Source organism: Cellulophaga sp., assembly GCF_039943695.1.
Lineage (GTDB): Bacteria > Bacteroidota > Bacteroidia > Flavobacteriales > Flavobacteriaceae > Cellulophaga.
In genome coordinates this window covers 1-45,721 of the sequence record NZ_JBDVAA010000193.1, presented here as the reverse complement: position 1 = coordinate 45,721, position 45,721 = coordinate 1, and the positions used below count along the sequence as shown (strand labels likewise).

The 45,721-nt window shown below is 32.6% G+C and carries 42 protein-coding genes, 1 tRNA gene and 2 pseudogenes; 23 read left to right on the top strand and 22 right to left on the bottom strand.

Annotation, left to right across the window (positions count from 1 at the left end):
• Together ABJD66_RS14160 and ABJD66_RS14155 are read right to left on the bottom strand one after the other, a co-directional pair.
• Positions 1 to 321: pseudogene (locus ABJD66_RS14160) on the bottom strand (energy transducer TonB); the annotation flags it as partial.
• Positions 322 to 326: 5 nt separating this feature from the next.
• Positions 327 to 692 carry a BlaI/MecI/CopY family transcriptional regulator gene (locus ABJD66_RS14155; RefSeq protein ID WP_100894852.1) on the bottom strand — a complete coding sequence of 122 codons (366 nt, stop codon included), beginning with the start codon at positions 690 to 692 and terminating at the stop codon, positions 327 to 329.
• 165 nt (positions 693 to 857) lie between these two features.
• On the opposite strand from ABJD66_RS14155, the gene ABJD66_RS14150 reads away from it, so the two are divergent.
• Entirely contained in the window at positions 858 to 1,376 is a 519-nt protein-coding gene (locus ABJD66_RS14150) for a DUF456 domain-containing protein (RefSeq protein WP_348132793.1), read from the top strand.
• A 10-nt stretch (positions 1,377 to 1,386) separates the two neighbouring features.
• Complete coding sequence (locus ABJD66_RS14145) at positions 1,387 to 2,322, top strand: M28 family peptidase (protein WP_348132790.1); 936 nt, start codon at positions 1,387 to 1,389, stop codon at positions 2,320 to 2,322.
• Between the two features lie 3 nt (positions 2,323 to 2,325).
• On the opposite strand, the gene ABJD66_RS14140 is transcribed toward ABJD66_RS14145, so the two are convergent.
• Genes ABJD66_RS14140 through ABJD66_RS14130 form a run of 3 tightly spaced genes read right to left on the bottom strand, consistent with a single transcriptional unit; the run spans position 2,326 to position 4,320 of the window.
• Positions 2,326 to 2,877 (bottom strand): nitroreductase, encoded by a 552-nt coding sequence (locus tag ABJD66_RS14140; protein WP_348132787.1) that lies wholly within the window; start codon positions 2,875 to 2,877, stop codon positions 2,326 to 2,328.
• Between the two features lie 36 nt (positions 2,878 to 2,913).
• Complete coding sequence (locus tag ABJD66_RS14135) at positions 2,914 to 3,390, bottom strand: hypothetical protein (RefSeq protein ID WP_348132784.1); 477 nt, start codon at positions 3,388 to 3,390, stop codon at positions 2,914 to 2,916.
• Between the two features lie 36 nt (positions 3,391 to 3,426).
• Complete coding sequence (locus ABJD66_RS14130; protein WP_077399165.1) at positions 3,427 to 4,320, bottom strand: LysR family transcriptional regulator; 894 nt, start codon at positions 4,318 to 4,320, stop codon at positions 3,427 to 3,429.
• 78 nt (positions 4,321 to 4,398) lie between these two features.
• Here ABJD66_RS14130 and hutH point away from each other — a divergent pair, with 78 nt between their 5' ends.
• The 9 genes from hutH (at position 4,399) to ABJD66_RS14085 (ending at position 16,093) form a co-directional block, all read left to right on the top strand.
• On the top strand, positions 4,399 to 5,979 hold the full coding sequence (gene hutH, locus ABJD66_RS14125; RefSeq protein WP_348132780.1) for a histidine ammonia-lyase: 1,581 nt from the start codon (positions 4,399 to 4,401) through the stop codon (positions 5,977 to 5,979).
• A gap of 1 nt (position 5,980) precedes the next feature.
• The gene (hutI, locus tag ABJD66_RS14120) at positions 5,981 to 7,222 is read left to right on the top strand and encodes an imidazolonepropionase (protein WP_348132777.1); all 1,242 of its coding nucleotides are present in this window, start codon (positions 5,981 to 5,983) and stop codon (positions 7,220 to 7,222) included.
• 46 nt (positions 7,223 to 7,268) lie between these two features.
• Positions 7,269 to 9,272, top strand: a complete 2,004-nt coding sequence (locus ABJD66_RS14115; RefSeq protein WP_348132774.1) for a urocanate hydratase — start codon at positions 7,269 to 7,271, stop codon at positions 9,270 to 9,272.
• Between the two features lie 160 nt (positions 9,273 to 9,432).
• Positions 9,433 to 9,750: a thioredoxin gene (gene trxA / locus ABJD66_RS14110; protein WP_100894844.1), complete on the top strand. Its 318-nt coding sequence runs from the start codon at positions 9,433 to 9,435 to the stop codon at positions 9,748 to 9,750.
• Between the two features lie 78 nt (positions 9,751 to 9,828).
• Complete coding sequence (locus tag ABJD66_RS14105; RefSeq protein WP_348132771.1) at positions 9,829 to 12,393, top strand: M1 family aminopeptidase; 2,565 nt, start codon at positions 9,829 to 9,831, stop codon at positions 12,391 to 12,393.
• Positions 12,394 to 12,397: 4 nt separating this feature from the next.
• A complete protein-coding gene (locus ABJD66_RS14100) occupies positions 12,398 to 13,321 on the top strand; it encodes a DUF58 domain-containing protein (protein WP_100894842.1) in 924 nt (307 codons plus the stop codon).
• 76 nt (positions 13,322 to 13,397) lie between these two features.
• Positions 13,398 to 13,471: transfer RNA gene (locus tag ABJD66_RS14095), tRNA-Asp, on the top strand.
• A gap of 187 nt (positions 13,472 to 13,658) precedes the next feature.
• A complete protein-coding gene (locus ABJD66_RS14090) occupies positions 13,659 to 15,089 on the top strand; it encodes a hypothetical protein (RefSeq protein WP_348132767.1) in 1,431 nt (476 codons plus the stop codon).
• 116 nt (positions 15,090 to 15,205) lie between these two features.
• Positions 15,206 to 16,093: a DUF808 domain-containing protein gene (locus tag ABJD66_RS14085; protein WP_348132764.1), complete on the top strand. Its 888-nt coding sequence runs from the start codon at positions 15,206 to 15,208 to the stop codon at positions 16,091 to 16,093.
• A 78-nt stretch (positions 16,094 to 16,171) separates the two neighbouring features.
• Here ABJD66_RS14085 and ABJD66_RS14080 read toward each other — a convergent pair whose 3' ends face one another.
• From ABJD66_RS14080 to modA, 4 genes are all read right to left on the bottom strand, one after another.
• Positions 16,172 to 16,729: a helix-turn-helix domain-containing protein gene (locus ABJD66_RS14080; RefSeq protein ID WP_100894840.1), complete on the bottom strand. Its 558-nt coding sequence runs from the start codon at positions 16,727 to 16,729 to the stop codon at positions 16,172 to 16,174.
• A gap of 118 nt (positions 16,730 to 16,847) precedes the next feature.
• Positions 16,848 to 17,492, bottom strand: coding sequence for an ATP-binding cassette domain-containing protein (locus tag ABJD66_RS14075; RefSeq protein ID WP_348132761.1), 645 nt, complete (start codon positions 17,490 to 17,492; stop codon positions 16,848 to 16,850).
• 3 nt (positions 17,493 to 17,495) lie between these two features.
• The gene (locus ABJD66_RS14070; RefSeq protein ID WP_348132758.1) at positions 17,496 to 18,251 is read right to left on the bottom strand and encodes an ABC transporter permease; all 756 of its coding nucleotides are present in this window, start codon (positions 18,249 to 18,251) and stop codon (positions 17,496 to 17,498) included.
• Positions 18,252 to 18,325: 74 nt separating this feature from the next.
• Positions 18,326 to 18,997 carry a molybdate ABC transporter substrate-binding protein gene (gene modA / locus ABJD66_RS14065; RefSeq protein ID WP_348132754.1) on the bottom strand — a complete coding sequence of 224 codons (672 nt, stop codon included), beginning with the start codon at positions 18,995 to 18,997 and terminating at the stop codon, positions 18,326 to 18,328.
• 229 nt (positions 18,998 to 19,226) lie between these two features.
• Between modA and hutG the strand changes: the two genes are divergently transcribed.
• A complete protein-coding gene (gene hutG / locus ABJD66_RS14060; protein ID WP_348132751.1) occupies positions 19,227 to 20,174 on the top strand; it encodes a formimidoylglutamase in 948 nt (315 codons plus the stop codon).
• Positions 20,175 to 20,222: 48 nt separating this feature from the next.
• Here the strand turns inward: hutG and ABJD66_RS14055 are convergent, their stop codons facing one another.
• Positions 20,223 to 21,380 carry a homogentisate 1,2-dioxygenase gene (locus ABJD66_RS14055; protein ID WP_348132748.1) on the bottom strand — a complete coding sequence of 386 codons (1,158 nt, stop codon included), beginning with the start codon at positions 21,378 to 21,380 and terminating at the stop codon, positions 20,223 to 20,225.
• Positions 21,381 to 21,761: 381 nt separating this feature from the next.
• Here ABJD66_RS14055 and ABJD66_RS14050 point away from each other — a divergent pair, with 381 nt between their 5' ends.
• The 7 genes from ABJD66_RS14050 to ABJD66_RS14020 all read left to right on the top strand — a co-directional run bounded on the left by ABJD66_RS14050 (position 21,762) and on the right by ABJD66_RS14020 (position 27,300).
• The gene (locus ABJD66_RS14050; protein ID WP_348132745.1) at positions 21,762 to 22,649 is read left to right on the top strand and encodes a sugar phosphate nucleotidyltransferase; all 888 of its coding nucleotides are present in this window, start codon (positions 21,762 to 21,764) and stop codon (positions 22,647 to 22,649) included.
• A gap of 5 nt (positions 22,650 to 22,654) precedes the next feature.
• Positions 22,655 to 23,701, top strand: a complete 1,047-nt coding sequence (locus ABJD66_RS14045; RefSeq protein ID WP_348132742.1) for an aminoglycoside phosphotransferase family protein — start codon at positions 22,655 to 22,657, stop codon at positions 23,699 to 23,701.
• Between the two features lie 65 nt (positions 23,702 to 23,766).
• A complete protein-coding gene (locus ABJD66_RS14040; protein WP_100894832.1) occupies positions 23,767 to 24,222 on the top strand; it encodes a tRNA (cytidine(34)-2'-O)-methyltransferase in 456 nt (151 codons plus the stop codon).
• A gap of 109 nt (positions 24,223 to 24,331) precedes the next feature.
• Complete coding sequence (lpxD, locus tag ABJD66_RS14035) at positions 24,332 to 25,324, top strand: UDP-3-O-(3-hydroxymyristoyl)glucosamine N-acyltransferase (RefSeq protein WP_348132739.1); 993 nt, start codon at positions 24,332 to 24,334, stop codon at positions 25,322 to 25,324.
• A gap of 5 nt (positions 25,325 to 25,329) precedes the next feature.
• Positions 25,330 to 25,668: a n-acetylglutamate synthase gene (locus tag ABJD66_RS14030; protein WP_348132736.1), complete on the top strand. Its 339-nt coding sequence runs from the start codon at positions 25,330 to 25,332 to the stop codon at positions 25,666 to 25,668.
• Positions 25,669 to 25,738: 70 nt separating this feature from the next.
• Positions 25,739 to 26,524: a DUF3050 domain-containing protein gene (locus tag ABJD66_RS14025; RefSeq protein ID WP_348132733.1), complete on the top strand. Its 786-nt coding sequence runs from the start codon at positions 25,739 to 25,741 to the stop codon at positions 26,522 to 26,524.
• A gap of 197 nt (positions 26,525 to 26,721) precedes the next feature.
• Positions 26,722 to 27,300 carry a hypothetical protein gene (locus tag ABJD66_RS14020; RefSeq protein ID WP_303542950.1) on the top strand — a complete coding sequence of 193 codons (579 nt, stop codon included), beginning with the start codon at positions 26,722 to 26,724 and terminating at the stop codon, positions 27,298 to 27,300.
• A gap of 1 nt (position 27,301) precedes the next feature.
• On the opposite strand, the gene ABJD66_RS14015 is transcribed toward ABJD66_RS14020, so the two are convergent.
• The 3 genes from ABJD66_RS14015 to ABJD66_RS14005 all read right to left on the bottom strand — a co-directional run bounded on the left by ABJD66_RS14015 (position 27,302) and on the right by ABJD66_RS14005 (position 32,373).
• Complete coding sequence (locus ABJD66_RS14015; RefSeq protein ID WP_348132730.1) at positions 27,302 to 28,987, bottom strand: helix-turn-helix domain-containing protein; 1,686 nt, start codon at positions 28,985 to 28,987, stop codon at positions 27,302 to 27,304.
• A gap of 116 nt (positions 28,988 to 29,103) precedes the next feature.
• Positions 29,104 to 30,183 (bottom strand): TPM domain-containing protein, encoded by a 1,080-nt coding sequence (locus tag ABJD66_RS14010; RefSeq protein ID WP_348132727.1) that lies wholly within the window; start codon positions 30,181 to 30,183, stop codon positions 29,104 to 29,106.
• 6 nt (positions 30,184 to 30,189) lie between these two features.
• A complete protein-coding gene (locus ABJD66_RS14005; protein ID WP_348132725.1) occupies positions 30,190 to 32,373 on the bottom strand; it encodes an acylase in 2,184 nt (727 codons plus the stop codon).
• 159 nt (positions 32,374 to 32,532) lie between these two features.
• Between ABJD66_RS14005 and ABJD66_RS14000 the strand changes: the two genes are divergently transcribed.
• Positions 32,533 to 34,272 (top strand): ABC transporter ATP-binding protein, encoded by a 1,740-nt coding sequence (locus tag ABJD66_RS14000; protein WP_348132722.1) that lies wholly within the window; start codon positions 32,533 to 32,535, stop codon positions 34,270 to 34,272.
• 81 nt (positions 34,273 to 34,353) lie between these two features.
• Here ABJD66_RS14000 and ABJD66_RS13995 read toward each other — a convergent pair whose 3' ends face one another.
• The 7 genes from ABJD66_RS13995 to trmB all read right to left on the bottom strand — a co-directional run bounded on the left by ABJD66_RS13995 (position 34,354) and on the right by trmB (position 39,021).
• Positions 34,354 to 34,683: a 2Fe-2S iron-sulfur cluster-binding protein gene (locus ABJD66_RS13995; protein ID WP_303542940.1), complete on the bottom strand. Its 330-nt coding sequence runs from the start codon at positions 34,681 to 34,683 to the stop codon at positions 34,354 to 34,356.
• 1 nt (position 34,684) lies between these two features.
• Entirely contained in the window at positions 34,685 to 35,743 is a 1,059-nt protein-coding gene (locus ABJD66_RS13990) for an NAD(P)/FAD-dependent oxidoreductase (protein WP_303542938.1), read from the bottom strand.
• Between the two features lie 75 nt (positions 35,744 to 35,818).
• A complete protein-coding gene (locus ABJD66_RS13985; RefSeq protein ID WP_013620460.1) occupies positions 35,819 to 36,058 on the bottom strand; it encodes a NifU family protein in 240 nt (79 codons plus the stop codon).
• A 3-nt stretch (positions 36,059 to 36,061) separates the two neighbouring features.
• Positions 36,062 to 37,204 carry an Mrp/NBP35 family ATP-binding protein gene (locus tag ABJD66_RS13980; RefSeq protein WP_100894821.1) on the bottom strand — a complete coding sequence of 381 codons (1,143 nt, stop codon included), beginning with the start codon at positions 37,202 to 37,204 and terminating at the stop codon, positions 36,062 to 36,064.
• Positions 37,205 to 37,375: 171 nt separating this feature from the next.
• Positions 37,376 to 37,711 carry an MGMT family protein gene (locus ABJD66_RS13975; protein ID WP_303542936.1) on the bottom strand — a complete coding sequence of 112 codons (336 nt, stop codon included), beginning with the start codon at positions 37,709 to 37,711 and terminating at the stop codon, positions 37,376 to 37,378.
• A 2-nt stretch (positions 37,712 to 37,713) separates the two neighbouring features.
• Complete coding sequence (locus tag ABJD66_RS13970) at positions 37,714 to 38,346, bottom strand: LysE family transporter (RefSeq protein ID WP_100894819.1); 633 nt, start codon at positions 38,344 to 38,346, stop codon at positions 37,714 to 37,716.
• Between the two features lie 3 nt (positions 38,347 to 38,349).
• Entirely contained in the window at positions 38,350 to 39,021 is a 672-nt protein-coding gene (gene trmB / locus ABJD66_RS13965) for a tRNA (guanosine(46)-N7)-methyltransferase TrmB (protein WP_100894818.1), read from the bottom strand.
• Between the two features lie 70 nt (positions 39,022 to 39,091).
• On the opposite strand from trmB, the gene ABJD66_RS13960 reads away from it, so the two are divergent.
• On the top strand, positions 39,092 to 40,195 hold the full coding sequence (locus tag ABJD66_RS13960; protein ID WP_100894817.1) for a glycosyltransferase: 1,104 nt from the start codon (positions 39,092 to 39,094) through the stop codon (positions 40,193 to 40,195).
• On the opposite strand, the gene ABJD66_RS13955 is transcribed toward ABJD66_RS13960, so the two are convergent.
• Both ABJD66_RS13955 and ABJD66_RS13950 read right to left on the bottom strand, forming a co-directional pair.
• Complete coding sequence (locus ABJD66_RS13955) at positions 40,120 to 41,175, bottom strand: ATP-binding protein (protein ID WP_100894816.1); 1,056 nt, start codon at positions 41,173 to 41,175, stop codon at positions 40,120 to 40,122. The two genes, ABJD66_RS13960 and ABJD66_RS13955, sit on opposite strands and share 76 nt — an antisense overlap.
• Positions 41,175 to 41,864, bottom strand: a complete 690-nt coding sequence (locus ABJD66_RS13950) for a response regulator transcription factor (RefSeq protein WP_100894815.1) — start codon at positions 41,862 to 41,864, stop codon at positions 41,175 to 41,177. Before ABJD66_RS13950 ends, ABJD66_RS13955 begins: the two co-directional genes overlap by 1 nt.
• Before the next feature lie 179 nt (positions 41,865 to 42,043).
• Here ABJD66_RS13950 and ABJD66_RS13945 point away from each other — a divergent pair, with 179 nt between their 5' ends.
• Positions 42,044 to 44,851, top strand: coding sequence for a TonB-dependent receptor (locus ABJD66_RS13945; RefSeq protein WP_100894814.1), 2,808 nt, complete (start codon positions 42,044 to 42,046; stop codon positions 44,849 to 44,851).
• Positions 44,852 to 44,944: 93 nt separating this feature from the next.
• Positions 44,945 to 45,721, top strand: a pseudogene (locus tag ABJD66_RS13940) (hypothetical protein); the annotation flags it as partial.

Here is a 45,721-nt window from a genome sequence, read left to right as displayed (position 1 = left end):
AGTTTTATAAACAAACAAAGCAAATGATATTACTGCTCCAATTACAAATAACACTTTAAGCCAAGGAAAACTGCTCTCTTCTGTAGCCTGAGATGAATTTGCTGTTAATACAATTTCATCTAAAACAATGGCTGCATATTGTTGTGATACTACAGTTTTAAACACAGGCAATTTTACAAAGGGTAAAAATAAAGACACTAAAAACGTAGCTATTAAATACACTCGGTTGCTCTGGAAAAAAGTCTCTTTCTTTAAAAACAAATCATAAATTGCTAAAAACAACAACTGAAATGTAATTACTAAAACTATATACTGTATCATAAATATTATTTTTTATCGTCTTCTTTAATATCTTTTAAAATAGATTCTAATTCCGTTAAACTCATATCATTTTTCTTCATAAAAAACGATACCATACTTTTAAATGAACCTTGAAAATAACCCTCCATTAATTTGTTAATAGACTGGTTGCTATAATCTGCCTTTTTTATCAACGGAAAATACAAATAACCTCTTCCCAACTTTTCGTGACCTACAAACCCCTTATTTTCTAAAATGCGTACAATAGTAGATACTGTATTGTATGCTGGCTTTGGTGTTGGCAACTTCTCTATTACATCTGCTACGCTCGTTTTCTCTAACTCCCATAACACCTGCATAATCTCTTCTTCCGCCTTAGTTAACTGCTTCATTCTCTTTTATTTTATGTATATTCTAGAATATTGTGAATATAAATTTAGTACTATTTATCTTATATTCTCATGCTAATATAACTAATATTTTAGTTTAAACTAATATTTTAGGTGAAAAATTTGTAACAAATTGTTGTTATCTTCGTCAAACAAGTAAAATAAAGAATGGATATAGCGCTTTTGGTAATTGGTTTTATTCTAATGTTAACAGGTATAATTGGTAGTTTTTTACCTGTTTTACCAGGTCCTCCAATTAGTTGGTTGGGCTTGCTTGTTCTTTATTTAACCAAAGCCATACCAAACGACTGGCTTTTTCTTGGCATAACCTTAGCTGTAGCGCTAATAGTTTTTGCCTTAGATTATATTATCCCTGCAATAGGAACTAAAAAATTTGGGGGTACAAAAGCAGGTATGATAGGTACAACTGTTGGTTTACTAGTTTCTATATTTTTCCCTGTACTTGGTATATTTGGTATTATAGTTTGGCCTTTTGTAGGTGCTTTGGTTGGCGAGTTATTAAACAAAGCAGACCAAAAAACAGCATTTAAAGCTGCTTTTGGTTCTTTTATTGGCTTTTTAACTGGTACTTTTTTAAAATTTATGGTTGCTATAGTATATATAGGACTGTTTATTTCTAAAGTATGGGAATACAGTGAAGAGTTGTTTCCGTTTTTTTATAGTTAAAATTATACGTATGAAAAAAATACTATCAACACTTATACTACTTACCTCTTTAATTTCTTGCGCACAAACAAGGAACGGCACCCAAACTACATCTAATATAGATACAGTACGTATTAAGAAAGACTTGCTAAGAATTACAAAAACACAAAATAGCAGGAATTATAAAAACATAAAAACTCTTAACTCAATTGCTAGCTACATTAAAGTTGAACTTGCTAAGGTGTGCGACACTACCGCTTACCAAGAATATAAAGCTAAGAATGAAACTTATAAAAATGTTCTTGCCTCTATTGGTACTGAACATAAAGAACGGTTAATTATTGGTGCCCATTACGATGTTTATGGCAATCAAGAAGGTGCTGATGATAACGCAAGTGGTGTTGCTGGGTTATTAGAATTAGCACGTTTGTTATCCAAAGAGAAACTTGATTATAGAATAGATTTTGTTGCCTATACTTTAGAAGAACCTCCTTTTTTTAGAACTGAAAAAATGGGAAGTTATGTGCATGCAAATTACTTAAAGAAAAACAACATAACCGTAAAAGGTATGATTTGCTTAGAAATGATTGGTTATTACAAGGACGAACCCAACACACAAACCTACCCAATTAAAGAGATGAGCACCATTTATGGCAATCGTGCTAATTTTATAACTGTCGTTCAAAATGAAAAAAGCGGCAATTTTGGTGCTAAAATTGAAAATTTAATGAAAAAACAGAAACTGATACCTACCGTATCTTTTAAAGGCTCTTCTCTTGTTACTGGCGTAGATTTTTCGGATCATTTAAACTACTGGAATTTAAATTACCCAGCAGTTATGATCACCAATACCTCTTTTTACCGCAACAAGAATTATCACACAAATAAGGATTCTCTTGAAACATTAAACATAAATAAAATGAGTGCGGTTATTCAGCAACTCTACATTACTATTAAGGAACTCTAATAGTTACAGCCAAGTTGTTTTATCTTTAACTGCTCCTCTTTCTCCATCTTGTAATTCATCATCTGTGTAACCCATATAAAAGAAACCTAAACAAGCTTCCCCTTCCTCCATTGCAAAAAATTCTCCCATATGTTTTATTAAACCAGGAGAACTCCAATAACTACCTATCCCTAAATCTGTACAGGTAAGCCACATATTTTGTACAGCCATTGCTGTTGCCGCAACTTCTTCCCATTCTGGTAAAGACTCATTAGGGTCTCTCTGCATACAAATAGCTATTATTGCTCCTGCCTTTTGCGGATTGTTTATTAGTTTTTCAACCTTAAACTGCTTAGGCTTAGGATCATTTTCCATATATTTTAAGGACAAAAACATTCCTAGTTTTGCTCTAGTTTCTCCTTGTATTACTTTAAAACGCCAAGGTTCTGTTTTTTTGTGAGATGGTGCCCAATTACCAGCCTCCAAAACCTTTTCAATTAATTCTTTAGCTATTGGCTTATCATTATACTGTGCAGGAAATACAGATCTCCTCTTCTTTATTATATCAAAAATCATAAATTATAATTTAATCGAAGTTTACATAAAACTTAACTACCCTCTAGTTTTACCTATTCTGTAGGCGGAATAAGATAGCACAAGTAAAAATAAAACTTTAATTGCAAAGAGTACATTAGTAAAGACTGATAATATTTTAGCTACTGGAGAAATTTCTTTATCATCTTCATTTCCTAAAAAGCCTATGGGCGATTGTAATAAAGAATCAACAACATAAATAATTTTACTTAACAGCAATATTAAACCCAAACAAAATAACAGAACTAAAATGCCTACAAATACATTTTTGAATTTCCCCCTTATCATTCTAAAAAAATAAATAACAAAGAAAATAAGAGCTCCTAAAAACCAAAAGAAAGGAGTATTTGAAAAAACAAAATAAGTATCGTGAATATTTATATCTATTGTTTCATCAGCTTTAAATCCATCAATTCCAAATATCAATACTAAGGTTAAAAATGATGTTAATACAGTACCTAAAAACCATAAAAATTCTTTTTTTGAAAAAGTCATAAAATATTTGTGAGTTATTACTTACTTCAAATATATCTATTTTTTATCACCCAACAACAACTGCATACAATGCTTTAAAACCGGATTCCTATTGTCTTCTTTCCAAATAACAGACAATACCGCTCGTTGTGGTATTTTTTTAAGTTCTATAAATTTTACATTCATATTAAAACCTTGTTGCAAAGAAGTAGGTACAATAGCAACTCCTAAATTGTTTTCTACCAATGTAAAAATAGTTTGCGCATGCACAGACTTGTGAGACACCTTTGGCGTAAACCCAGCATCTTCACAAATACTCATTACTGTATCATAATACAACGGACTGTAATCTTGAGAAAACAGAATAAAGTTTTCTCCTTCAAACTGTTTCATTCCTTTAAAATTAGCTGCTGTAATATTATGGTTTGCTGGGACAACCACAGAAAATGTATCATTAAATACTGGTTTAATACACAAACCTTTTGGCACCCTAACCATACGTACAAAACCAATATCTAAACCATCTTTTAAAACTGCATTTAACTGTGCGTTATTAGAGAGCTCTTCTAAACTTGTATTAATTTCTGGGAAAGCATCTTTTAGCTTCAATAACAAATCAGGAATTACAGTTTGCATAGCAGAGCCTAAAAAACCAATATTAAGCTCTCCAAACTTACCCTGACTTACCAATTTTATATGCCGTTTTGTTAACTCTAAATGATTTAAAATAAATTCTATTTCATCTTTTAAGTAAACTCCGGCAGCTGTTAACGTTACCTTTTTTTTATTCCTGATAAAAAGTTGTGTTTCCAGAATTTCTTCCATTTGTTTTATTTGCCTACTTAATCCGGGTTGTGATATAAATAAACGTTCTGCTGCTTTTCTAAAGTGCAATTCTTCTGCAACAGCTAAAAAATAATGAAAATGGCGCAACTCTATTTGATAACTCATAGTTATTAATTATTGATAAATATGATATTGGTAATCATCAAACATAATCAATAATTTTATGGTATTAAAATATATGCTATGCGTAACGCACCTAAGACTTTTAATTTTGGAGAAGATCATTTAACGGCTGGTATTGCTCTTTCAATTGCAAGAGGGACTACCAAAGGGTTAATTTCAGATTTTTCTCGTATTAAAATAAGAAACAGCAGTAAAACTGTTGCTAACATTGTAGAAAAAGGAGATCCAGTTTATGGTATTAACACAGGATTTGGCCCTTTATGTACTACTAAAATATCTAAAGAAGAAACAAAAATATTACAAACTAATATTTTAAAAAGTCATAGTGTTGGTGTAGGAGAACCAATAGATAAAGAGATTGCTAAACTTATGCTTATCTTAAAAATGAATAGTCTTGCACAAGGGTATTCTGGTATAGCAGAAGCAACTTTAGACCGTATTTTATGGCATATAAATACTGATGCTATTCCTGTTGTGCCTGCTCAAGGTTCTGTTGGTGCTTCTGGTGATTTGGCTCCACTTTCTCATTTATTTTTACCATTAATTGGCTTGGGTAAGGTTGATTATAAAGGTGAAGTTATAGAGGCCTCTTCTTTGTTTGAAAAAACAGAAATGCAAAGCCTAGACTTAGGTCCTAAAGAAGGTTTAGCACTAATTAATGGCACACAGTTTATTGCTGCACATGCAGTAAAAGTGGTAGACAAATTACAAAGTTGCCTTGCCCAAGCAGATATTATTGGTGCAATGATGATTGAAGGTTTGCAAGGCTCAATTAAACCATTTTATAATGAGCTGCACGCATTACGACCTTTTAAGGGTAATTTGTATGTTGCTAAAAAAGTAAAACGTTTGCTTAAGGGGTCTGAGATAATGGAGGATCATGCCAATTGCAATCGTGTACAAGACCCTTACTCTTTACGCTGTATTCCGCAAGTGCATGGAGCATCTAGAAATGCGTGGTTGCATTTAAAAGAATTGTTAGAGATTGAATTAAATTCGGTTACAGACAACCCTATTATTATAGATGAAGAACTAACAATTAGTGGCGGTAGTTTTCACGGCCAGCCTTTAGCTATGGCACTAGATTATGCTTGTTTAGCAGCATCTGAAGTTGGTAACATATCTGACCGAAGAATATACTTAGCTTTAGAAGGTAATAGCCCTGGAGTGCCTAAATTACTGATGAATGAAACCGGAATTAACTCTGGTTATATGATATTGCAATACACTACCGCTGCCTTGGCTAGTGAAAATAAAGGTCTTTGTTTTCCGTCTAGCGCAGATAGTATACCAACATCTTTAGGACAAGAAGATCACGTAAGTATGGGTTCTATTGGCGGACGAAAAGCTTTGCAAGTAATTGGCAATGTTGAAAAAATATTAGCCATAGAAATGCTAACTGCTGCACAGGCATTTGAATTTAGAAAGCCATTAAAATCGGGCTTATTTTTAGAAGAAGTACATAAAAAAATTAGAGAAAAAGTTGCCTTTGCTGATAAAGACCGTGTCTTTGCAACAGACATTGAAGCAGGAATAAAAATGATACAAAACCAAACCATTTTAAAAGCTATTGAAGAGGTAAAAGAACGAGAAAATTTAGAAATGGAGATTCCGTTTGCTAACGAATTTGAAAACTACTAATATGAAACAAAAACTTATTGGTCCTTTTACACAACTATTACCAATGACAGGCATTGCCGTTAAAGGAGCTGTTACAGATGAAGAATTGGTAGTCATAAAAAATGGTGGTATTATAGTTAAAAACAATACTATAGTTGCTGTTGGTCCGTACAAAGACTTATTAAAACAAATAGACATTAAAAATACTTTACTAGAAGAAGTTAAAGGCGATAGCGTTTGTTTGCCTGGTTTTATAGATTCACATACACATATTTGTTTTGGTGGCACCAGAGCTAATGATTATGCTATGCGTAATGCAGGCAAAACCTATTTAGAAATTTCTAAAGCTGGTGGTGGCATTTGGGATACCGTTACACAAACCAGAAAAGCTAGTATTTTAGAATTAGAAGAAGGTATTACCAAAAGAGCAAATAAACATTTAAAAAATGGTGTAACAACTATAGAAGTAAAAAGTGGCTACGGTTTGTCTGTTTACGAAGAACTTAAAATGTTGCGTGCTATTAAAAATGTAGACAATAAAATTAAAGCCGATTTAATTTCTACTTGCTTGGCTGCACATATGCACCCTAAAGATTATAATGGTACCGCAAGTGAGTACTTAAAAGAAATAAGCATCTCCCTTTTCCCCCTTTTAAAAGAAGAACGTTTAACAACCAGAATTGATGCTTTTATTGAAGAAGGTGCATTTACAGCAGAAGTAATTGCACCTTACTTTAAAAAGGCAAAGGAAATGGGCTTTACAATTACAGTACATGCAGATCAGTTTTCTACTGGCGGAAGTAAAGTTGCTGTAGATTATGATGCTGTAAGTGCAGACCATTTAGAGGCTAGTACAGATGAAGAAATAAAAATTTTAGCAAAAAGCGATGTTATTTCTACTGCTTTACCAGGAGCAAGTATAGGCCTTGGCTGTGCTTTTACACCTGCACGTAAACTATTAGATGCTGGAGGTGCTGTTGCAATTGCAAGTGACCACAATCCTGGTTCTGCACCAATGGGAGATTTACTTACACAAGCTTCTATATTAGGAACTTTTCAAAAACTGAGTAATGCCGAGGTTTTATCTGGTATTACTTTTAGAGCCGCTGCTGCTTTAAGTCTTAAAGACAGAGGTGCATTAAATAATGGGTTTATGGCAGATTTTATTGCTTTTCCAACATCAAACTATAAAGAAATTTTATACCTACAAGGACAACTAAAACCAAGTTACGTTTGGAAAAAAGGAACCAAAATAGATTTTTAATCTAAAAGGATAGTTCCAAACTATTTCAATATAAAAATAAATCAAAATGGATTTTAAATCTCAAATTCTTCAAGGTATACCTAGTACATTACCTGCAAAAAGAGCATATGCAGAAGATGTTAATCACGCTCCTAAAAGAAAAGACATTCTTTCTTTAGAAGAGAAAAAGTTAGCTTTAAAAAATGCATTACGTTATTTTCCGGTTGCTTGGCACACAGAATTATCAAAAGAATTTGCAAACGAACTACAAAATTATGGTCGTATTTATATGTTTAGGTTTAAACCTGAATATGATATTTACGCCAGACCAATATCAGAATACCCAGCAAAAACACCACAAGCTGCTGCATTACAGTTAATGATTATGAATAACTTAGATCCTGCGGTTGCGCAACATCCAGAGGAGCTTATTACCTATGGTGGCAATGGTGCTGTTTTTCAAAATTGGGCTCAATACGTACTAACCATGCAGTATTTAGCAACAATGACAGAGGAGCAAACATTGCACATTTATTCTGGTCATCCTATGGGACTTTTTCCGTCTACAAAAGAAGCCCCAAGAGTTGTTGTTACTAATGGTATGATGATTCCCAACTATTCCAAACCAGACGATTGGGAAAAATACAATGCACTTGGCGTAACGCAATACGGACAAATGACTGCTGGTTCTTATATGTACATTGGACCACAAGGTATTGTACATGGCACTACAATTACGGTAATGAATGCTTTTAGAAAAGTATTAAAACCTAATGAAACCTCAGCAGGCAAAATATTTTTAACTGCTGGTTTAGGTGGTATGAGTGGTGCACAACCAAAAGCTGGTAATATTGCTGGTTGTATTACAATTTGCGCAGAAGTTAATGCAGCTGCTGCAACTAAAAGACACTCGCAAGGCTGGGTAGATGTTTTAATAGATTCTATAGATGAACTTGTTGTAAGAACAAAAAAAGCACAAGAGAGTAAAGAGGTTGTTTCTATTGCTTACATTGGTAATATTGTAGAAGTTTGGGAACGTTTTTATGATGAAAACATTTTTATTCATCTAGGGTCAGACCAAACATCTTTACACAACCCGTGGGCTGGCGGTTATTACCCTGTGGGTATTTCTTTTGAAGAATCTAATGAGTTAATGAGCACCAATCCTAATGCCTTTAAACAAAAAGTACAAGAGTCTCTAAAAAGACAAGTAGCTGCAATTAATAAACATACTGCAAATGGCACTTACTTTTTTGATTATGGTAATGCCTTTTTACTTGAAGCATCACGTGCAGGCGGCGATGTTATGGCAGAAAACAATATAGATTTTAAGTACCCCTCTTACGTGCAAGATATATTAGGACCTATGTGTTTTGATTATGGCTTTGGACCTTTTCGTTGGGTGTGTTCTTCTGGTAAACCTGAAGATTTACAAAAAACAGATGCTATTGCTTTAAAAGTAATGGAAGAAATTAAAATAACAGCTCCACAAGAAATTCAGCAACAAATGCAAGATAATATTACTTGGATTAGAGAAGCTGAACAAAACAAACTGGTTGTAGGCTCACAAGCACGTATTTTATATGCAGACGCAGAGGGTAGAGCAAAAATTGCAGAAGCCTTTAACCAAGCCATAAAAACAGGAGAACTTTCTGCTCCTGTTGTACTTGGTAGAGACCACCATGATGTTAGTGGCACAGACTCTCCTTTTAGAGAAACAAGTAACATCTATGACGGTAGTAAGTTTACCGCAGATATGGCTATACACAATGTAATTGGTGATAGTTTTAGAGGCGCAACTTGGGTATCTATACACAATGGCGGTGGCGTTGGTTGGGGAGAAGTTACAAATGGTGGCTTTGGTATGGTGTTGGATGGTTCTGTAGAAGCATCAAAAAAATTAAAAAATATGCTTTTTTACGATGTAAATAACGGTATATCTAGACGTAGTTGGGCTCGTAACAAAGAAGCTATTTTTGCCATAGAGCGTGAAATGAAAAGAACGCCAGAACTTAAGGTTACTATTCCTAATTTGGTTAAAGATCATTTATTAGACAATTTATTTGCTTAGGCGTAGAATTACAATTAATTTTAAAACATTAAAAAATAACAATACCCCTTACGTTCTGTTATAAAAATAATTAATAGAACAATAGATAATAGGTATAGTTCGTTGTTAAGGAAATAGGAATTTATTTGACTAACTTTGTATAATATTAAAAAATAAAATTATGGCATTAGAAATAACAGACGCAACTTTTGACGAAGTTGTTTTAAAAAGTGACAAACCAGTTGTTGTAGATTTTTGGGCAGCTTGGTGTGGTCCTTGTAGAATGGTTGGTCCTATTATTGACGAAGTTAGTTCTGAGTACGAAGGAAAAGCTGTTGTTGGTAAAGTAGACGTAGATGCAAACCAAGAATTTGCAGCAAAATACGGTGTACGTAACATACCTACAGTATTAGTATTTAAAAATGGTGAAATGGTTAGCAGACAAGTTGGTGTTTCTCCAAAACAAGTTTACACAGACGCAATAGACGCTTTATTGTAGTCTAAAGCATACAATTATAAAAAAGGGTTTGGCGTTTGTCAAACCCTTTTTTATTTTTACTACTTACCTCTATTTTTTATGAAAAAATTTACGCTCCTTACTATACTAGCCTTAACCTTAGTTGGTTGTCCTCAAAACAAAGAAATACCTAAAACCTTAGCTATAGAAAAAGGCATTTCTTTTGATCTTGCTAACTACAGAAAAAAACAAATTAAGGATTTGCACTATGATTTAAATTTTTCAATTCCTAAAAATATAGAGGATCCAATACCAACCACTTTAACAATTACTGCAAACATTACCAATTTACAATACGATCTTATTTTAGATTTCAATGAAAATAAAGACCATTTAAAAACACTTAGTGTTAACGGCAAAAACACACCTATTAACCACACCAAAGAGCATTTAATTATAGATAAAAACGCATTAATTATAGGAGAAAATAAAATTGATATTTCTTTTAATGCTGGCGAGTTATCACTTAACAGAAACAAAGAGTTTTTATACACCTTATTGGTACCAGACAGAGCTAGCACCTTATTTCCTTGCTTAGACCAACCTAACTTAAAAGCTAATTACAACTTAACTATTACGGCTCCTAAAGATTGGAAAGTTTTATGTGGCGGTACTGAAAAAGAAAAAATAGAAAAAGAAGAGTATACCACTCATATTTTTAACACTACAGATAAAATGAGCTCTTACTTGTTTTCTTTTGTTGCTGGTAAATTTACAGAGGAAATAAAAAATCCAGGGGCTTTTGATATGCGCTTTTTATACAGAGAAAATAATAAAGAAAAAATTGCTGAGAGTACTAATGAGGTGTTTAACATTCACCAACAGTCTTTAGACTTTTTAATTAATTATACAGCGTATAATTTTCCCTTTCAGAAAATGGATTTTGCCAGTATTCCGCCTTTTCAATATGGCGGTATGGAACACGTAGGCGCAATACAATACAGAGAATCATATTTATTTTTAGACAAAAATGCTACTCAAAATCAGAAATTATCTCGTGCTAAATTAATAGCTCATGAAACATCTCATATGTGGTTTGGAGATTTGGTTACTATGCAATGGTTTGATGATGTTTGGCTTAAAGAAGTGTTTGCTAATTTTATGGCAGATAAAATTATGAATCCGCTTTTTCCTGATATAGATCATCAATTAAAATTTATGATGACACACTACCCTAGTGCTTACTCAGAAGATCGCACAAAAGGCACCAATCCTATTAAACAACATTTAGGCAATTTAAAAAATGCAGGCTCTTTATACGGTAGAATTATTTATAACAAAGCACCTATAATGATGCAGCAACTAGAAACTGTTTTAGGCAAAGATGCTTTTAAAGAAGGTATGCAAGAGTATATAAAAACCTATGCCAATGGTAATGCAGATTGGAACGATTTGGTTTCTATTTTAGATAAAAAATCTGATGTAGACATAAAACAATGGTCTAACGTATGGGTAAACAAATCTGGCAGACCAGTTTTTACAGATAGTATTACCTATAAGGATAACAAAATAACCAATTTTACAATTACGCAAAAGGCAGAGGATGGCACAGATAAAGTATGGCCACAATCTTTTGCTATACAACTTGTATATAAGGACAGTGTAAAAACTATAAATACATCAATAAATGGTAAAAATCTTCAGCTAAATGAAACTATAGGACTTGCAAAACCACTGCAAATTATTTACAACGCTAACGGTTTTGGATATGGAGTTTTTCCGGTTGATGTGGCTAAGATTTCAAAAATAAAAGACATAAAAGATGCTACTGCTCGTGGTTACAGCTATATAAACTTATACGAAGTGTTTTTAAATAACAAAGTACCTGCTTTAGATGCTTTTAATGTGTTTTTAGACGGAGTAGCATCAGAAAAAAATGAACTTATTCTTAATTATATTACCGGAAGAACTAGAGATTTGTATTGGAGCTTTTTATCAGAAAAAAACAAAGAAAAAATACAAATTAGTACTGAAGATACTTTACTTAATCTTGTAAAAAGTGATAAACCAAAAACGTTTAAAAAAACTATTTTTAACCTTTATACATCAATTGCAACATCAAACAAAGCAATAGATAAATTATATGCTTTTTGGAAAAAAGAAATAAGCATACCATCATTGTTTTTAAACGAAGACGATTATACCAGTCTTGCTGGCGAATTAGTTATAAAAAATCACCCAAAGGCTACAGAAATTTTAAAAGAGCAAGAAAAGCGTATTAGCAACCCAGATAAACTTGCTAGGTTTGTGTGGTTACAACCATCTTTAAGTAACAATATTAAAGAAAGAGATGCCTTTATGGTGTCTTTATTTGATGCCAAAAACAGAGAAAAAGAATCTTGGGTACAAAGTGCTTTAGCAAACATACACCACCCGTTAAGACAAGAAGAAAGTAAAAAACATTTAAAAGAATGTTTAAATAAGTTAGAAGAAGTACAATTAACAGGAGATATTTTTTTTCCTAAAGGTTGGCTTGCAAGTTCTATTGGTAAGTACACATCTAAAGATGCATACCAAATATTACAAGATTTTTTAAGTAAAAACCCTAACTTTAATCCTATTCTGTTAAAAAAACTTTTACAAACTACAGATGACTTAAAAAGAGCGCAAACTATAAAAAAGTAGGTTTATGAACATTAAGGATAATTTAAATGCGCAACCGTTATTAAACTTAGAGCTTTTAGCCAAGCAGGTAGTAGAAGGTTTTATTAGCGGAATACATAAGAGTCCGTTTCACGGGTTTTCTGCAGAATTTGCAGAGCACAAAATTTACAATAAAGGAGAAAGCACAAAACATATAGACTGGAAACTTTTTGCAAAAACAGATAAGTTATACACTAAAAGATATGAGGAAGAAACCAATTTAAGGTGTCATATGATTTTAGACAGTTCTGCATCTATGTATTATCCTGAAGTAAAAAAACTAAGTGTAACCAACCTTAATAAAATAGGATTTGGTGTTTTGGCTATTGCAGGCTTAATGAATATTTTAAAAAAACAGAGAGACGCAGTTGGTTTAAGTATTTATTCTGATGCTTATAATTTTTATTCCTCTGAAAAAAGTAGTGAACGTCACCACCAAATGCTTTTAGCAAAGTTGAGTGAAGTAGTAACTGATAAAAATCCGGCTCAGAAAACAAAAACATATACCTATTTACACCAAATAGCAGAAAAAATGCACAAACGTAGTCTGGTGTTTCTTTTTACAGATATGTTTCAGACCGAAGAAGAGGACGAAAAATTGTTTGATGCACTACAACATTTAAAATATAATAAACATGAAGTTGTACTTTTTCATCTGCTAGATAAAGAAAAAGAACTTTTTTTTAATTTTGATGATGCACCTAAGCGTTTTGTAGATGTAGAGACCAACCAGCACATAGATTTGTATGCAGAAAATGTAAAAGAAGCATACCAAAAAGAGCTAACTTCTTATCTGTCAGACATCAAATTAAAGTGCGCTCAATACAAGATAAAATATGTGGCTGTTGATATTGCAGAAAATTTTGCTTCAGTTTTTAACACGTATATGGTAGAGCGACAAAAATTTTAAAAAAAATTTAAAAATTCTTTCAAAAAGTTTTGTGGAACCAAATAACCTCTGTATATTTGCAACCGCTAAACGCCACGGTCTGGTAGTTCAGTTGGTTAGAATACCTGCCTGTCACGCAGGGGGTCGCGGGTTCGAGTCCCGTCCAGACCGCAAAAACCTTCAACATTTGTTGAAGGTTTTTTTGGTTTTATACCTTTTGTAATCTTCTTTTAACTATTCGACTTTATACAAAAACATACCATTCATTCAGCTAAGTCAACCATCCATACAAATCATTAATTTTTATAATCTTTGTTAAAAACAATTTATTAGCTTTATATATTAAATATTCGGCGCTTTGAATTTAGAAGATTTTTTTCCAGAACATAAAACACAAGAAATTTATACTGAACTAAAAAAAATATACAGTTCAAAAGATAAAGAATACATCAAGTTTATTTACCTTAATAATTTCAAATTAAAACTCAAGTACTATATTGAGTTTGAAAAAAATATTAGCGAATTAGAACTAAATCTATCTACTGACTCTGCAGGTCATAATTTAAGATTACTTGAATTAAAGCTCAACAAGGAATTTATTGATCGTTTAATTCCTAAAGAACATAATATTAATAAAATTAGTCTAACCCTATATGAATTAGGGCAAAAAGATGCAATTAATGAACTTGTTATAAAATCTCATATTAACAATGGATCAATAAATTTAGATTGTAATCTTAATAAGATAAAAACCTCAAAAATAATCTTGAATGGAAAATATGAAAATATTTTAATTGATGAAGGCGCAATAGACAATTTAAATATTGACTGCGATGCAGATGAAATAACACTTAAAAATATAAAACCAAACTCTACAATTGCAAGGACTGAATTCATAAGTATAATAGACTCAAAATCCAAAAAACTAACTATTTCAGACATCAAAGACCTCAATGAAATTAAAATATTACAATCTAAAATTGAAAATATCTTAATTTCAACTTCTACAATAAACAAACTTAATATATTAGATTTGTCTTGTAATAAAATTACAATTGACAATAATAATTTAAAAGTATTAGAAATTTTAAAGGTTTGTCAAACAATAGAAGGATTTTTTAAGATAAGTAACAATACTATTACCTCCTATTTTAAACTAAAAGGAATAAAATTTATTCATCATAATAAAATCATAGCTTGGCTAAGAAAAAGCCAACAACAAAAAACTAGCTCAATTCTTTATACTAAAAATGAAATAGAGAAAATTCAATTAGAAAATATTGAATGGTCATATGACAACATCATTGAAGACATAGATAATCTAGAAGAAAAAAGAAACTTCATTATAAAAGTCAAATCATTTTACAGTAACAACCAAGACATTGTAAATGAAAAATTATTCAAATCATTCGAGAAAATATGGTATTATAAAAATAGAAAAGCATCTTTCCCACTTTCTTTATCTTACAACTCCAATAAATTTGGCTTATCAATATCAAGACCATTTATACTAATAATAGCCTGCATATTAACACAATTTACTCTCATATTTTATTTCGCTAATTCTGAATGTCAAAATATCTTATGGAATAAGTTTAGTATCTTCATTCACGTTTTAAACCCTACACATAAAACTAGTGTTTTCACTAATGTTATTTCTGAATGCAATAGCAGTGACTCTTTCTACAACTTTGTTACAATTATAGACAATATTTTCAGGTTAATAATTACATATTTTATTTTTCAATTTATCAGCGCTTATAGATATACTTATAATTTGGGGAGATAAAACCTCTACAAGAAACACATTTACAAACTTCACTTTATTTTAATGATTTATATTTGTGACTTCATCAGTTTAAAGAAAAAGTATACTTTTAAACTTTTAAAAAAAGATAGACACATATGGCATCAGGTTTTTTTGCATTATTAGATGATATAGCAGCGCTTATGGACGACGTAGCTGTAATGAGCAAAGTTGCAGCTAAAAAGACAGCAGGTATCCTTGGAGATGATTTAGCTGTAAATGCAGAAAAGGCATCTGGTTTTATATCTGACAGAGAATTACCTGTACTTTGGGCAATTACTAAAGGCTCTTTTTTAAATAAACTTATAATACTTCCCTTTGCTTTTTTATTAAGTGCTTTTATACCCGTTGCAGTAACTGTTATTCTTGTGCTAGGCGGATTGTATTTAGCCTATGAAGGTGCAGAAAAAATATATGAATTTTTAGCTGGCCACAAACACGATACCAATGAACTCTTAGATGAAGACATTACTATTGAAGAATTACAAAAACTAGAAAAAGGGAGAATTAAATCTGCTATTTTCACAGACTTTATACTTTCTGTAGAAATTGTAATTATTGCACTAGGCACAGTTACAGACCAACCTATATCTACACAAATAATGGTGGTTACTGTAATTGCAATTATTGCTACTGTTGGTGTTTATGGTATTGTTGCATTAATTGTTAGAATGGATGAATTTGGTTTAAAACTAATAAACCTAAACGAACAAGATGATAGCTTCTCTGACAAGCTTGGTAAACTTCTTGTAAACGCTTTACCGTGGGTTATAAAGTTTTTAGCTGTTGTTGGTACACTTGCTCTACTTTCTGTTGCTGGCGGTGTATTTGCACACAATATAGAATTTTTACACCACCTAATAGAGGATATCCCATTACCAGCTATGCTGAAAGAATTTTTACTAGGACTAGTAATTGGACTTTTAACTTTACCTATTATTGGTTTGTTTAAAAAGCTTTTTGGTAAAAAGAAAAAAGAGCACTAGAAAACAGTACTCTTTGAAACATAAAAAAACCTTCAGCTATTAACTGAAGGTTTTTTTACTTTTATACAATTACATTAATTAATGTAATAAATAAATTTTTAGCAATAATGCAGCTTCATTAAACCTATTAGATATACCGTGCGCTACGGTACCATCAAAAAACAACAAATCTCCCCTATCTAGCGTAATATCATTGCCTTTTAACGTATAAGTTGGCGCACCACTTAAAACGTAAACAAGTTCATTAGCATTTGTAGAAATTGGTTTTCTAATTGCATGCGGTTGTACGGTAATTAAATACACACGAATACTTTCTCCTTTAGAAGAGTTTGATAATAAATGTGTATACTCTAATTGTTCTGAATCTTCACGATCCTCTTTAACGCCTGTTCCGTTTTTAATAAGAATGTAATCCCCATCAATACTAGAAGAAAGTTCTAACTCAGAAAGTTCTATCTGTAATGTTTGCATTATTTTTAGCAAAACAGGTAAAGACGGAGTTGTCCTAAGGTTCTCAATCTTTGAAATTAACCCTGCACTTACGCCCGTTCTCTTGGCAACTTGCTGCAAGGTCAAGTTTCTTTTTTGGCGAGCCAGCTTTAGCTGTCTGCCAATGTTAATCAAAATGTCATCCATAAATATTTGGTTAGTGTAATAGTATGACTATCTACAGTTTATGTGCTTCAAAAATAAGAATTATTTATTTATGCCATAAGCATTACAGCTAGGGTTTTAAATAAGAAAATAAAACAGTCTATAAACTAACCTTTTGCAAGCCACCGTCTCCTAAACTTAAAATACTAGTTGCTAGTTTTTTAGCCTCACTTTCTGAGTGCGATATATGGATAATTACAAGTTGTAACTTTTGTGCTAAATTTTGAAGTAAAAGTATAATTTCTGCCTTTGTTTCTTGGTCCAATGCACTTAAAGGCTCATCTAAACATAAAACTTGAGGACCAAAACTTAACGCCCTACCTAAAGCAACACGTTGTTTTTCTCCTCCGCTTAGGTTGTTAACGGTTCTGTTTAATAAATTTTCTATACCTAACAAAGCCGTTAATTCTTGTACTTTTTCTTTAATTTTTAATTTAGACCACTTTCTTATTTTTAAGGCAAAACCAATATTCTCTGCCACAGTCATAGTAACAAATAATGCTCCGTCTTGTGGCACATACCCTATCTCTCTTTGCCCTGGAACTTCATTAGTAATGTCTATTGTATTTAGTAATATTTGCCCACTTTTAAGTTTACGTAAGCCACAAATAGTTTCAATAAGCGTTGTTTTTCCACTACCCGTTTTCCCCATTAAAACTAGGTAATCGCCTTTGTCTACCTTAAAATTTATAGTAGGCAGCTTAAAATTGCCTTGCTCTATCTCTAAATCTATACATTGTAACATAGGCTAAAGTGCATTTTTTTTAGTTCCAAACATTCTAACCACCAACAAGACTAAAAATCCAGATGCTATCATTATTAAAGACACAGCAACAGCAGCCTCTATATTACCAACAGACATTTCTAAAAACACTGTAGTAGGTAATACCTCTGTTCTCATTCTTGTTGCTCCCGCAAAAATTAAAATAGGCCCAAACTCCCCCAATGCTCTTGCCCAAGCTAAAGATGCAGCTGTTAATATTCCGTTTTTTGCTTGCGGTAACAAAATATAAAAAAAAGATTGCCTCTCATTACATCCTAAAGTTAATGCAACTTGCTCTTGTCTGTTGTTTATTTGTGAGAATGTAACATACATTGTACGCACAGCAAATGCACAAGCTACCATAAATTGCGCTATAACAACCGCATAAACGGTATAAGTTACCCTTAAATGACTTTCTATAAATTGCCCTAGTGTTGTTTGAAAAAGCAACAACAAACTTAAACCAACCACTAATGGTGGTAACACAATAGGAATATCTAAAATAGCATCTATAATTTTTTTAAATCTAAAGTTATAACGCGCCATAAAATACCCAATAGGTATGGCTACCAAAACACTTAAAACCATTGTAATAGTACTACTTAGCAAGCTTAATTTTATGGCATACTGAATTTCTTTACTAGCTAAAGCATTAAAAATATGACCTGGTGTGGTATAAAAAAAATCGGCTAAAACCATTGCCAATATTAAAATTATATAGGTAGATGCCACAATGCCCATTACCAAATAAAATGGCAAGCTAGACTTTACTTTGTGTTTTATATGTTGGTTTTCTTTTTTAATATTCTATAAATTTAATTAGACATATTATACCCGAGTTTTTTAAACACACGCTTGCTTTTAGAATTGTAAATTAAAAAATTTATAAACTCTGAAGCTTCTTTTACTTGACTAGATGATTTTAAAACCCCTATGGTTGCATACTCTTTATATTCTTTAAAAAAATTAATTTTTACAGTATCTATTTCTTTGTATTGGTTTGCCGTAACGTCCCAAATAACACCAATGTCTATGGTCTTTAATTTTAAAGCATTTGCAACATCAGATACGGTTGGCATTTGTACATAAATACAATTTTTAAGTACATTCCAATCTCCAGATTGTAATAGCATATTTCTTGTAACACTACCTATAGATGCTGCATCAGGATTTGCAATACCAAATTTAATACCCTCTTTACACACTTCTGTAATATTACTTATCTGTTTAGGGTTATTTTTTGCAACAGCAAGTACTGGCGTAATTACAACCAACGGTTTACTCTCTTTTATTAAGTTATACCTTATTGCTTGCTGCATATAACTTGCATCTGCAGACAAATATAAATCGCCCTGCTTTGCTATTCTTAAATTTGACAATAATGTACCAGAGCCTCCGTATTGCAAATCTATTTGCACTCCTGTTTCTTTATAATACACTTTTGCCACTTCTTCTAAAGCAGGTTTAACTACGGCTGCACAATACAACAAAAGCGATTTTTGCTCCTGCTTATTTTTACACCCAATCAATAAAAAAAATAAAGTTAAGGCAGCTACAAGGCTACTTTTACTCGCACTTACCATTAGCAAATATTAAACTACTAAATTAAAAGTTTTACAGCAAAACAATCACTTTTCCTTTGCTAATCTCTTTTTTATTTAATTTGAAGATTAAAAACAGAAATAACAGTTTATTTTTGATGTATAAAATTGCATAATGAACAACTTTAAAAAACCAGATTCTTCTTTATGGCAAGGCCGAAAATCCAACGCCGATTTATATCTTCATGAAAAAGTAATCTGCGTAGATGCTATAAAAAAAGAAAGCGCTAAAACTTTTGCTATTTTAAGCTATGCTTGTGATGAAGGTGTTAAACGCAACCAAGGTAGAGTTGGTGCGGTTACTGGCCCAGAAGCTATTAAAAAGCAATTAGCTAAAATGCCAAATCATTTAAAAAACAATACACAATTTTTAGATGTTGGCACTGTATTTTGTGTTGATGATAATATGGAGCAAGCACAACAAACGCTAGCTAAAACTATTACAACTTTACTAAAAAATAATACTTTCCCCGTTGTTTTAGGTGGCGGACACGACATAGCATATGGTCATTACAATGGTATTTTAAATGCGATTGAAAAAGATAAAACTATTGGTATTATAAATTTTGATGCACATTTTGATTTAAGAGCCAATACTAACGGAAATAATTCTGGCACACCATTTTATCAAATAGCTGAAGATTGTAAAACCAACAATACTACTTTTAATTATTTGTGTTTAGGGATTAGAGATGACGCCAATGATGCTTCTCTTTTTACAACAGCTAATGAACTTGGTGTAACGGTTATTAAAAATGAAGACTTTAATCTTCATCAATCTAAAAAAATACAAGAACAAATTTCTACTTTTATAAATAGTGTAGATGTTGTGTATACCACTATAGATTTAGATGGGTTTTCATCTGCTTATGCAGCTGGAGTTAGTGCAGCATCACCAATGGGTTTTTCTCCTGATATTGCATTGCAATGCTTACAGACTATTATAAAATCTGGCAAACTTATAAGTTTAGATATTGCAGAAATGAACCCTACATATGATATTGATAACCAAACAGCAAAATTAGCTGCCTCAATAGTACACACGGTTATACATAGCGCATAAAAAAAAGAGGCCAATTGACCTCTTTTTTATTTATATAATTTATAAATATTACTCCATCCAAGATTGGTAATAAGTACCATTATCTATATCTAACGCTAATTGCGTTAATTGCAATGGTTTAAAAGTATCTATCATTACTGCTAATTCTTCAGTTTTAGATTTTCCAATACTAGCCTCATAGGTTCCTGGGTGCGGACCGTGTGGTATTCCTGCAGGATGCACAGAAATGTAACCTTTATCTATGCTTTTTCTACTCATAAAATCGCCATCTACATAATACAAAACCTCATCAGAATCTATGTTAGAGTGGTTGTATGGTGCAGGTATAGACTGTGGGTGATAATCATATAATCTTGGTACAAAAGAGCACACTACAAAAGCGCTAGTTTCAAAAGTTTGGTGCACTGGCGGCGGTTGGTGTACTCGCCCAGTTATAGGTTCAAAATTATGAATAGAAAAAGCATACGGAAAATTGTAACCATCCCAACCAACAACATCAAACGGGTGAGATGCGTATGTTAAATGGTGTAATTGTCCTTGTTTTTTCACTTTTATTAAAAAGTCGCCCTTTTCATCATACGTTTGTAAATTTTCTGGAAGTTTAAAATCGCGCTCACAAAAAGGAGAATGCTCTAAATGCTGTCCAAACCAGTTTCTATATCTTTTAGGCGTATAAATTGGGTGATAAGATTCTGTTACCAACAAACGGTTTTCTTCTGTATCAAAAGCTATCTGATATATCATTCCACGCGGAATAACAATGTAATCTCCATATTCAAAAGGAATTTCACCCAACATTGTTTTTAATGTTCCGGTACCTTCGTGAATAAACAAAAGCTCATCTGCATCTGCATTTTTATAAAAATAATCTGTCAAGGATTTTTTTGGGGCAGCCAAACCAACGTGTACATCATTATTAAACAACACGGTTTTTCTACTTTCTAAATAATCATCTTCTGGTCTAATATCAAAACCTTTTAACAATCTAGATTTAATATTATGAGCCACTGCAGCTTTTGGAGATACATCTATAGTTTCATCAACCTCTTTTACCATTGTAGGCCTGTGCATATGGTACATTAACGATGACATACCGTCAAAACCAATGGTTCCAAACAGTTGCTCGTAATGCAAAGTCCCATCTTCTTTTTTAAAAATGGTATGTCTTTTAGGCGGTATTTTTCCTAATTTATGATATAACGGCATATTTCTATTGTTCTTTGTAAATAGACAATAAAAGTACAATAATTTGAACTTTATCTAAAAAATAAGCCTAAAATTATATAATTAATAAATTAAAGATTTTTGGGTATAAAAAAAGCCTTCCAATAGGAAAGCCTTTCATTGGTTGATACCATCTAAAATGGTTTTCAACATTGCCTCAAAATTAATTGAGACACAACACAACACCACAAAGATAGTAAAGGTTTTTAATATTTAAAGTTTTATGTGTAAAATACCCGTTTTACCTCTTTTTTATTAAGTTATTTTTCAATCAAAAAAAACCATTTAGACTACAGTATTTAACTAAAATACCACCCATTAGAACATTCCAAAACCTTATTTTTGCTGCACAAAATTAAAACAATGACACTACTTTTAATGGCTGCAGGTAATGGTAGCAGATACGGAAAATTAAAACAATTTGATGATCTTGGGCCACACCACGAATTTCTTATGGAATTTAGCATTTTTGATGCTATTAAATATGGCTTTACACATATAGTTGCTATAACTAAAAAAGATAAAGTTGACTATTTACAGGAGCATTTAGCCAAACGCTTGCCAAGCAATATAAAGTTAGATGTTTTAGCTCAAGAAATTTCTGATGTTCCAGAAGGTACAAGTTACACTACAGAACGATTAAAGCCTTGGGGAACTGCACACGCAGTTTGGACTGCAAGAAATGTAATAAACGGTTCGTTTGCTGTGTTAAATGCTGATGATTTTTACGGCAGTTTAGCTTTTAAAAATGCAGCTAAAATTATGCAAACTAGTACTGCTGACACGTACGGACTAATATCTTACACACTAAAAGATACATTGTCTACTCACGGCTCTGTATCTAGAGGTGTTTGCAAAATAGACAATGGTATTTTGACTAAGGTTGAGGAACGTTTAAAACTAGAACAGCAAGGAGAAAAAATAATAGATAGCAATACAGGAATTGAGTTTACAGGGAACGAAGAAGTTAGTATGAATTTTTGGGTTTGTGACACCTCTATATTTAGAACTATAGAACAAGCTTTTAAATTGTTTCTTCAAGACGAAGAAAAGATCAAATCTAGTGAAGTTTTCTTGCCTTTTATTATCCAGGAAATGATTAGCAAACACAAACTAAACGTACCTGTAGTAAATTCTGAAAGTAATTGGTTTGGCGTTACCTATGCAGAAGACAGAGCAATGGCGGTTTCTAAGCTTGCTGAAATGACAAAAAATGAGGATTACCCATTTAACTTATGGAACATAAATTAAAAACTATGTCAATAGAACCTGCTAAAATTTTAAGTCATTTTGCTATTCCTAAAGAAAAGTATGCCTTTAAAACTATAAACAACGGGCTTATTAATGACACCTACTTGGTTTTAAAGACCAACAAACCTGTATATATTTTGCAACGCATTAATAACAATGTGTTTAAAAATATAGCTGGCATAATGCAAAATATAGATAAAGCTCTAAATGTATTAAATAGTAAAAACTATACTAGCGTTGCTGTAGTTAAGACTAAAAAAAACACAAGTTACCACAAAGAAAATGGGTTTTGGAGAGTGCTTTCTTATATTGATGACAGTGTAACCTATAACACAACAACTAAGAATAGTATTGCTTTTGAAGCAGGTAAAATTATAGGAGAATTTCACTACTTACTAAAGTCTGAAGATGTAACAAATTACCAAGATACAATTCCGGATTTTCATAATTTAATACACAGAAATAACCAATTTTTTGATGCTTTAGAAAAGGCTAAAAAAGAACGTGTTTCTGCTGCTAATGAAGCCATAGATTTTGCGGAAGAACTATTGCCAGACTTATTGGATTTTTGCTTTACAGAATTGCCAATTAGGGTTTGCCATAATGATACTAAATTAAATAACATTTTATTTTCTAAAACAACAGATAAAGCATTATGTTTAATAGATTTAGACACCTTAATGAAAGGCTACTTTTATTATGATTTTGGTGATGCCGTGCGCACTATTGTAAACACAGCTCCAGAAGACGAAAAAGACTTATCTAAAATAACATTTAACAAAGAACTATTCAGCTCTTTTATAGACGGTTTAAGCCTCCATAAAAGTATACTAACCAAAGAAGAAATAGACAGTTTACCACTCGGGGCAGTATTCATGCCTTTTATACACGGCTTACGTGCACTTACAGATTATTTACAGAATGATGCTTATTACAAAGTTGCTTATCCTAACCAGAATTTAGATAGATGTTTTAGTCTTTTTGATTTTTCTAAAAAAGCATTAGATAATGTTAGTTTTATGCAACAAGCATTACACGAAAAAATGAATTAAATTAAAATAACATTTTCCTTATTCTATTTCTATTGCGTTTCTTTGCTTAAACGCAAAAACTATTTATGAGCTTTAACATTGTATTATTTGAACCCGAAATACCTAATAACACAGGCAACATTGGTAGGCTAAGTTTAGCTTCTGGTTCTACATTGCACTTGGTTAAGCCGTTTGGTTTTGAGTTGGATGATAAAAGAGTTAAACGCGCTGGTCTAGATTATTGGAAACATCTAGATTTAAAAATTTACGATAGTATTGACCATTTTTTTGAAGTTCATTCTGATAAAAAGTTTGCATTTTTATCAGCAAAAGCAGAAAAAAATTATTACGAAATTGATTACGAGGACAATATGTTTTTTGTTTTTGGAAAAGAATCTAAAGGTTTACCTAAAAGCGTTGTAGAAAAATACAAAGATTCCCTTTACAAAATACCTCTTTTTAGCGAGCATATTAGAAGTTTAAATTTGGCAAATGCAGTTAGTATTGTAATTTACGATGCAATAAAATCTAAAAAACTGTAGTTTTTATGACAAAAACAGTCAAAATATAAACTTTAATTACTTTTTATAAGTACTTTTAAAGCTTATCATATTTAAATAACCTTAACCATTAATATCTTATAATTTAAGAATGAAATCATTTACAGCACAAGAAATCAGCGAACTTTTAGAAGGAGAATTAGTAGGTAATACTACACATAAAATAGAAGGCGCAGAGCAAATAGAAAAGGCTACCGAAAATCAAATTACTTTTATAGGTAGTGTAAAATATGTTCGTCTTTGGAAAAACTCTAACGCAAGTGTTGCTATTGTAAATGATAATTTAAAAATAGAACCAAGAGAAAATACAGCGTTAATAAAAGTAAAAAATGCCGACATTTCTTTAGCTAAACTTTTAGAAGCTTTTGATCCTGGAAAACCTGTTTTTGATGTAGACATACACCCAACTGCTGTTGTAGATAGTACTGCAACAGTTGGGGCGGGAACAAAAATTGGTGCCGGCTGCTATGTAGGCAAAAATGTTGTTTTAGGAGAGGGTGTTATTTTATACCCAAATGTTACTGTTTTAGATGATTCTACTATAGGTAACCAAACAGTAATGTGGTCTGGAACTGTTGTTAGAGAACGTAGTGAAATTGGAGCTCGTTGTACTTTTCATATTAATGTTAGCATTGGTGCAGATGGGTTTGGCTACAGACCAAGTGATGACGGTAGAGGCTTGGTTAAAATACCACAAATTGGAAATGTTGTTATTGGTAATGATGTAGAAATTGGAGCCAACTCTTGCGTAGATCGTGGTAAATTTAGCTCTACAGTGGTTGGTGACGGTTGTAAAATAGATAACTTAGTACAAATTGCTCACAACTGTGTAATGGGCAGGTCTTGTATTATGGCAGGCCATAGTGGTTTAGCTGGTTCTGTTACTTTAGGTGACGGTGTTATTATTGGTGGTAGTGCATCTATAAAAGACCATACTACCATTGGTTCTGGTGCTATTGTTGGCGCAGGATCTGGAGTTATGGGGAATATTGCACCTGGAAAAACTGTTCTAGGCTACCCTGCACAAGACTCTAGAGATATGCTAAAACAATGGGTTGTAATGAAAAAACTTAGTAGAAATTAAAATTGATGATAAACTATAACGGTAAAATATTTAGACCCGCTAATAGTTCTGCAAATTCTGAGACTTCTAATGACACCGTTTTTATATACAAACAAGATGGCGCCATAGTAACATCTAACTATACAGGTGGAAAAATAAAAAAAGGGCATTTAATTGGCTTGGTTAATGCTAGTGGTATTATTGAAATGAGATACCACCAAGTAAACACAGACAACCAATTAATGACCGGAAAATGTACGTCTACGCCAGAAATTTTACCAAATGGAAAAATTAGATTGCACGAAAAATGGCAATGGACCTCTGGAGACAAATCTACAGGAAACTCTATTCTAGATGAAGAATAGAGTTTTTTGCTTTTAAAAATGCTTTAAACTAAATAGTATGACTTAATTTTGCACCTTAATTTTAGAGAAAATGAGTAGAATTGAGAACATAGAAAAAGAAATTTCTGAATTAAGACAAGCACTTCAAAACCATAAGCTTTATACCAATTTAAAAGATGTAAACGATATTAAAGTTTTTATGGAAAACCACGTTTACGCGGTATGGGATTTTATGTCTCTATTAAAAGCTCTTCAAAAAAACTTAACTTGCACAAATACTCCTTGGGTACCTGCCAGCAACCCAACATTGGCTCGTTTTATTAATGAAATTGTACACGGAGAAGAAAGTGACATTAATGAACTTGGTGAACCTAAAAGCCATTTTACAATGTACTTAGATGCAATGCACCAAATAAGAGCAAATACCAATTCTATTGAAAACTTCATCAATCTTATACTACAAAAAGAACCTGTTTCATCTGCCTTAAAAAAAATAAACCTAGACACTACTGTAGCTAATTTTGTAAACTATACTTTTAAAATAATTGATACAAATAAACCACATTTAATTGCTTCGGCATTTACGTTTGGAAGAGAGGATCTTATACCAGATATGTTTGTAGAAATTCTTAAAAACGCTGATGCAGAAAATAAACATTACAACAAGTTAACGTATTACTTAGAAAGGCACATAGAGTTAGATGGTGATGAACACGGACCTTTATCTTTACAAATGATTTCTGAATTATGTGGTGATGACGACACTAAATGGCAAGAAACTTTAACTGTAGCCAAAGAAGCATTGCAGCAACGCATATATCTTTGGGATGCCATTAGTAATTTAATTGAAGCTAATAAAAAGAGTTTAGCGCAGTAGGTCTAAAATGAAGCTAAAAAACTGGTTTAAAAGCAATAAGTAGTTTACCTAATAAATAACTCTAAACTGTTAATTTAACAACAAAAATTTACTACGTGGCAAGGTATTTGCTATCTTTATCTTAAAATTTTTAAAGTAATTTAATGCGTTTTTCTGTCCTCACATTATTAATAGTTCTATTTTTTGCCGCACCAGTTGTGGCACAAGAAACGACTGTGATACCTTTAAAAATTGAAGCAAAAAAAGAAGTAAAAACAGCTCCGCCTGTTACTATCATAATTCCAGAGCCTAAAAAGCAACCCAACAATACTAACTTTTTAGACTCTATGATGAAACCTAGGATAGATATGACTCCAGATAACAGACTTGTTAAACCTGGGCGTGATGTTAAATTGAATCCGCGTTTAGGTTTTGAAGAAAAAAAAGATTCTAAATCTTTTCACGGAGACCAATATTTAGGTGATGTAAAAACTACTGGAAAATTTGTTGGTATTGTTTGTAGAGATCACGAATATGTAGATGGCGACCGCGTAAAAATTTATGCAGACGGCAAAGTAATAGAACACAACCTAATGCTAGGCGGCGCTTTTAAAGGTGTAAACCATACATTAAAAAAAGGTTTTAATCGCATAGATTTTGAAGCGTTAAACCAAGGTACATCTGGACCAAATACTGCACAAGTAAATATTTATGACGACACTGGAAAAGTTATATCCTCTAAAAAATGGTTACTTTCTACAGGGTCTAAAGCTACTATTATTGTAATACAAGAGTAAGTTACTCTCTACCAATAAAAGCTAATGCAAGCTTAATATCATTATAATCTACTTTTTTATTTAATGCTTCAAAAATTGCTTTTAAACTAACAGGCTCTCCTTTTTTCTGTTTATTTTTAGCTTTTTCAACATCTTTAATTATTTGTTCTTTAGGCTGATAAAAACTAAAATCCTCCTCTGGATAATCTTTACATAATTTAATTAAATGTCCTGCAATAGTTCCACTAGATAGCCCTCTTTGATCTGCAATTTCTTCAATACTTAGCTTTTTTCTAAAATAATCTAGGGTTACATCGTATGTAGAATCTTTTTTAAGCTTCTTGTCTATAATTTTTTTAGCGTGCTTTTCTATAGCTTTTATATTGGTTAAGCCACCGCAATCGACTACAAATTTAATTGCTTCTTCTTCTAAACCATCTAAGGCATATTTTTTATCTGCTTCATCAGATAGTTCTAAAAAGCGCCTATCTGCTTTGTGCGCCAAACCATCTACCTGCAAAGCCATTTCATTAAAACCTAAAAGCTTTAAATTCTCAATATTTTTTAAACGAGACAAGGCTACATAACCCTGACCTTTTTCAAAGGTTTTAGATAGGTCTATAAGTGCACCATCTAACGTCATACCCTGACATTTATGTACTGTTATTGCCCAAGCTAAACGCAAAGGTATTTGGTCTAAACTAGCCAAAACTTTTCCGGTATCGTCCTGCACACCCCAATTCTCTTGCTTTACAGAAATTCGCTTCCCTTGAGCAGTTTTTACAACAGGAAATCCATCATCATTAAAACTAACAATAGTACCTAGAGTACCATTTACATAACCTTGTTCTTGGTTGTTACGTACAAACATAACCTTGGTATGCATTTTTAGCTCTAATTCTTCTTTAGCTAAAACTGATTTTTTTAAAGTCTCTACCAGTTTTTTGTTCCCTTTAGTTGTAGCCTTAAATCTTTTTACCTTACCTTTTAATTGTTGTAAATGCTCGTTATTAATCTGATCTACATCATAATTGTGTGTAAACAATTTGGTTGGCTCATCATCTTTACTAAAAGTATTTTGTTCTGCCTTTTTAAGTTCTTCAATACTCTTTTTAGATATTTTTCCTATTCTAATTTCGTTTAAAATAGTATTTAAAATATCTTCATTTGCTTGTCTATATTGCTCTGTTAAATAACAAACATTAAATTTGGCAGCAACCCAAGCGGCAGACATAAACGCAAATTTATCTTTACTTTTTTCATTTTGATTACCAATTGGTGGTAACTGAAAAAAATCGCCACAGACCACAACTTGTATACCTCCAAAAGGCTCATCATTTTCTTTAAAAAATTGCAAAACAGTATCTACCATATCTAACTGTTTTTTATGCAGCATAGATATTTCATCAATAATTAAAATTTTTGCATTTTCTAAATGTTCTTTAAGGTACTTTTTCTCCTTCATAGAATTTAGATTGGCTCTGGTAAGTTGTTCTTTTATACCAAAACCAGCCCAAGAATGTATCGTCATCCCATTCATATGCGTAGCCGCAATACCTGTAGATGCTGTTATAGCAACTGGTATTCTACGTTTTTTTAAATAGGTAATGTACTGGTTTAAAACATATGTTTTACCTGTACCTGCAGAACCTGTTAAAAATACATTTTTACCAGATTTTAATAATGCTAGTGCTTTTTGTTGTTGCAATGGTTTATGTGTTATGCAGAATAACCTTAATATTATTCCAATTTACAATATCATTATAAATTTTAAGATATAAAAATAAGATAGCTTTTTACTTCTAGTTTTTGCGTGATAAAAACTTACCAACTACCACTTGCTCCTCCTCCACCGGAGCTTCCTCCTCCACCAGAAAAACTACTAGAACTACTACTAGAGCCGCTACTACTGTAACTACTGTATGAGCTGCCTGAAGAACCACCACCAACTCTTGTGGAGCCAATACTTTTTATTGCCGTAATAAAAGAATCATAATCGCTCTTAAATAATGAAAAAGACAATTTAGTTTTATTTTTTACTACAAGATTTACAACTGCAATTACTGTACAAGTTATAACAAACAAGCCAACAGAAACACACAAAAGTAATAATGTATTAGATGCTAAAAATGGCTTAACATTAAAACCATTTTTTTGTAATATTCCAAAAACAACAACTCCCAGCAATACAAAGCCAACACAAAAATACAGTGTATAAACTAGTAAGTTTATTGTAAAAAAAATAAGTCCAATTTCTGCTGTAAAAAACTTTTTAAAAATTTTTAGTGCTGTTTTTACTGACTGATAAATAATAAAACCACCTGCAATTAAAAAGAAAAAACCAAAGACGGATAATACTATGTTTGCAATTCTATTTTGTTTACGATCTCTGTCTTTTATTAGCTCTTTAAACTTATCTAAAGCTTCTGGGTTTTTAATAAAGTTTATCAATTGGTCTGTAGCTTTGTTTATACCGGTAAAATATGCTCCTGTTTTAAACTCAGGAATCATAGTATCCTCTATAATTCTCTTTGCTACTATATCTGTAATATACGGTTCTAAACCGTAACCAACTTCTATTCTAACCTCTCTATCATAACTAGAAAACAGAATTAAAATACCATTATCTTCCTTTGCTTGCCCTAGTTTATTTTGGTTAAATGTTTTATTTGCAAAATCTTCTATGTTTTGTCCGTTTAAAGAATTAACTGTAAGCACCACCAACTGCGTAGTTGTTTCTGTTTCAAAATTAGTCAGTTTATCACGTAAAATTTGTACTGCTTCTGTCTCAAATACCTCTGCATTATCAGTTACTATGTCTTTAATTACAGGATACTCATAATCTTGCGCAGAACCAATAGCAGTAAAACAAACAAGAAGTAAAAAAACTATTTTTTTAATCATACTTAATTACTCTACTTCTCCAGGATGGTATGTTTTTTTAGCTTGTTTTAAAACATCGTCTTTGTAAAAAGCTACCGTTTTAAATTTCATATTTATGTATGCATCAGTTTGGTCATTAAAATGTGGTGAAGCAGGGTCTCCACTTTGTCCGCCAGCCAAAATTGTCTTAGCTTTTACTTTTTTTCCAAACTCTACCGCTGCAACAAAACTATTACCACGAGTACCATATATTTTTTTAGTATTATTGGTATAGCTAACACCGTAAGCTGCTAAAGCTCCCCAACGACCCGATGCAAAACCAACTGCAACACTCGGCTCATTATCATTAAAAGCTTGTTTTATATCGCCATTTAAACGTTGGTATCTGTTTACCTCTCCCCACGGAATATTCCAAGTTCCAAAGTCTGACTCTAATTTTTTAATAACTGCTCTAAAAACTGATAAACGCTCAGCCATTGGTGAAGCAGACCCAAAGTAAGTCATTGCCTCCATATCACTCATTTTATGTGGTCGTTTTCCGTTTCTACCATACAGGGTGCCATAATAATGTGCTAATGTCATTGCTACAGATTCTTTTGAGGTTTTATAATCCCAGTTGCGTAGCTCCTCTATTGGCAAACTTAAAAGTTTAGTTCTATCTGTTTTGTCATACGCTTCAATTAAACCCGGAATTAAAGCTTTAAAAGCAGGTAAATAAGGATCGTGTGCTAATTTTATAAGACTATCTAATGTATACTCTTTTCTGTCTTTTAATAAACTTATTGCGTGTACGCCTCTAAAGTTTTCTTGATCTTTAGACATATATTTAGGATAGTTTTCTCTTTTTGGACTATTGTCTAATGCTGCTGTATAAGGTGTAGAATTACAGTTTTGCAACCATCCGTTTTTAGGATTTAAGAGCAAAATATTCTCATCTACGGTATGCAACCCTTTCCAATCTGTTTGCGGATTACTACCATCTACTGGCTTAGTATAATCAAAAACAGTATCGCGCACTGGCACAAAATTACCGTGAAAATAAGCTATGTTGCCTTCTGTATCTGCGTACACTGTATTGTTAGATGAGTTGGTACGTATATCCATCATTTTTCTAAAACCCTTATATCCATTTTGTTTAGTTCTAATGTAAGACTGTTCTAATGCTTTTACAGGTTCCCACATCATAGCAGAGGCTGTCCATTTACCATCTGCTTTATGTGTAATTGGTCCATGATGTGTTCTGTATGTTTTAAATGTTTTTTGTTTGATAGATTCACCAACCTTATACTTTAAAGTAACCGAATCTTGAGCAACATCTCTAAGTTCTTCTCCGTACTGGTATTTTAAATCGCCCTTAAGATTTACAATAGTTTCTTTAAACTCATCCATAACATCCGTGTATGTAGAGGTGTGCATCCAACCTGTTTTTTCATTAAAACCTTGGTAAACAAAAAACTGTCCCCAAGTAACTGCTCCGTAAGCATTTAAACCTTCTTCACTAACCACGTGAACTTCTCCTCTAAAGAAAAATGAGGTATGCGGATTAATTAAAAGCATTGTATTACCAGACTGTGTTAAGTCGCCAGATATTGCTATTCCGTTAGATCCTTGCGGTTCTAACTCTGCTTTTTCTTCTTCAATTTTTAATTCCGTTGCTTCAGGAATTTCCATATCACCCTCATAAAAAGCTTTTATTTTTCGTGTAGAAATTCTTTCTATATCACCACCAATAGAGCCTTCGCTAAAATACATTGGCATCCAAGGCTCAAACTTAGTTAACAACCTAGGTGTAACCTCTGGGTGCGTGTGTAAATAATAATTTATACCATCTGCAAATGCATTACACAACTCCTTTAACCATTCCGGACTCTTATTGTAGTTTGCAATTGCCTCTTCTTCTGTCATAAATAATTTAGCTCGCAGATCACTATACAAAGCTTCTTCACCATCTACCTCTGCCAACCTACCAGTTGCCCAAATATAATTTTGTTCTACACGGTTAAAATCGTCCTCACATTGCGCATACAACAAGCCAAAAACAGCATCTGCATCTGTTTTACCATAAATATGTGGCACACCAAATGTATCTCTAATTATAGTAGTGTTGTCTGCATGTGCTTGCCAACGGTTAAAATTTTCATTTTGTTTGGTTGCTTGTTTACAACCGACTAACAAGCTTAAAAACACAAGGGTAAATACACTAATTTTCATCTGAAAGAGCTATTAAAAATGGTTTGTGTGAAAATACTAGACTTCTGTTTTAAAAACTAATTTTAAAGGTTTTTTTAAGTTGATAACCTTATTAATAAAGCAGATAACTAAAATTAAGATAGATTTAAATTACCTTGCATATAAATTGAAAATAGAACGATGGCAGAGAAAAAAGTAAGCATTTTAACCGCATTTAAAACTATAATTTGGCCTAGACGAAAACTTGTTTTTATTGGTCTTTTATTAATTGTAATAAGTAAAGCAGCAAGTTTTGTTGCGCCAATATCTCTTAAATATTTAATGGATGATATTGTACCAAATAAAGACATTCCTTTTTTAAAGATTTTAGTTGCATTGGTAATTGCTGCTTTTTTGGTACAAGCAATAACATCATTTTTACTTACCAAAGTATTAAGTATACAGGCACAGTATTTAATATCTGAGTTACGAGCTCAAGTACAGAAAAAAGTATTGTCTTTACCTATTAGTTTTTTTGACAATAACAAGTCTGGCGCATTGGTATCTAGAATAATGAGTGATGTAGAAGGCGTACGTAACCTAATTGGCACAGGCTTGGTGCAATTAGTAGGCGGTACAATTACCGCAGTAGTATCTGTTGTTTTATTGGTGCAAATTAGTTTAACAATGACGTTAATGGCATTTGCACCCTTAATTTTATTTGCATTTATTTCTATAAAAGCATTTAAAATTATACGCCCTGTTTTTAGAGAACGAGGAAAAATAAATGCAGAAGTAAAAGGTAGGTTAACAGAAACTTTAAGCGGAGTTAGGGTTATTAAAGGTTTTAATGCCGAAGAACAAGAAAATAAAATTTTTGAAAAAGGCGTTGCCAAATTATACAAAAATGTAAAAAAGAGCTTAACGGCAACTGCTGTAATGACAAGTTCTTCTACTTTTTTACTAGGACTTGCAACCACAGGAATTATGATGGGCTATGGCGGTTATTTATTAATTACGGGCGACTTAACAACGGGTGAGTATTTTCAGTTTACATTTTTACTTGCACTTATGGTTGCTCCTATTGTACAGATGAGTAATGTTGGTAGTCAGCTTACCGAGGCTTTAGCTGGTTTAGACCGTACAGAGGAACTTATGAATATGACTGCAGAAGCAGATGAAAAAGACCGTACAATTGTATTAAATGATATTAAGGGTGATGTTGCGTTTAGCAATGTATCTTTTGCTTATGAAGAAGACAAAGAAGTTATTACCAATGTAAATTTTACTGTAAACTCTGGTAAAGTAGTTGCTTTGGTTGGTAGTTCTGGCTCAGGAAAATCTACTATTGCTGGTTTAGCCGCTAGTTTTTTAAATCCGGATAGCGGCACAATTACTATAGATGGGAACGATTTATCTAAGGTTGATTTAAATAGTTTTAGACAACATTTAGGCGTTGTTTTACAAGACGACTTTTTGTTTGAAGGAACTATACGCAATAACATACTTTTTCCTAGGCCAAATGCCACAGAAGAAGAACTTTTAAACGCAGTTGAAGCTGCCTACGTAAATGAATTTACAGATAGGTTTGATGATGGTTTAGAAACATTAATTGGAGAACGCGGTGTTAAATTATCTGGCGGACAACGCCAACGTATTGCTATTGCTAGAGCTATTTTGGCTAATCCTAAAATATTAATTTTAGACGAGGCCACATCTAATTTAGATACAGAGAGTGAAGCCTTAATACAAAAAAGTTTAGCCACATTAACCCAAGGAAGAACAACATTTGTTATTGCACATAGATTAAGTACCATACGCAAGGCAGACCAGATTTTAGTGATAGAAAATGGTGAAATTGCAGAAAGCGGTACACACGATGAACTTATTGCAAAAGAAGGACGTTACTTTAACTTGTTTACTTACCAAGCAAGGATATAACAAAAAAGACTATTACAAGTAAAAAGCTCAAATTCTTAATTTTAGAATTTGAGCTTTTTTATATTTTTAGTTTAATTGATTTTAACTCTCTGGAGCCAACTCAACTTCTAAACCATCTAAGTCTGGGGTCATATGTATTTGACAACCTAACCTGCTGTTATCTTCTACATTAAAAGCTTCTGCTAACATAGCATCTTCATCATCAGACATTTCTGGTAAATTGTGAGCGGACTTAACATAACACTGACAAGAAGCGCACATTGCCATACCACCGCAAATACCAATTGTACCCTCTGGAGCAAGCTCGTAAGAACGTACAACCTCCATTAAATTCATATTCATATCAGTTGGTGCATCTACCTCGTGTAAAACACCTTCTCTGTCTGTTATTTTAATTTTAATATCACTCATACTATTCTATTGCTTTAACAACTGCTTTAGGTGCTTCTTTTTTAGTACCATCAAAACCAGACACACCACCGACGGTAGTATACTTCATAACATATTTTTTGTCTGGATATATTTTTTGATAAGCACTCTGACACATTAATGTAGCTTCATGAAAGCCACACAATATTAGTTTCAGTTTTCCTGGGTACGTATTTACATCACCAATAGCATAAATACCAGGTATGTTTGTTTGGTAATCTAGCGCATTGTCTACTTTAATAGCATTCTTCTCTATTTCTAATCCCCAATCTGCAATTGGCCCCAATTTTGGAGACAGTCCAAATAATGCTATAAAATTATCTACCTCTAAAACAATATTTTCTTCTTCTCCTGTTTTTTTAATTTCTACAGCAGTAAGTGTATCATCTCCTTTTAAACCAACTATTTCTGCTGGCGTTACAAGATTAATTTTACCCGCATTTTTAAGTTGCTGTACTTTTTCTACCGAGTCTAAAGCTCCTCTAAACTCATTTCTTCTATGCACCAAAGTAACCTCATCAGCTACATCAGCTAAAAAAATACTCCAATCTAAAGCAGAGTCTCCTCCACCAGCTATAACTACTTTTTTATTGCGATAAACTTCTGGGTCTTTTATCATGTAAGCAACACCATTATCCTCAAACTTAGATAAGTTTTCCAAAAGTGGTTTACGAGGCTCAAAACTACCTAAACCACCCGCAATTGCAACTATTGGCGCGTGGTGTTTTGTACCTTTATTTGTGGTTACAATAAAAGAACCATCTTCTTGCTTTTCTATAGTTTCTGCACGTTCTCCCAAAGTAAAACCTGGCTGAAATGCTTTTATTTGCTCCATTAAATTATCTACCAAATCACCAGCTAATACTTCTGGAAAACCAGGAATATCATAAATTGGTTTTTTAGGGTAAATCTCAGAACATTGCCCGCCTGCTTGTGGCAAGGCATCTATTAAATGGCACTTTAATTTTAATAATCCGGCTTCAAAAACAGCAAATAATCCTGTTGGACCAGCACCTATAATTAGTATATCTGTCTTAATCATGTAAAAGTAGTCTTAAAAATAAATGTAAAATTACAGAAGTTGATACGTTTATAATATGACAATTATCAGCACTAATTAACCAACGTTAATTACTTCTTCAATCTGTGGCACATATTTTTTAATGGTCATTTCTACACCACTTTTAAGTGTCATTTGGTTAACACTACAACCAACACATGCACCTTCTAACTTTACTTTTACAGAAGTATCATTATCTATTGAAATTAGAGAAATATCACCACCATCACTCTGTAAAAATGGACGAATTTCTTCTAATGCTTTTTCTACGTTAGTTCTTACCTCTTCTGTTGTCATCTTTTATTGCTTATTAACAGGCGAGCAACCCGCCATAGTTGTTATTTTAATAGCCTCTGTTGGTGGCAAATCTGTATTTCTGCTTACCACTTGTTGCACTACATTTTTTGTAAGCTCGTTAAAAGCAGTTTCTATAGGCGTACTCTCTTGCATTGCTGCAGGTCTACCAACATCACCAGCTTCTCTAATGCTTTGTACCAAAGGAATTTCTCCTAAAAATGGCACTTTTAAGTCTTCAGACAAATGCTTAGCTCCTTCTTTACCAAAAATATAATATTTATTTTCTGGTAATTCTTCTGGTGTAAAATACGCCATATTTTCTATTACTCCTAACACAGGTACGTTAATAGAATCTTGCTGAAACATTGCAACACCTTTACGTGCATCTGCTAAAGCTATTTCTTGCGGTGTACTTACAACAACAGCACCAGTTACTGGCATTGCTTGCATTATACTTAAATGTATATCTCCTGTTCCTGGAGGTAAATCTATAAGCATAAAATCTATTTCTCCCCAATGTGCGTCAAAAATCATTTGGTTTAATGCTTTTGATGCCATTGGTCCTCTCCAAATTACTGCTTGGTTTGGTTGTGTAAAAAAGCCAATAGATAGTAATTTAACTCCGTAACTTTCTACAGGTTTCATTTTAGACTTACCATCTATATTTACTGCTAATGGTTTTTCTTGGGCAACATCAAACATAATTGGCATAGATGGCCCGTAAATGTCTGCATCTAACAAGCCAACTTTAAAGCCCATTTTTGCTAAAGTTACTGCAAGGTTTGCTGTTACTGTAGATTTACCTACTCCTCCTTTACCAGAGGCAACAGCTATAATATTTTTAATTCCAGGAAGTGGTTTCCCTTTAATTTCGTTTGTTTTTGGCTTAGCAGCCTCAGCATCTACCTTTACGTTAATTTTAATTTTAGCTTTTTCATACACTTCTGCATGTATTGCTTTTAAAATCTCAACTTCGGTTTTTTTACGCGCTTGTAAACTAGGATTGTTTATAGTAACATCTACAACAACCTCATCTCCAAAAACCATAACGTTAGTTACAGCTCCGCTTTCAACCATATTTTTACCTTCACCAGGAACTGTTATCTTTTCTAATGCCTTTAAGACATCTTGTTTATTTAGCTTCATGTGTATTACTTTCTTTTTCAGCTTTTTACTTAAACTGATTCTAAATTGCAAAGATAGTGTATCGATATGAGATTAAGAAGCCGCAGAATTGAAATATAACATACTTTTATAAGTTTAGTTGATGCTATATTTTTGACTAACTTTTAACAAATTAGAAATTGATATTATACGCTATTCTAACTCTGTAGACGGATCCCAAAAATAGTCTTCTAGATTTTGTATTTGGCTATCTATAACCAAAACACCTTCATTCTCTAAAAGCTGCTGCATTAAGTTGGTGCCGTCAAAATGATGTTTACCTGTTAGCAAACCCTTACGGTTTACCACTCTGTGCGCTGGTATTTCATCTTTTAAGTGAGATGCATTCATTGCCCAGCCAACCATACGTGCACTACGCGCAGCACCCAAATACTTTGCAATAGCACCATAAGAAGTTACTTTGCCATATGGTATTTGCTTTGCTACAGCATAGACTCTTTCAAAAAAATTTTGATTATCTGCCGCCATATTTAGTGATTGTAGACTCTAACCAACGTTATTACAAATAATAATAACATTAAAGCACTTATAATGTAGTTTGAGTTTTTAGAAAATCCGTTAGATTTTTTCTCTAGCTTATTAAAATATACGGTGTATAAATACAGCACACCAAATGTACCGCAACCTGCAGCAAAAATGAACACTAGAATATCCCAAGACTGAAACTTGATCCAACCTGATGCTTTCCACATTGCATTCATTCCACTGTAATACGGAATAGTTAGCAGGTTAATTGCTGCCAAAAAAACACCTTTAAAAAAACTATTTCGCTTGCTAATTTTTGGCTTAGCCTTCTTTTTTGGCTTAATCCATTCCTTTGCCATTGCAAAAAAATAAATTCCTAGCAAAGCAAATACTCCTAAAGCAATTTTTAAAAGCACTCCCACAAAATCTGGATTATTGTGTAAAAATTTAGAAATCATTACAGCAATGTATGCCTGTAGAATTACAGTTACAGACACTCCAATACTAAAAATAATCCCGTTTAACTTACCCTTTTCTACACTAATTTTTGCAGCATTCATATTTAACAACCCAGGTGGTACTGTTGCCATAAAGGCACCAGAAAATGTTGCAAAAAAGAGTATAAGTAAGTGTGTCATTGGTTAATTGACTCTAAATTTTATATAGGTGATTGGTTTTCCTTTTTCAAGATACTGATTTTCATAGAAAGTCTGAATCTCTAACACCTCTTTTGGGCTTCCTTCGTTCTTATATACATCATGATTGGCATAAATTACCTCTAAACCTTTACCATGTAACAAACCAAGTGTGTAACCGTGCATAAACTCGCTATCGGTTTTTAAATTAACTACACCGTCTGGTTTTAATATTTGCCTATACTTAGCTAAAAAAGCCTCGTTAGTTAATCTGTGCTTAGTACGCTTGTATTTTATTTGAGGATCAGGAAAAGTAATCCAAATTTCAGAAACTTCGCCTTCTGCAAAAAGTTGATCTATCAACTCTATCTGAGTTCTAATAAAACCAACATTATTCATACTTTCTTCGGTTGCGGTTTTAGCACCTCTCCAAAAACGAGCTCCTTTAATATCTACACCAATAAAATTTTTGTCAGGACTTTGTTTTGCTAAACCAACAGTGTACTCTCCTTTACCACAACCCAATTCTAATATAATTGGATTATCGTTTTTAAAAAAAGTATTCCACTTGCCTTTTAATGCAAAAGTCTGGTCTACAATTTCTTCTCTGGTTGGCTGAATTACGTTATCAAACGTTTCGTTCTCTTTAAACCTCTTTAGCTTGTTTTTACTTCCCACAACATAAATTTAATGATTTGGCAAAGCTAAGGAAATCTATTTATGTTTTTATAGTAGTTTCTTTATAGGTATGAATAAAAGCAAACGTATACTAGTTGCCCCATTAAACTGGGGTTTAGGGCACGCCACAAGGTGCATTCCTATAATAAATGCTTTGTTAGACCAAGGATTTACTCCTGTTATTGCGTCAGATGGTGACGCACTTAACCTTTTAAAGAAGGAGTTTCCCGGTTTAGAATTTCACGAATTGCCATCGTACAAAATAAAATATGCTAAAAACGGTAAAAATTTTAAAATAAAACTACTTTGGGATTCTCCTAAAATGCTAAAAGCAATACAGAAAGAAAAAAAACAAACCAAAAAACTGGTTAAGGAATTTAACATTGATGGTATTATCTCTGATAATCGTTTAGGAGTATGTTACAAAAAAGTACCTAGTGTTTTTATTACACACCAACTAAATGTGCTAACTGGCAATACCACTTGGATGACCACCAAACTACACCAAAATATTATTAAAAAGTTTGACGAGTGCTGGGTTCCTGACACAAAAAAACAACCCAACCTATCGGGCAAATTAGGACATTTAAAAAACTCTAAGCTTAAAATTAAATACTTAGGACCGCTGAGTAGATTTACAAAAACAGATGTTCCTAAAAAGTACGATTTAATGGTGCTTTTATCTGGGCCAGAACCGCAACGCTCTATGCTTGAAGAAAAGATATTTGATGAGCTTATTGGCTACCCTAATGATGTGCTTTTTGTAAAAGGCATTATAGAGGAAGAACAAAAAATATCATCTTTAAGAGGTAATACTATTATTTATAATTTTATGAGCTCTAAAGCTTTAGAACGCGCTGTAAATGAGAGCAAAATGGTACTTTGCAGATCTGGCTACACCACTGTAATGGATTTAGCAAAGCTAGAAAAGAAAGCCTTTTTTATACCAACTCCTGGACAGTTTGAGCAAGAATACTTAGCCAAGCGTTTAGACAAAAAAGGAATTGCACCAACTTGCCAACAAGATGATTTTACGCTAGAATTATTAAAAAAAGTAAAGGATTACAAAGGGTTAACTAAGTTTAAAAACAACTTAGATTATGCTGTTTTGTTCTCTATTTTTTCTAAAGTAAAAGAAAACTCAGACCCAACATCTACAACACTTTCTACATAAATTTTCTCGTTATGCGCCTCAATAATATGTTTTACTATAGACAAACCTAAACCAGAACCACCAACTTCTCTGTTTCTACTTTTTTCTACACGGTAAAAACGCTCAAAAAGTCTAGATAGGTGTTCTTTAGATATACCCTCACCGTTATCTGTAACGCGCACAATTACTTTACTTTTTATAAGGTTCTCTACACTAACCTCTGTAGTACCATTAGTATGACCATATTTTATAGAGTTTACCAGTAAGTTAGACACCACTTGTTGCATACGCTCCTTGTCTGCCCTAACCATTATAGGCTCCTTATATTCCATATCAAAAGTTAATGTAATTTGTTTTTTTGCTGCACGCATTTCAAGCAAATCAAACACATTTTGTATTAACTCTACAATATCAAAATCTTCAAACTCCATTGTTAAACCACCAGCTTCTAACTTGGTAATCATATCTAAATCTTTAACAATGTATATTAAACGCTCTACACCTTTATTGGCACGCTCTAAGTATTTTTCGCGCACTTTTTTATCGTCCATAGCACCATCTAACAAGGTTAAAATATAGCCTTGTACAGTAAATAATGGCGTTTTTAACTCATGAGATACGTTACCTAAAAAATCTTTTCGGTATTCTTCTCTAATTTTAAGTGTGTCAATTTCTATCTTTTTTCCTTTGGCAAATTTTTCAATTTCCTCGGTCAAAGTTTTAATATCTGTAGTAATAGGAGCAGATGAAAACGAAGTAGATTCTAATAATGAAACATCATCATATATTTTTTTAATTCTTCGGTATATAAAACGCTCTACCCTATGTTGTATAATTAAGAAAGATATACAAAAACTAGCAAGCGCAAAACACAACAAAAACAGCCACTCTACAGCAGCTGCATAATACATATACAATCCTAACAACAGTGTTAGTGTTATTACAATAAAAAATGATGAACGGAATGCGAATTTATATGACTTTTTTAGTCTTTTTGCCATTATAAAACAAACTTATAACCAACACCTTTTACAGTTTTAAAATGGTCGTCTCCTATTTTTTCTCTTAATTTTCTAATGTGCACATCAATGGTTCTACCACCAACAACAACCTCGTTACCCCAAACCTTGTCTAAAATAACTTCTCTTTTGTAAACTTTGTTAGGCTTAGAAGTTAGTAAAGCTAAAAGTTCAAATTCTTTTCTTGGCAATACTATTTCTTCACCATCATTAATAACCTTGTACTCTTCTCTATTAATTACAATGTTACCAACTTTAACTATATCTTCTTGCTCTGCAGCATTATCTTCTTTTAGTCTTCTTAACAAGGCTTTTACTTTGCTAACCAATACTTTTGGTTTAATAGGCTTTGTAATGTAATCATCTGCACCAGCATCAAAACCAGCAACCTGAGAATAATCTTCTCCCCTAGCTGTTAAAAAGGTAATAATAGTGTTTTGCAAACCAGGAGTGCTACGTATAATTTCACACGCTTCAATACCATCCATTTCTGGCATCATTACATCTAAAATAATTAAATGAGGATGTTTTTTCTTAGCTTTTGCAACGGCTTCAACCCCATTCTTTGCTGTAAAAACCTCGTATCCTTCTGATGAAAGGTTGTAACTAACAATTTCTAAAATGTCTGGTTCGTCGTCTACTAAAAGTATCTTAATATCCTTCTTTTTCATTTTTATATTTTATTGATTGGTTCGCCAAAAGTAAAGATAATACTTATACTTCAAAGCCGCTTAACATTCATTTAATATCGTAACATTTAAATAACAATTAGGTTTTAAATTGTTAACACGTAGATAACATCGCGTTCACAGGTTGACACGTTCTTTGCGCCAACTATTAAACGAAATTAATGAGACTTTTATTATTGACATTTTGCCTACTAACGTGCTTAGTATCAAAGGCACAAGAAACAGGAAGCATTGTTGGGAAACTAACAGACAAAGAAATGAATAATGACCCGTTACCATTTGCTAACGTACTAATTAAAGGAACAACTAAAGGGACTACAACAGATTTTGATGGTTTATATGAAATTGCAAATCTAGAGCCAGGAACATACACTGTACAGTTTAGTTATGTGGGTTATGAAACTGTAGAAATACCTAATGTAGCAATTGTTGCTGGTAAGGTTACCACAATAAATGTACCAATGGCAGCTAACGAAGGTATGATGCTAGATGAAATTGTTATTACAACAGTAACAAGAAAAGATTCTGAAACAGCTTTATTATTAGACCAAAAGAAAGCTGTAGAGATGAAAACAGCTATTGGCGCACAAGAACTAGCAAAAAAAGGCGTCAGTGATGTTGCTACTGCCGTGACTAAAGTAACCGGAATATCTAAACAAGAAGGTTCTGGTAGCATATTTGTGCGTGGCTTAGGAGATCGTTACAACGCAACAACTATGAACGGTTTACCTTTGCCATCTAACAATCCTTCTAGAAAAAATATTGACTTAAATATTTTTTCTACTGACATTGTTGAGTTTATTGGAATAGATAAAACGTATAGTGTTAAAAACTATGGAGATTTTGCTGGTGCCAACATAGATATTTCTTCTAAAGAGTACAAGGGCTCTGGCTACTTGAATTTAAGTGTTGGAGTTGGAGCAAATTCTGAAGCCATTTCAGAAAAAGATTTTTATTTAAATGATGGTCCTAACGCATCTGGATTTTACAATAAAGAGTATCCCGATTTTCCATTAAATAATTACAACTTTACCACTAGTTGGGATCGTGAAAAAGGGCCTACTCCAATTAATTCTAGTCTATCATTAAAGGCTGGAGATACTTATAACATTGGAGAAGATGGAAAATTGAGCATTTTTGCTGTTGCCTCTTATGACAATGAGTATAAATTTAAAGAAGGAGTAGCTAGAGGTAGTACATCACCTTTAGGGCTTACCGCTAAAGATTATGACTTTAGTAGTTACGAATACAATACAAACACTACATTATTAGGAAATATTGGATTCAGAAAAGGTATTTCTTCATTTAAGTATAATTCTTTATATGTAAATACATCAAACCAAAAACATCAAGAGTATGATGGAGTTATAGATGTTTTTGATTATGCTCCAAACGGTGGTGGTTTTATACAAAGAGGTACTTTTGAAAGAACATCTCTTTTTGTAAATCAATTATTAGGTGATCATAAATTAACTGACAAATTAGAAGTTAACTGGGCAGCATCATACAACAAAGTAAAAAATAATATCCCTAATAGATTACAATCTACATTATCTCCAGACAATTGGGATGTTCCGGAAGGCCCTAAATCTTTTCAGCAAGTTTTAAGTACTACTGACAATCATAGATTTTATCAAGAATTAAATGAAGATGAATTAGCAGCTAATTTAGCTACATCATTTAAATTTAAAAAAAATGAAGATGATTTATATGATGGTAAATTAACATTAGGATATAGCGGAAGATTCAAAGAAGTAGACTTTAAAGCAACACAATTCAACTTTGACATTATTACATCTCAAAGACAACCTATAATCAATAGTGTATATGATTTAGATTCATATTTTAATCAAGCTAATTTTGACGCAGGATTATTTGCTATTAACACATTTAGAGGCAACCTAAACCAATCAAATGCATTAGACCCTCAAACTTATGGAGGAGACCAAAATATCCACGCAGCTTTCTTTACTCTAGAATATGCTTTTTCTTCTAAATGGAAAATGCTAGCTGGTGTGCGCGCAGAGCAAATTAATCAAACTGTTAACTGGAGTACTTCTTTAGACCCTAACGGAGATGAAGTTGAATTTGAAACAACAGAAATTCTACCATCTTTAAGTTTAAAATACGAACTAAACGAAAAACATAATTTAAAATTTGCAGCTAGTAAAACGTATACTTTACCACAATTTAAAGAAAGAGCTCCTTTTTTATATGAAGACGTAACACAAACATCTTTTGGTAATCCTGTTTTATATGCTTCTACAGATTATAATTTTGATTTAAAATGGGATATGTTCCCTAAAAACTCTGAAATAATTTCTGTTGGTGTTTTTGGAAAATATATAGAAAATCCTATTAACGAAATTACCGTTAACTCTGCATCTAACGATATTAGTTATGTAAACTCTGGTGATTATGCCACTGCACTAGGAGTGGAACTGGAAGTTAGAAAAGATTTATTCTCTTCTACAGAAGAAACAAAAACAAATATTCTAGAAACATCTTTGTCTCTTGGATTTAATGCATCCTATATGACAACAAACCAAGAATTAAATGAAGAAAAGGTATTAACAGAAACTACAGAAGCTGGTTTTCCTTTAAGTGTAGATTTCACAAAAGAAGAAGAAGAACTAACTGGTGCCTCTGATCTATTACTTAATGGTGATATCTCTTTTTCAAAAGAATATAAAAACAACAAAAGCATTCAGGCTACAGTTGCTTACAACTATTTTTCAGACAGACTATTTTCACTAGGCACACAAGGCCAAGGAAATCTAGTTGACAAAGCAATCGGTTCTTTAGATTTAATTGTAAAAACACAATTATCTAAAAATGTGCAATTAGGTTTATCTGCTAAAAATTTATTAAACCCTTCTGTAGAAAGGTTTCAGGATACTCAAGACGTTACTGTACTTTCTTATAAAAAAGGATCCAATGTAAAATTATCCTTTTCATACAACTTTTAATTAATAATATAATTACACTTATATAAAACTGAGTTAACAACTGGTTAACAGCCAAAGCCTTAATTCGCATTAAATTATTAAACAAACGGAAAAATGAAAAAAACTTTCTTAAAATTTATGATGGCAGCCTCAGTTCTTGGAACTGTAATGACATCTTGTAATAGTGATGATGACGCAAATACTAACACTTGTTCAGACGGAATAAAAAACGGAGATGAAACAGGAGTTGACTGTGGAGGTTCTTCTTGTCAGCCTTGTGCTCTAGCAGAATTAGAAGGGGAATTATCTAATGAATTAACTTTAGATGCTTCTATAGCATACGAATTAAAAGGTAAATTTGAAGTATTAGACGGTGGTAAATTAACAATACCTGCTGGTACTGTAATTAAAGCTACTGGTGGTACTGCTTCTTACATTGCAGTTGCACAAGGTGGTCAGATATTTGTTAATGGTACTGCTAGTAACCCAGTAGTTATGACTTCTGGTGAAACTGCACCTGAAGCAGGTAACTGGGGTGGTTTAGTTGTATGTGGTAACGCACCAACAAACAAAGGTGCTTCTGTTACTTCTGAAGTTGCTGGTCTTACTTATGGTGGTACTGCTACTGATGATAACTCTGGTAGTATTAGATACCTACGTTTAGAATATACTGGAGCCGAATTCTCTGCTGACAAACAATTTAATGGCTTATCTTTATTTGGTGTTGGTTCTGGAACAACTGTAGAATACGTACAATCTTATAATGGTAAAGATGATGGTATTGAGTTCTTCGGTGGTACTGTTAACGGTAAATATTTAGTTTCTACTAATGCTGGTGATGATGGTATTGACTTTGCTGATGGATGGAATGGTAACGGTGAATTCTGGTAT

Excerpts from the sequence above, each read along its gene's own strand:
- ABJD66_RS14155 (WP_100894852.1), bottom strand. The coding sequence starts at position 692 with ATGAAGCAGTTAACTAAGGCGGAAGAAGAGATTATGCAGGTGTTATGG.
- ABJD66_RS14150 (WP_348132793.1), top strand. The coding sequence starts at position 858 with ATGGATATAGCGCTTTTGGTAATTGGTTTTATTCTAATGTTAACAGGT.
- ABJD66_RS14145 (WP_348132790.1), top strand. The coding sequence starts at position 1,387 with ATGAAAAAAATACTATCAACACTTATACTACTTACCTCTTTAATTTCT.
- ABJD66_RS14140 (WP_348132787.1), bottom strand. The coding sequence starts at position 2,877 with ATGATTTTTGATATAATAAAGAAGAGGAGATCTGTATTTCCTGCACAG.
- ABJD66_RS14135 (WP_348132784.1), bottom strand. The coding sequence starts at position 3,390 with ATGACTTTTTCAAAAAAAGAATTTTTATGGTTTTTAGGTACTGTATTA.
- ABJD66_RS14130 (WP_077399165.1), bottom strand. The coding sequence starts at position 4,320 with ATGAGTTATCAAATAGAGTTGCGCCATTTTCATTATTTTTTAGCTGTT.
- hutH (WP_348132780.1), top strand. The coding sequence starts at position 4,399 with ATGCGTAACGCACCTAAGACTTTTAATTTTGGAGAAGATCATTTAACG.
- hutI (WP_348132777.1), top strand. The coding sequence starts at position 5,981 with ATGAAACAAAAACTTATTGGTCCTTTTACACAACTATTACCAATGACA.
- ABJD66_RS14115 (WP_348132774.1), top strand. The coding sequence starts at position 7,269 with ATGGATTTTAAATCTCAAATTCTTCAAGGTATACCTAGTACATTACCT.
- trxA (WP_100894844.1), top strand. The coding sequence starts at position 9,433 with ATGGCATTAGAAATAACAGACGCAACTTTTGACGAAGTTGTTTTAAAA.
- ABJD66_RS14105 (WP_348132771.1), top strand. The coding sequence starts at position 9,829 with ATGAAAAAATTTACGCTCCTTACTATACTAGCCTTAACCTTAGTTGGT.
- ABJD66_RS14100 (WP_100894842.1), top strand. The coding sequence starts at position 12,398 with ATGAACATTAAGGATAATTTAAATGCGCAACCGTTATTAAACTTAGAG.
- ABJD66_RS14085 (WP_348132764.1), top strand. The coding sequence starts at position 15,206 with ATGGCATCAGGTTTTTTTGCATTATTAGATGATATAGCAGCGCTTATG.
- ABJD66_RS14080 (WP_100894840.1), bottom strand. The coding sequence starts at position 16,729 with ATGGATGACATTTTGATTAACATTGGCAGACAGCTAAAGCTGGCTCGC.
- ABJD66_RS14075 (WP_348132761.1), bottom strand. The coding sequence starts at position 17,492 with ATGTTACAATGTATAGATTTAGAGATAGAGCAAGGCAATTTTAAGCTG.
- ABJD66_RS14070 (WP_348132758.1), bottom strand. The coding sequence starts at position 18,251 with ATGGGCATTGTGGCATCTACCTATATAATTTTAATATTGGCAATGGTT.
- hutG (WP_348132751.1), top strand. The coding sequence starts at position 19,227 with ATGAACAACTTTAAAAAACCAGATTCTTCTTTATGGCAAGGCCGAAAA.
- ABJD66_RS14055 (WP_348132748.1), bottom strand. The coding sequence starts at position 21,380 with ATGCCGTTATATCATAAATTAGGAAAAATACCGCCTAAAAGACATACC.
- ABJD66_RS14050 (WP_348132745.1), top strand. The coding sequence starts at position 21,762 with ATGACACTACTTTTAATGGCTGCAGGTAATGGTAGCAGATACGGAAAA.
- ABJD66_RS14045 (WP_348132742.1), top strand. The coding sequence starts at position 22,655 with ATGTCAATAGAACCTGCTAAAATTTTAAGTCATTTTGCTATTCCTAAA.
- ABJD66_RS14040 (WP_100894832.1), top strand. The coding sequence starts at position 23,767 with ATGAGCTTTAACATTGTATTATTTGAACCCGAAATACCTAATAACACA.
- lpxD (WP_348132739.1), top strand. The coding sequence starts at position 24,332 with ATGAAATCATTTACAGCACAAGAAATCAGCGAACTTTTAGAAGGAGAA.
- ABJD66_RS14030 (WP_348132736.1), top strand. The coding sequence starts at position 25,330 with ATGATAAACTATAACGGTAAAATATTTAGACCCGCTAATAGTTCTGCA.
- ABJD66_RS14025 (WP_348132733.1), top strand. The coding sequence starts at position 25,739 with ATGAGTAGAATTGAGAACATAGAAAAAGAAATTTCTGAATTAAGACAA.
- ABJD66_RS14010 (WP_348132727.1), bottom strand. The coding sequence starts at position 30,183 with ATGATTAAAAAAATAGTTTTTTTACTTCTTGTTTGTTTTACTGCTATT.
- ABJD66_RS14005 (WP_348132725.1), bottom strand. The coding sequence starts at position 32,373 with ATGAAAATTAGTGTATTTACCCTTGTGTTTTTAAGCTTGTTAGTCGGT.
- ABJD66_RS14000 (WP_348132722.1), top strand. The coding sequence starts at position 32,533 with ATGGCAGAGAAAAAAGTAAGCATTTTAACCGCATTTAAAACTATAATT.
- ABJD66_RS13995 (WP_303542940.1), bottom strand. The coding sequence starts at position 34,683 with ATGAGTGATATTAAAATTAAAATAACAGACAGAGAAGGTGTTTTACAC.
- ABJD66_RS13990 (WP_303542938.1), bottom strand. The coding sequence starts at position 35,743 with ATGATTAAGACAGATATACTAATTATAGGTGCTGGTCCAACAGGATTA.
- ABJD66_RS13985 (WP_013620460.1), bottom strand. The coding sequence starts at position 36,058 with ATGACAACAGAAGAGGTAAGAACTAACGTAGAAAAAGCATTAGAAGAA.
- ABJD66_RS13980 (WP_100894821.1), bottom strand. The coding sequence starts at position 37,204 with ATGAAGCTAAATAAACAAGATGTCTTAAAGGCATTAGAAAAGATAACA.
- ABJD66_RS13975 (WP_303542936.1), bottom strand. The coding sequence starts at position 37,711 with ATGGCGGCAGATAATCAAAATTTTTTTGAAAGAGTCTATGCTGTAGCA.
- ABJD66_RS13970 (WP_100894819.1), bottom strand. The coding sequence starts at position 38,346 with ATGACACACTTACTTATACTCTTTTTTGCAACATTTTCTGGTGCCTTT.
- ABJD66_RS13960 (WP_100894817.1), top strand. The coding sequence starts at position 39,092 with ATGAATAAAAGCAAACGTATACTAGTTGCCCCATTAAACTGGGGTTTA.
- ABJD66_RS13955 (WP_100894816.1), bottom strand. The coding sequence starts at position 41,175 with ATGGCAAAAAGACTAAAAAAGTCATATAAATTCGCATTCCGTTCATCA.
- ABJD66_RS13950 (WP_100894815.1), bottom strand. The coding sequence starts at position 41,864 with ATGAAAAAGAAGGATATTAAGATACTTTTAGTAGACGACGAACCAGAC.
- ABJD66_RS13945 (WP_100894814.1), top strand. The coding sequence starts at position 42,044 with ATGAGACTTTTATTATTGACATTTTGCCTACTAACGTGCTTAGTATCA.